At 64.6% G+C, this 55,017-nt stretch carries 56 protein-coding genes and 1 pseudogene (2 of these 57 running past the window's edge); 30 read left to right on the top strand and 27 right to left on the bottom strand.

Annotated features, from left to right (window positions below; translation table 11 throughout):
- A protein-coding gene (locus tag NKI96_RS04460) for a GlxA family transcriptional regulator (RefSeq protein ID WP_023691924.1) crosses the window boundary here: on the bottom strand, positions 1-301 show its beginning. It extends 689 nt beyond the left edge of the window; the window shows 301 of its 990 coding nt (coding positions 1-301); its start codon is at positions 299-301; its stop codon lies beyond the left edge, outside the window.
- A 278-nt stretch (positions 302-579) separates the two neighbouring features.
- On the opposite strand from NKI96_RS04460, the gene NKI96_RS04455 reads away from it, so the two are divergent.
- The 4 genes from NKI96_RS04455 to NKI96_RS04440 all read left to right on the top strand — a co-directional run bounded on the left by NKI96_RS04455 (position 580) and on the right by NKI96_RS04440 (position 4,068).
- Entirely contained in the window at positions 580-1,728 is a 1,149-nt protein-coding gene (locus tag NKI96_RS04455) for an amidohydrolase (protein WP_023804632.1), read from the top strand.
- An 88-nt stretch (positions 1,729-1,816) separates the two neighbouring features.
- Positions 1,817-2,176, top strand: coding sequence for a hypothetical protein (locus tag NKI96_RS04450; RefSeq protein ID WP_023691921.1), 360 nt, complete (start codon positions 1,817-1,819; stop codon positions 2,174-2,176).
- A gap of 105 nt (positions 2,177-2,281) precedes the next feature.
- Positions 2,282-3,157, top strand: a complete 876-nt coding sequence (locus NKI96_RS04445) for an alpha-1,2-fucosyltransferase (RefSeq protein WP_023691920.1) — start codon at positions 2,282-2,284, stop codon at positions 3,155-3,157.
- Positions 3,154-4,068, top strand: coding sequence for a glycosyltransferase family protein (locus NKI96_RS04440; RefSeq protein WP_023691919.1), 915 nt, complete (start codon positions 3,154-3,156; stop codon positions 4,066-4,068). Before NKI96_RS04445 ends, NKI96_RS04440 begins: the two co-directional genes overlap by 4 nt.
- Here NKI96_RS04440 and NKI96_RS04435 read toward each other — a convergent pair.
- Both NKI96_RS04435 and NKI96_RS04430 read right to left on the bottom strand, forming a co-directional pair.
- Positions 4,052-5,263, bottom strand: coding sequence for a cytochrome P450 (locus NKI96_RS04435; RefSeq protein ID WP_023686529.1), 1,212 nt, complete (start codon positions 5,261-5,263; stop codon positions 4,052-4,054). The two genes, NKI96_RS04440 and NKI96_RS04435, sit on opposite strands and share 17 nt — an antisense overlap.
- Positions 5,264-5,276: 13 nt before the next feature.
- The gene (locus NKI96_RS04430) at positions 5,277-5,945 is read right to left on the bottom strand and encodes a GNAT family N-acetyltransferase (RefSeq protein ID WP_031202403.1); all 669 of its coding nucleotides are present in this window, start codon (positions 5,943-5,945) and stop codon (positions 5,277-5,279) included.
- Between the two features lie 198 nt (positions 5,946-6,143).
- Between NKI96_RS04430 and NKI96_RS04425 the strand changes: the two genes are divergently transcribed.
- Together NKI96_RS04425 and NKI96_RS04420 are read left to right on the top strand one after the other, a co-directional pair.
- A complete protein-coding gene (locus NKI96_RS04425) occupies positions 6,144-7,136 on the top strand; it encodes a hypothetical protein (protein ID WP_023686527.1) in 993 nt (330 codons plus the stop codon).
- A gap of 160 nt (positions 7,137-7,296) precedes the next feature.
- Entirely contained in the window at positions 7,297-7,737 is a 441-nt protein-coding gene (locus NKI96_RS04420) for a lipid-binding SYLF domain-containing protein (protein WP_023686526.1), read from the top strand.
- A gap of 268 nt (positions 7,738-8,005) precedes the next feature.
- Here NKI96_RS04420 and NKI96_RS04415 read toward each other — a convergent pair whose 3' ends face one another.
- From NKI96_RS04415 to NKI96_RS04380, 8 genes are all read right to left on the bottom strand, one after another.
- Positions 8,006-8,986 (bottom strand): ABC transporter permease, encoded by a 981-nt coding sequence (locus NKI96_RS04415; protein WP_352803090.1) that lies wholly within the window; start codon positions 8,984-8,986, stop codon positions 8,006-8,008.
- Positions 8,987-9,221: 235 nt separating this feature from the next.
- Positions 9,222-10,193, bottom strand: a complete 972-nt coding sequence (locus NKI96_RS04410; RefSeq protein WP_352724816.1) for an ABC transporter permease — start codon at positions 10,191-10,193, stop codon at positions 9,222-9,224.
- A complete protein-coding gene (locus tag NKI96_RS04405) occupies positions 10,190-11,740 on the bottom strand; it encodes a sugar ABC transporter ATP-binding protein (protein WP_352803086.1) in 1,551 nt (516 codons plus the stop codon). Before NKI96_RS04405 ends, NKI96_RS04410 begins: the two co-directional genes overlap by 4 nt.
- A 277-nt stretch (positions 11,741-12,017) precedes the next feature.
- Positions 12,018-13,052 carry an ABC transporter substrate-binding protein gene (locus tag NKI96_RS04400; protein ID WP_023710851.1) on the bottom strand — a complete coding sequence of 345 codons (1,035 nt, stop codon included), beginning with the start codon at positions 13,050-13,052 and terminating at the stop codon, positions 12,018-12,020.
- 78 nt (positions 13,053-13,130) lie between these two features.
- Positions 13,131-14,045: a sugar phosphate isomerase/epimerase family protein gene (locus NKI96_RS04395; RefSeq protein WP_352803083.1), complete on the bottom strand. Its 915-nt coding sequence runs from the start codon at positions 14,043-14,045 to the stop codon at positions 13,131-13,133.
- A gap of 22 nt (positions 14,046-14,067) precedes the next feature.
- Positions 14,068-15,603 (bottom strand): mannitol dehydrogenase family protein, encoded by a 1,536-nt coding sequence (locus NKI96_RS04390; protein ID WP_352803080.1) that lies wholly within the window; start codon positions 15,601-15,603, stop codon positions 14,068-14,070.
- A complete protein-coding gene (locus NKI96_RS04385) occupies positions 15,600-16,382 on the bottom strand; it encodes an SDR family oxidoreductase (protein ID WP_023683118.1) in 783 nt (260 codons plus the stop codon). The genes NKI96_RS04390 and NKI96_RS04385 overlap by 4 nt, the downstream gene beginning before the upstream one ends.
- Positions 16,383-16,461: 79 nt before the next feature.
- The gene (locus tag NKI96_RS04380; protein WP_023744115.1) at positions 16,462-17,349 is read right to left on the bottom strand and encodes a MurR/RpiR family transcriptional regulator; all 888 of its coding nucleotides are present in this window, start codon (positions 17,347-17,349) and stop codon (positions 16,462-16,464) included.
- Between the two features lie 301 nt (positions 17,350-17,650).
- Here NKI96_RS04380 and NKI96_RS04375 point away from each other — a divergent pair, with 301 nt between their 5' ends.
- Positions 17,651-18,835, top strand: a complete 1,185-nt coding sequence (locus tag NKI96_RS04375) for a Gfo/Idh/MocA family protein (RefSeq protein WP_023737575.1) — start codon at positions 17,651-17,653, stop codon at positions 18,833-18,835.
- Between the two features lie 6 nt (positions 18,836-18,841).
- On the opposite strand, the gene NKI96_RS04370 is transcribed toward NKI96_RS04375, so the two are convergent.
- Genes NKI96_RS04370 through NKI96_RS04360 form a run of 3 tightly spaced genes read right to left on the bottom strand, consistent with a single transcriptional unit; the run spans position 18,842 to position 21,884 of the window.
- A complete protein-coding gene (locus NKI96_RS04370) occupies positions 18,842-19,705 on the bottom strand; it encodes a carbohydrate ABC transporter permease (protein ID WP_352803076.1) in 864 nt (287 codons plus the stop codon).
- Positions 19,702-20,592 carry a carbohydrate ABC transporter permease gene (locus NKI96_RS04365; RefSeq protein ID WP_023744116.1) on the bottom strand — a complete coding sequence of 297 codons (891 nt, stop codon included), beginning with the start codon at positions 20,590-20,592 and terminating at the stop codon, positions 19,702-19,704. The genes NKI96_RS04370 and NKI96_RS04365 overlap by 4 nt, the downstream gene beginning before the upstream one ends.
- Positions 20,592-21,884 (bottom strand): ABC transporter substrate-binding protein, encoded by a 1,293-nt coding sequence (locus NKI96_RS04360; protein ID WP_023744117.1) that lies wholly within the window; start codon positions 21,882-21,884, stop codon positions 20,592-20,594. Before NKI96_RS04360 ends, NKI96_RS04365 begins: the two co-directional genes overlap by 1 nt.
- A 316-nt stretch (positions 21,885-22,200) precedes the next feature.
- Between NKI96_RS04360 and NKI96_RS04355 the strand changes: the two genes are divergently transcribed.
- The 7 genes from NKI96_RS04355 to NKI96_RS04325 are packed head-to-tail and all read left to right on the top strand — an operon-like array spanning position 22,201 to position 28,515.
- Positions 22,201-23,475 (top strand): extracellular solute-binding protein, encoded by a 1,275-nt coding sequence (locus tag NKI96_RS04355; RefSeq protein ID WP_352803072.1) that lies wholly within the window; start codon positions 22,201-22,203, stop codon positions 23,473-23,475.
- 48 nt (positions 23,476-23,523) lie between these two features.
- Complete coding sequence (locus NKI96_RS04350) at positions 23,524-24,456, top strand: carbohydrate ABC transporter permease (RefSeq protein ID WP_031205128.1); 933 nt, start codon at positions 23,524-23,526, stop codon at positions 24,454-24,456.
- A complete protein-coding gene (locus NKI96_RS04345) occupies positions 24,453-25,310 on the top strand; it encodes a carbohydrate ABC transporter permease (protein ID WP_023733559.1) in 858 nt (285 codons plus the stop codon). Before NKI96_RS04350 ends, NKI96_RS04345 begins: the two co-directional genes overlap by 4 nt.
- Positions 25,307-26,047 (top strand): PIG-L deacetylase family protein, encoded by a 741-nt coding sequence (locus NKI96_RS04340; RefSeq protein ID WP_023698618.1) that lies wholly within the window; start codon positions 25,307-25,309, stop codon positions 26,045-26,047. The genes NKI96_RS04345 and NKI96_RS04340 overlap by 4 nt, the downstream gene beginning before the upstream one ends.
- Positions 26,044-26,919 (top strand): ROK family protein, encoded by an 876-nt coding sequence (locus NKI96_RS04335; protein WP_352803067.1) that lies wholly within the window; start codon positions 26,044-26,046, stop codon positions 26,917-26,919. The genes NKI96_RS04340 and NKI96_RS04335 overlap by 4 nt, the downstream gene beginning before the upstream one ends.
- Entirely contained in the window at positions 26,916-27,686 is a 771-nt protein-coding gene (locus tag NKI96_RS04330) for a GntR family transcriptional regulator (RefSeq protein ID WP_023683130.1), read from the top strand. Before NKI96_RS04335 ends, NKI96_RS04330 begins: the two co-directional genes overlap by 4 nt.
- Positions 27,687-27,723: 37 nt before the next feature.
- On the top strand, positions 27,724-28,515 hold the full coding sequence (locus tag NKI96_RS04325; protein ID WP_023686509.1) for a sugar isomerase domain-containing protein: 792 nt from the start codon (positions 27,724-27,726) through the stop codon (positions 28,513-28,515).
- 60 nt (positions 28,516-28,575) lie between these two features.
- Here the strand turns inward: NKI96_RS04325 and rsgA are convergent, their stop codons facing one another.
- Positions 28,576-29,589, bottom strand: a complete 1,014-nt coding sequence (rsgA, locus tag NKI96_RS04320; RefSeq protein ID WP_245260180.1) for a ribosome small subunit-dependent GTPase A — start codon at positions 29,587-29,589, stop codon at positions 28,576-28,578.
- A 268-nt stretch (positions 29,590-29,857) separates the two neighbouring features.
- On the opposite strand from rsgA, the gene NKI96_RS04315 reads away from it, so the two are divergent.
- The gene (locus tag NKI96_RS04315; protein WP_023691904.1) at positions 29,858-29,995 is read left to right on the top strand and encodes an endonuclease/exonuclease/phosphatase family protein; all 138 of its coding nucleotides are present in this window, start codon (positions 29,858-29,860) and stop codon (positions 29,993-29,995) included.
- Between the two features lie 459 nt (positions 29,996-30,454).
- Here the strand turns inward: NKI96_RS04315 and NKI96_RS04310 are convergent, their stop codons facing one another.
- Complete coding sequence (locus NKI96_RS04310) at positions 30,455-32,050, bottom strand: GMC family oxidoreductase (protein WP_023704161.1); 1,596 nt, start codon at positions 32,048-32,050, stop codon at positions 30,455-30,457.
- 305 nt (positions 32,051-32,355) lie between these two features.
- Here NKI96_RS04310 and NKI96_RS04305 point away from each other — a divergent pair, with 305 nt between their 5' ends.
- From NKI96_RS04305 to NKI96_RS04290, 4 genes are all read left to right on the top strand, one after another.
- Entirely contained in the window at positions 32,356-33,426 is a 1,071-nt protein-coding gene (locus NKI96_RS04305; RefSeq protein ID WP_023683136.1) for a sugar ABC transporter substrate-binding protein, read from the top strand.
- Positions 33,427-33,585: 159 nt separating this feature from the next.
- On the top strand, positions 33,586-34,569 hold the full coding sequence (locus tag NKI96_RS04300; RefSeq protein ID WP_023704160.1) for an ABC transporter permease: 984 nt from the start codon (positions 33,586-33,588) through the stop codon (positions 34,567-34,569).
- 5 nt (positions 34,570-34,574) lie between these two features.
- The gene (locus NKI96_RS04295) at positions 34,575-36,077 is read left to right on the top strand and encodes a sugar ABC transporter ATP-binding protein (protein ID WP_023714086.1); all 1,503 of its coding nucleotides are present in this window, start codon (positions 34,575-34,577) and stop codon (positions 36,075-36,077) included.
- 4 nt (positions 36,078-36,081) lie between these two features.
- The gene (locus NKI96_RS04290) at positions 36,082-37,050 is read left to right on the top strand and encodes an ABC transporter permease (RefSeq protein WP_352803064.1); all 969 of its coding nucleotides are present in this window, start codon (positions 36,082-36,084) and stop codon (positions 37,048-37,050) included.
- 74 nt (positions 37,051-37,124) lie between these two features.
- Here the strand turns inward: NKI96_RS04290 and gloA are convergent, their stop codons facing one another.
- Positions 37,125-37,535 (bottom strand): lactoylglutathione lyase, encoded by a 411-nt coding sequence (gloA, locus tag NKI96_RS04285; protein WP_019856614.1) that lies wholly within the window; start codon positions 37,533-37,535, stop codon positions 37,125-37,127.
- A 158-nt stretch (positions 37,536-37,693) separates the two neighbouring features.
- Here gloA and NKI96_RS04280 point away from each other — a divergent pair, with 158 nt between their 5' ends.
- Together NKI96_RS04280 and NKI96_RS04275 are read left to right on the top strand one after the other, a co-directional pair.
- Positions 37,694-39,136, top strand: coding sequence for an FAD-binding oxidoreductase (locus tag NKI96_RS04280; RefSeq protein ID WP_352803061.1), 1,443 nt, complete (start codon positions 37,694-37,696; stop codon positions 39,134-39,136).
- A 3-nt stretch (positions 39,137-39,139) separates the two neighbouring features.
- Entirely contained in the window at positions 39,140-39,934 is a 795-nt protein-coding gene (locus NKI96_RS04275) for a FadR/GntR family transcriptional regulator (protein ID WP_023671079.1), read from the top strand.
- Between the two features lie 322 nt (positions 39,935-40,256).
- Here the strand turns inward: NKI96_RS04275 and NKI96_RS04270 are convergent.
- Positions 40,257-41,142, bottom strand: a pseudogene (locus NKI96_RS04270) (AraC family transcriptional regulator).
- A gap of 124 nt (positions 41,143-41,266) precedes the next feature.
- On the opposite strand from NKI96_RS04270, the gene NKI96_RS04265 reads away from it, so the two are divergent.
- On the top strand, positions 41,267-41,869 hold the full coding sequence (locus NKI96_RS04265; protein ID WP_352803058.1) for a hypothetical protein: 603 nt from the start codon (positions 41,267-41,269) through the stop codon (positions 41,867-41,869).
- A 59-nt stretch (positions 41,870-41,928) separates the two neighbouring features.
- On the opposite strand, the gene NKI96_RS04260 is transcribed toward NKI96_RS04265, so the two are convergent.
- Positions 41,929-42,954, bottom strand: coding sequence for an NAD(P)-dependent oxidoreductase (locus tag NKI96_RS04260; protein WP_352803055.1), 1,026 nt, complete (start codon positions 42,952-42,954; stop codon positions 41,929-41,931).
- Between the two features lie 2 nt (positions 42,955-42,956).
- On the opposite strand from NKI96_RS04260, the gene NKI96_RS04255 reads away from it, so the two are divergent.
- The 3 genes from NKI96_RS04255 to NKI96_RS04245 all read left to right on the top strand — a co-directional run bounded on the left by NKI96_RS04255 (position 42,957) and on the right by NKI96_RS04245 (position 46,285).
- Entirely contained in the window at positions 42,957-43,697 is a 741-nt protein-coding gene (locus NKI96_RS04255; RefSeq protein WP_023825513.1) for a FadR/GntR family transcriptional regulator, read from the top strand.
- A gap of 245 nt (positions 43,698-43,942) precedes the next feature.
- On the top strand, positions 43,943-44,929 hold the full coding sequence (locus NKI96_RS04250) for an aldo/keto reductase (RefSeq protein ID WP_352803052.1): 987 nt from the start codon (positions 43,943-43,945) through the stop codon (positions 44,927-44,929).
- Positions 44,930-45,136: 207 nt separating this feature from the next.
- Complete coding sequence (locus NKI96_RS04245; RefSeq protein ID WP_023804649.1) at positions 45,137-46,285, top strand: extracellular catalytic domain type 1 short-chain-length polyhydroxyalkanoate depolymerase; 1,149 nt, start codon at positions 45,137-45,139, stop codon at positions 46,283-46,285.
- Positions 46,286-46,332: 47 nt separating this feature from the next.
- Here the strand turns inward: NKI96_RS04245 and NKI96_RS04240 are convergent, their stop codons facing one another.
- From NKI96_RS04240 to NKI96_RS04225, 4 genes are all read right to left on the bottom strand, one after another.
- The gene (locus NKI96_RS04240; RefSeq protein ID WP_031195548.1) at positions 46,333-46,953 is read right to left on the bottom strand and encodes a hypothetical protein; all 621 of its coding nucleotides are present in this window, start codon (positions 46,951-46,953) and stop codon (positions 46,333-46,335) included.
- Between the two features lie 182 nt (positions 46,954-47,135).
- Positions 47,136-47,741: a general stress protein gene (locus NKI96_RS04235; RefSeq protein WP_023704148.1), complete on the bottom strand. Its 606-nt coding sequence runs from the start codon at positions 47,739-47,741 to the stop codon at positions 47,136-47,138.
- A gap of 31 nt (positions 47,742-47,772) precedes the next feature.
- Complete coding sequence (locus NKI96_RS04230; RefSeq protein ID WP_023671088.1) at positions 47,773-48,525, bottom strand: DUF4142 domain-containing protein; 753 nt, start codon at positions 48,523-48,525, stop codon at positions 47,773-47,775.
- Positions 48,526-48,784: 259 nt separating this feature from the next.
- On the bottom strand, positions 48,785-48,973 hold the full coding sequence (locus NKI96_RS04225) for a hypothetical protein (protein ID WP_352803049.1): 189 nt from the start codon (positions 48,971-48,973) through the stop codon (positions 48,785-48,787).
- 130 nt (positions 48,974-49,103) lie between these two features.
- Between NKI96_RS04225 and NKI96_RS04220 the strand changes: the two genes are divergently transcribed.
- The 5 genes from NKI96_RS04220 (at position 49,104) to NKI96_RS04200 (ending at position 51,930) form a co-directional block, all read left to right on the top strand.
- On the top strand, positions 49,104-49,478 hold the full coding sequence (locus NKI96_RS04220) for a hypothetical protein (RefSeq protein WP_352803046.1): 375 nt from the start codon (positions 49,104-49,106) through the stop codon (positions 49,476-49,478).
- A 201-nt stretch (positions 49,479-49,679) separates the two neighbouring features.
- A complete protein-coding gene (locus NKI96_RS04215) occupies positions 49,680-49,889 on the top strand; it encodes a hypothetical protein (protein ID WP_023671091.1) in 210 nt (69 codons plus the stop codon).
- A 59-nt stretch (positions 49,890-49,948) separates the two neighbouring features.
- Positions 49,949-50,218, top strand: coding sequence for a PilZ domain-containing protein (locus NKI96_RS04210; RefSeq protein WP_023726509.1), 270 nt, complete (start codon positions 49,949-49,951; stop codon positions 50,216-50,218).
- A gap of 170 nt (positions 50,219-50,388) precedes the next feature.
- Positions 50,389-50,937: a dihydrofolate reductase family protein gene (locus NKI96_RS04205; protein WP_352803043.1), complete on the top strand. Its 549-nt coding sequence runs from the start codon at positions 50,389-50,391 to the stop codon at positions 50,935-50,937.
- Between the two features lie 558 nt (positions 50,938-51,495).
- A complete protein-coding gene (locus tag NKI96_RS04200) occupies positions 51,496-51,930 on the top strand; it encodes a hypothetical protein (RefSeq protein ID WP_023671095.1) in 435 nt (144 codons plus the stop codon).
- 408 nt (positions 51,931-52,338) lie between these two features.
- Here NKI96_RS04200 and NKI96_RS04195 read toward each other — a convergent pair whose 3' ends face one another.
- The 4 genes in view from NKI96_RS04195 to NKI96_RS04180 are tightly spaced (at most 39 nt apart) and all read right to left on the bottom strand, a layout consistent with a single transcriptional unit that may run on beyond the window.
- Positions 52,339-53,151, bottom strand: coding sequence for an SDR family NAD(P)-dependent oxidoreductase (locus NKI96_RS04195; protein WP_352803040.1), 813 nt, complete (start codon positions 53,149-53,151; stop codon positions 52,339-52,341).
- Complete coding sequence (locus NKI96_RS04190; RefSeq protein WP_352803038.1) at positions 53,148-54,167, bottom strand: sugar phosphate isomerase/epimerase family protein; 1,020 nt, start codon at positions 54,165-54,167, stop codon at positions 53,148-53,150. The genes NKI96_RS04195 and NKI96_RS04190 overlap by 4 nt, the downstream gene beginning before the upstream one ends.
- Positions 54,164-54,931: an SDR family NAD(P)-dependent oxidoreductase gene (locus NKI96_RS04185; RefSeq protein WP_352803035.1), complete on the bottom strand. Its 768-nt coding sequence runs from the start codon at positions 54,929-54,931 to the stop codon at positions 54,164-54,166. The genes NKI96_RS04190 and NKI96_RS04185 overlap by 4 nt, the downstream gene beginning before the upstream one ends.
- Before the next feature lie 39 nt (positions 54,932-54,970).
- Positions 54,971-55,017 carry the 3' end of an ABC transporter ATP-binding protein gene (locus tag NKI96_RS04180; RefSeq protein ID WP_352666732.1) on the bottom strand. Its footprint extends 1,060 nt past the window's final position, so only the last 47 of its 1,107 coding nucleotides appear in the window; the start codon falls outside the window, past its right edge — the gene reads right to left on this strand; the stop codon is at positions 54,971-54,973.

Below are 55,017 nucleotides of genomic sequence, written 5' to 3'. Positions count from 1 at the left end.
CGGCCGCCCGCAACAGGAAGGCCTCCTTTTCGGAGCTGAGGCTGCGGTTGGTGTCGAGCAGGCCGCCGACCACGACGACATTGTCGAACTCCTGCGGATTGCCGATCGCCTTGGTCGGCAGCAACTCGACACCGCAACTCGCCCGGATCGGCAGGCCACGCTCGCCAACGATCTCCCAGTCGAACTCGATCCGGCGGCTGCGGTCGCCCTCATCGCCGGCCAGCCGCAGCGTGTCGATGAACAGCGACAGCGGCGACAGCGTGAAGTCGCGAACCAAGAGAAACGCAAACCGCCTGGCCATTGTTGCTCCGAAACGTTCCTTCGGGTGGATGGAAGCAAAGATGTCGCACAGGCGAGCACGCGGCGCTTTTCAGGAGAAGCCACCGGATGTCGGAGATGAGATCGACGGCCTCAGTGCGGAGCTGGAAATTCTCTGGGTTGTGTGGTGGTCATGGGATGTCGTCATCTACGCTCACACAAGACAGGCAGATGGACCAGTGGAATTGATCAGCATGGCACGGCGTGAGAAAAACCCTATCGTGTTTGTGTAACCTGCAGCACCAAAGCGGAGCCCAAGCCATGACCCTCACCAATCGCGATATCATCGAGCTGACGGCATGGCGCCGCAAGCTGCACCAAAACCCGGAGATCTCCAACGAGGAAGAACAGACCGCCAAGGAAGTCGTCAGCTTCCTCGCCGATACAGGGCCGGACAAGGTACTGACCGGCCTCGGCGGTCATGGCGTGGCGGCGGTCTATGACAGCGGCCAGGCGGGACCGACGGTGCTGTTCCGCTCGGAGATCGATGCGCTGCCGATCGAGGAGCTTTCGGGCGTCGAGCATGCCTCGCAGGTGCCGGGAAAATCGCATATGTGCGGCCATGACGGCCACACCGCGATCCTGGCCGCACTTGGCCGTCAGCTCGGACGAGAACGGCCGGCGCGCGGCCGCGTCGTCTTGATGTTCCAGCCGGCGGAGGAGACCGGCAATGGTGCCGCCGGCGTCGTCGCCGATCCACGCTTTGGCGAGATCGCGCCGGACTTCGCCTTCTCGCTGCACAATCTGCCGGGCGTGCCGTTCGGCGAGGTGCGGCTCAAGCCCGGCGTGGTCAACTGCGCCTCGCGCGGCATCCGCATCGTGCTGGAGGGCAAGACCGCGCATTCCTCCATGCCCGAAACCGGCGTGTCGCCGATGCCGGCGATCAGCCAGCTGATGCCGACGCTTCCGGCACTGGGGCGCGGCACCTTTGCCGACGATGATTTCAGCATGGTCACCGTCACCCATGCGACGATGGGCGAGGCCGTGTTCGGCATCGCGCCCGGCTACGCCGAGGTGTGGGCGACGCTGCGTACAAGGCGCGACGAGCGCATGGCGGAACTGGTCGCGGCGGCGGAAGCGTTGGCCACCAGGATCGCGGCCGAGCACCACCTTTCCGTGCGCTGCGACTATCACGAGATCTTCGTCGCCAGCGTCAACGCTCCAGACGCGGTGGAACATCTCAACCGCGCGCTGGACGAAGAGGGCGTCGCGCGCAGCGAGGAAGCCTTGCCGATGCGCGCTTCGGAAGATTTTGGCATCTTCGGCCACAAGGCGAGGTCGGCGATGTTCTTCCTCGGCGCGGGCGAGCGCACCCCGTCATTGCACAATCCCGATTATGATTTTCCCGACGATCTGATCCCGATCGGTTCGAAGATCTTCATGCGCACGGCGCGCAACCTGCTGGGGTGAGCGGCCCTGCAAAATCCGCATCCTGGAGCTGCCTTTTTCCCGCTGGAATCGTCTTGTAGTCGCCTCCTACATTAGGAGGGGCTTGCGGATGAGAATTGCAATGGTCGTCGCGTTGACTGCGACAGTGGCAGGGTGCGTATCGTCTCCGGTCCAGTATGGAGCCTCGCTCTCGACCCAAGACCCGAAATGGGCGACGCCGGAATGCCAGCAGGCCCGCACCGATGCCATGAATTACGACGCGCGCGAGAAGGAGCATCCGGGATGGGCCGCCGGCGTCGTGCTGGGGCCCTACAGCATGGGCCTCGTGGCGGCCATCAAGGAGAACGAGCAGAAGCAGCGAAGGCTGCTCGCACGCGAGGTGCATTTGCAGTGCTCAAGCCTGCCCTTGCCGAGGGATCTGGACTTCGATCCAAAGATCTACGCGCCAAAGCCGACGCATTACCCCTGAGGGTGGCTTGCCGGCGGCGATCATGATGCGCCCTTGGCGTCAGAGGCCAGTCGACCGGCCCGCGCAGCTCGGGTAACAATGACCGTCTTTGGCGAAAGGGGTCCAATGCGGCAAGTGCCCATCGTGATGCAGCCGTTTGGCGGCATGGCGAACAAGATGTTCCAGTACATGTTTTGCCATGTGCTGGCGAAGCGTATCCCCGGTGGCTATGTCTGCGACGCCGACCTGCCGGAATGGTCCATTGCCAGGGTGCGGCCGCCTTTGTTCTGGAAATACCGGCTGCTTCGGGTCGACGGCTATCACCGCTACGACCTCGACGGGATCATAGCCGCGTTCCGCGACAGGCGGGCGCGGAGCATCCGCTTCAAGGGCTTCGCGCAGCGGCTGGGTTATTATGACCGGGACGAGGTCTCCGGGCTGTTCGACGGGCGTGCCGTCGCCGCGCCGACCCATGGCGACGATTTTCTCGTCATCCATGTGCGGGCCGGCGACATCCTCGACGGCTTCCACCGCAACTATTGCCCGATGCCATTCGGCTTCTTCGAGACGCTCATCAAGGATAGCGGCCGCAAGCCGGTCTTCGTCGGCCAGACCCATGACGACAACGATTATTGCCGGCGCCTGCGTCAGCGTTTTCCCGATGCTGTCTTCGCGCCGAAGGCGTCGCCATTGACCGATTTCGAGACGCTGCGCCGGGCGAGCCATCTCGTCACGGGGGTGAGCAGCTTCTCCTGGCTGGCCGGTTGGTTGTCTTCGGCGCGGACGATCCATCTGCCGGTGGCCGGCATATTCGACCGGTGCATCAGGCCGGATATCGACCTGCTGCCCCTTGACGACCCACGCTATCGGTTCCACCAGTTCGACATGGGCGACTGGACGGGCTCTTCGGAGCAGCTTGCGGCATTTTATGGCGATGCGATCCCGTTCCGGCAGGTCGAGCCTCAAGCAGCAGCGGGTGGCGCGGGGAAAGCGTTGCGATGAGAATTCCGTTTTCCGTCAACAGGCCGGTGATCTGCGCGATCATGAAGCTGGAGCAGCCCTATGTGATCGAGTGGGTCGCCTGGCACAAGCTGCATGGCTTCGACCTGATGATCGCCGACAACTGCAGCGCCGGACCGCAGACGGCGGTGCTCCAGGCGTTGCGCGATGCCGGCTGGATTCGGCTGGTCGACTGGCGACACGACACGGTGCTGCCGCAGCGGCGGGCCTATTCCTATCTTTACTGGCAGGCATTGCTCCACGGCTATCGCTATCTGGGCTTCATGGACGCCGACGAGTTCCTCGAGCCGCTCGACGCGCCGCCCTGGAGCGGAGCCGAACTGGTCCGCTCGCTTTTGAGCCGCCCGGGCGTGCGCAGCGTCGCCTTTCGCTGGGTGAATTTCGGCAGCGACGGCAAAGAGGCCTATGACGACGAACTGGTGACGGTGCGGTTTCAAAGGCGCGGCACGCATGACGCCCCGACCGCGCGCTGGAAGAAGTCGTTTGCCCGCGTGTCCTCGGTGCTGCGCAAGGCGCTGCGGGATCCCGGGCAGTTCATGCCGCACCCGCACGGTTTCCGCATCTCGCTGCGCAGGACGCTGGTCGACGGCATGACGCTCGACAAGCACCCGGCGGCCATGCCGATGGAATGGAAGATCGGCTGGATCCGCCACTATGCCGTGAAATCGAGGCAGGAACTGGCCGACAAGCATGCCCGCGGCGGCGGCTTCACGCCGTCGAGCGAGGCGCCGTCGCTGGACGAGTACCGGGTATCGAGAGATCAGAACGATATTCTCGATCCGCTCGACGATGCGACGGTGGGCGCCTTGCGGGCAAAGGTTTCGGAAATCGTCAGGTCGCTCGACCCGGCGGTCATCCCCCAGACGCGGCCGCTTTTCACGCAGCGGGGTTGAGGATCAGCGGCGCGGTAGCCATGCCATGAAACGACATCGAGGCGCGGCGCTCGGCATTTGCGGCATCGAGCCGCCATCCGGGCGCACGGGTGAACAGGGCTTCTATCATCGCCGCGATCTCGATACGGGCGACATGCTGCCCGAGGCAGACATGCAGGCCGGTGCCGAAGGTCATCGACATGGTTGGCGGGCGCGTGAGGTCCAGCCGGTCGCCATCGGCGAAGACGGCATCGTCGCGATTGCCGCTGCCGAGCACCGGCACGACCGCTTCGCCAGCCGCAATCCTGACGTCGCCGAGGTCGATGTCCTGCGCCGCGATGCGGGCGACGGCGTATTGCACCGAGGCGCCATAGCGCAGCAGTTCGGCCGCCGCGCTGCTCCAGTCGACAGCGCCGCGCTCGAGCAGCGCGCGCTGTTCGGGAAAGCGATCCAGCGCAACAATTGCGTTGCCGAGAGCGTCGACGACAGTCTCCTGTCCGGCAAACAGCATGAAGACGATGTTGGCCACCATGTCCCCGCGCGACCAGCGGCCTTGCGCAACCTCCCGCACCATGCCGGCAACCATTCCGTCCGGCCGGTAGGCCTGTCGAGCCAGCCGCTCCTCGACAAAAGCCTGGCATTCGCGATAAGCCTCGGCGCTTGCTGCCGGCGGCTGCGCTCTTCGCAGGTCGAATGCGCTGGCCATGCGGCGGGTCACCGATTTCAACGCCCAAGGGTCCTCGATCTCGATGCCGAGGATTTCCTGCAGCAGCCAGAAGGACACCGGCACGGCGAGCCCGGCGACGGCGTCGACGCGGCCATCCGCCAGCGCACGCTCGACCAGCTCGTGGCTCAGCGCGCGAAGACCTTGCGTCAGAGCTTCGATGGCCGGCCGTGAGAAAAAGCCAGCGACCGGCCGGCGCAAGGCGCCATGCTGAGGCGGATCGGCGAGCAGCACCGAGCGGCTGAGCAGAGCCATGGGCGCATGGTCGACGAGCTTGCGGCGGACCTCTTCATATGTACCCGGCGGCGCCTGAAGAAGAGCGGGATGCTTCAGCGCGCCCGACACCAGCTCATGGCTGAACACATAATGCGCGTCGGCCAGCTCGGGATAGGGCGCGACGCCGCGCGCAATGCCGCCGGCGGCGCGCATGCGGGCGAAATGCGGAAACGGGTCGTCGCCGAGCGCGAACGGATCGAAATGCGGAGCTGTCATGACGGCTCGAATCTCATGCCTTGAGATTCTTGGCTGAAATGACCCTGAAGCCGCCTGACGTGGCGTCCTGCGGGAAGAAGTCCGGCATGACGTAGAGGAACTCGCATCCGTAGACGCGGTAGTGCATGCGCAGCAGCGGATCGCGGATGATCTCTTCCAGCGGCGGTCTTGTGCCGGTCTGGTTCCAGCGGTCGATGGTGGCGCGGAACCGCGCATCGGCCTTGACATGATCATACTCTTCGCCCGAGGAGCCGGCATAGGACGAGCAGCGGCCATCGCCGATCAGCCAGCTGGCGCCCAGGCGGCGGCCGTGGCTCTCCATCTCCTTCAAGAGCCGCACCGCCGTGTTGGAGCCGCGATGGCTCGGCCGGACGCAGAGATTGTAGGCGTAAAGTGCGTAAACCGGCTCGCTGCGCGGCAGCGATGCATAGGCATCGAAATTCCTGGGGAAATCGGCGCGCACCAGCGGATCCTGGCTGGTCTCGGTAAAGCAGATGGTGCCAGCAAGCAGATCGCCATCGATCGCGCCGAACATGGTGTGTCCAAGTGCCAGCCGGTGGCGGATGGTCGTTTCGCTCGCCTGCAGCGGTGCGGCCCAGGCGGCAGCCTCAAGCTCCATCAGCAAAGGGATGTCTTCCAGGTCTAACCGGCGGATGGGTATCGCAACATCGTCTAAATTCATGTGTCGGCTGCCTCGACTTCTAACGCGTTGATGGCGCATGGCAGTTTCTTGCCAATGCGGTTTGCAGCTTCACGGAAACGTCAACCTGTTCTATCTCCTGTTTGACGCATGCCGGATCGAGAACCATTTCACGGCTTTCACAAGCCTGTCTAATTATCATGGTTCCCCTTTGCAATTACATACGGACAACGGAAACGCATGATATTTTACGTCGCGCACCGGGAGCACGCCTACACGCAGGCGGTGGTGCTTCTGTATCACCGGACTGACCTGGAGGCGTGGTTCCGGCTGGTGCGCTACGAGGATGCCGGGCTGCTGCGCGGCGTTCGCGCCGGGGTGGTCATCTGGTCCGACATGGACCGGCTGACATCGGACGAATTGAGCCGCGCGGCCGGCATCAGCGCCGAACTGGCTGACAACACCGGCCTGACGCAGCTCAATCACCCGACCGCCAGCCTGCAGCGCTTCGACCTGCTGCGCCTGCTTCATGCCGACGGCAGCAACGCTTTTCGTGTGTTCAGGCCGGACGAGCTGGAAGAGGCGATACGCTATCCCGTTTTCATCCGCGACGAGACGGGCGCACTCTACAGGGAGCCGCCGCTGCTGCACGACCGGCCGGCGCTGGACGCCGCGATCGCCCGGCTGGACGGTAGCGATCTGGTGCGGCCGATGGTGGTGGAGATGATCGGCACCCCCGGAATGGACGGTTATTTCAGGAAGTACGCGGCGTTTCGGGTCGGCGATACGATCTACGGCCAGCATTGCGCCATGTCGAAATCGTGGTTCGTCAAGAATTCGCCCGAGCAATTGCTGCCGGCGCATATCGAAGAAATCAGGACCTATGTCGATACGAATCCTGACGCCAATGCGGTCATGCAGGTCTTCGAAAAAGCCCGCATGCAGTATGGCCGCATCGACTACACTTTCGTGGACGGCAGGCTTGTAGTGTTCGAGATCAACAGCAACCCCACCGTGCTCAGCGACCCGCCGACGCCGTTCGCCATCTATGACCCCAAGCCCTTTGCCGATCTTCAGGCCGACGCGCTGCTCGCGCTGCCGCAGGCTACCGAGGCGGACTCGCTGGCTGCAATCGACACCGCCCACCAGTCGGCGCTGGCCAAGTTGCGGCGCCATTACCAGATGAGGCGGTTGAAGTTAACGCTGCGAAAAGTGCTCAGGAAGAGGAAATAGCCGCCGCCTCCTCCGCAACCCGAAAGTACACCACGTCACGTTTCGTCGGATCTTGTCACAGCCTGCCTGGAACCAAATCACGGGCTAGATTGTTCAAGTTGGTTACGACGCCGACGAGCCCTGCCGGTTGGGTGAGCGGCGCACTTGAGGAGCTCCCACCATGACCATCTCGTCCAGCTTTCGTTCGCTCGCGGTTGCGGCCATCACAACTGTGTCCGTCAGCGCTGCCAGCGCCGCGCATGCCGATAGCGGCACGATCCGCTTTGCCGTCTACAAGGCGGCCTTCTTCGTCGGCGGTTCCGGCGGCGAGGGGACGCTGACCTTCCACGGCCGCTCCTATCCCATCACGATCGGCGGCGTTTCGGGCGGCTTCGCCTTCGGGGTTTCCAAGACCTATTTCCGGGGCACCGTGCGCCATATCCGCAGGGTGCGGGATGCGACCGGGGTTTATGGCGCGGCCGGCGGTGGCGGCGCGCTCGGCAAGGGGGCGCAGGTGATCGTCATGACCAACGACAAGGGCGCCCAGCTCGAGCTTACGGGCCGGCAGGTGGGCCTGCAGGTGAATGCGGATTTGAGCGGGATGGCGATTTCGTTGAAGTAGGAGGGCGGGCGAGCTCTGGGTGGGCACAGGCGCCCAGGGTGATGGCAATCGCTTAGGGTGCCCCCCACTCCGTCTCGGCTTCGCCGAGCCACCTCTACCCCCACATTCGTGGGGGAGAGGAAACGCTAATTTTCGAGGTTGCGGCCTCGACAGTGTTGAGTTTTTTCTTCGCTCGAAAAGCTTGGCATTTCCTCTCCCCCACGGACGTGGGGGTAGAGGTGGCTCGGCGAAGCCGAGAGGGAGTGAGGGCTGGCGCTGGCCTCGGCCCCTACCGCTCCTCCACAATCCGCAAATATGCCGCCGTCACGAACAGCACGATCAGCCCGAACAAGATCCGCCGTGCCCCCTCCGGCATCTGCAGGATGGTCAGCAGCGTCGTCAGCACGGTCAGGATCAGGGCGCCGATGATGGTGCCGGTGTAGCCGCCGCGGCCGCCGAAGATGGAGGTGCCGCCGATGACGGCGGCGGCGACCGAGGGCAGCACCAGCGGTTCGGCGAGCGACAGCGACGGCGCCTTGATCAGGCCGATATAGAGCAGGCCGGTGATGCCGGCGAGCACGCTAGAGGTGACGTAGAGCGCGGTGATGACCTGCCAGTATTGCACGCCCGACAGGCGGGTCGCGCGCTCATTGTCGCCGACGGCGTAGAGCAGGCGGCCGAAGCCGGTGCGGGCGAGCGTGAAGACGATGAGGGCGGCGAGCGGCACGAACAAAAGCAGCGCGTTGGGGAAGCCCCATGTCACGCCGGTGCCGAGCCAAGCCAGGAAGTCGGGGATTTTTGCGCCCGACGCGATCACCGTGCGCTGGTAGACCTGCAGGCAGCCGGTGCCGATCAGGCTGGTGCCCAGCGTCATGATCAGCGGGTGGACGCGGAAGACACCGACGCCGATGCCGTTAACGAGGCCGATCAGCACCGCCGGCATCATCGCCAGGAGGAACGCCACCGCCGGGTCCTGGTTGACCACTTGCGTCGCCATGATGAAGGCGCTCATCGTTGCCACCGTGCCGACCGACAGGTCGATGCCGCCGGTCAGCATGGTCATGGTCTGGCATCCCGCCAGGATCGCCAGCGGTATGGCGAATTTAATAGTGTTGGCGATCCAGCGCTCGTTGACGATGCCGGGGCGCAGGATCTGCAGGATTATAACCAGGATGGCGAGCAGGACGATCAGCGGGATGAGCGGGCGATCGGCCATGAAGCGCTTTATGCGGCGGCCGATGGGGACCGGGGTGATGGCGGTGGTGCTCATGGGGTGCGCCCAATGTTCTGCGAGGACAGTGCTCTACGGCGCCCCCCTCTGGCCTGCCGGCCATCTCCCCCACTTGTGGGGAGATTGGCAGCTCCAGCGCCTCGCTCCTTTTTGCAACGTTGAAGGCTGGCGAAAGCGGCGATGACAGCTGATCTCCCCCCTCGTGGGGGAGATGTCCGGCAGGACAGAGGGGGGCGCGAAGGAACGCCGACGTCTCTCTGCGACAGCACACCCATCATTGCCGCCCCCGCATGGTGATAAACGCCCCGAACATCACCACCGCCACCATGATCAGCCCTTCAATAATCGCGGTGACATTCGGGTCGATGGCGAGCAGCGTCAGGTCGGTGCGCACCAGCCTCAACACGAAGACGGCGACGATGGGGCCGAGCAGGCCGCCCTTGCCGCCGCCGAGCGCGACGCCGCCCAGCACCACGGCGGCGACGCTGGCGAGCAGATAGGGGCCGGGGATGGGGGCGCCGATGCCGGTGCTCATGGTCAGCGCCAGGCCGCCAAAGGCGGCGAACAGGCCGGACAGCGCATAGGCGATGATGCGGGTGCGCTTGACCGGCACGCCGGAGCGGAACGCCGCCAGTTCGCTGGAGCCGATGGCGTAGATGGAGAGGCCCAGGCGCGAGCGCCGCAGCGGGATCCAGATGACGCAGAGGCAGACGATCAGCACCAGCAGCGCCTTGGGCAGCCAGGCGTCTATGGTGTCGGGCAGGCCGGGGATCGGAACGGTGCCGGAGATCAGCACCTTCAGCCATTCGGCGATGCCGCCGCCCGGCGCGTCGAGCACCAGCAGGGCGGCGCCCTGCAGCACGAACAGCATGGCGAGGGTGACGACAATGTCGGGCACGCGGGTGACGACGATGAGCAGGCCGTTGAGCGCGCCGAGCACGAAACCCATGGCGAGCACGAAGGGCACCACGAACAGCGCGTATTCCTCGCTCGCGCCATTCATCATCGACGCCGCGGTGACGCTGGTTAGCGCCATCATGGCGGCGACCGACAGATCGATGCCGCCGGCGATGACCACCACCGTCTGCGCGGCGACTGCGAAGGCATAGGGCAGAACGGCGCGGGCGAGCGAGCCGAAATCATTGCTGCCATAGGCCGGCTGGATGATCCTGGTGGCGATGAACAGGACGATGAGCAGGGCGAACAGGCCGACAACCCAGCCCTGGCGGCGCAGGAAATGGCTCATGGCGTCGCCTCCGGCGAAGCCGAAGTGTTCGCGGTCGGATCAGCCAATATGCCGATATCGGCCTTGGCGCCGCGCGGCAGGCCGTAGGCGGCGCGCATCAGCGCCGGCTCGTCGGCCTCCTCGACCGGAAAAATGTCGACGAGGCGGCCGCCAAAGATGACGATGACGCGGTCGCAGACGCGCTGCACCTCTTCGAGTTCCGAGGTGTAGAACAGCACCGACTTGCCGTTGCCGGCGAGTTCGCGCAGCAGCTTGTAGATCTCCTGCTTGGTGCCGACATCGATGCCGCGCGTCGGGTCGAAGCACAGGATGGTGCGGGCATCCGCCGCGATCCAGCGGGCGATGGTCACCTTCTGCTGGTTGCCGCCGGACAGGCGCTGCACCTCGCCCTGGGCGCGGGTGTCGATCTGCAGCCGCTCGATGGCGCTGAGCACGGTCGCGCGCTCGCGGCGCATGTTGATCGGCCCCCAGTTGCGCAGCGCGGCACTGAAGGGCAGGGCGATGTTTTCACGGACCGAGCGCTGCATGGCGAGCGCCTCGGAGCGGTCGCCCGGCACATAGGCAATGCCGGCGCGGATGGCGTCGATCGGGTGGGCGAATTTCACTGGCTGGCCATCGACTTCGATCGTGCCGCCGGAGGGCCGGATCGAGCCGGCAAGGGCGGCGAACAATTCGTCCTGGCCCTGGCCTTCGAGCGCCACGACGCCGGCGACTTCGCCGTCGGCGAGATCGAAGGAGACGTCGCTGAGCTTGGCGCCGACGCGGAGATTGCGCACGGAGATGCGCGGCCGGGCAGCTGCGGGCGCGGCCTTCTCGGCGGCGCTGCGGGCGGCGACATGAGTTTTCACGATACGGGTGCCGAGCATCAGCTCGACGATCTTTTCCTCGACTCCGGGTACGATGTCGACGACACCGACGGTCTCGCCGTCGCGCAGCACGGTGGCGCGGTCGCACAGTGCGGAGATTTCGACGAAGCGGTGCGAGATGAAGATCACGGCGCGACCGGCATCGCCCTGGCGGCGCACCACTTCCAGCACTTTTTCGGCGAGGTTGGCGGGCAGGGCCGCCGTCATCTCGTCGAGCAGCAGCACGTCCGGCTCGACGGCGAGCGCCCGCGCCAGGTCGAGCACGCGCAGCACGGCCAGCGGAATGTCGCGCGCGGGGTCGCGCAGATCGAGGTCGGTGATGCCGAGCTCGCGCACCCAGGCGCGGAACGGCTCGACCGGCGTGCCGGTGAGCCTGAGATTGGAGAGAACGTCGAGATCGGGGATTAGCGACGGCTCCTGGTAGACCGGCAGCAGCCCGGCGCGGCGCGCGGCGGCGGGCGAGCGAATGTCGCGCGCCTCGCCACGGATCAGGATGCGGCCGGAGTTCGCCGGAATGGCGCCGGTCAGGATCTTCACCAGCGTCGACTTGCCGGCGCCGTTGGCGCCCATCAGCGCGTGGACCTCGCCCGGCAGCACGGAGAGCGACGCGTTGCGAAGCGCTGCAACCGCGCCGTAGTTCTTGGCGACGCCGGTGGCGTCGAGGAGGGGGCTGGTGGTCAAATGGTTTGTTGTCAAAATTGATGGTTCCAGAAACTAATGTCGGCGCTCTACGGCGCCCCCTCTGTCCTGCCGGACATCTCCCCCACAAGGGGGGAGATTGGCAGTTCCGGCGCCGCCCCTCGTCTTGCGACGTAGAAAATTAGCGAAAGCCGAGATGACAGCCAATCTCCCCACCTGTGGGGGAGATGTCCGGCAGGACAGAGGGGGCGCGGTAGAGCGCTAGTCTGTGTGGCGAGGACGGCCGTTCGCCATCCTCGCCAGTTCATTCAAACCAGGCTTACTCCCCCGGCCCCTTGCAGGCCACGATCTGCTCCTTCGTGTAGGTCGTCCACTCCGGGATCGAGATCGAGACCGGCCATTCCGGGCTGAGCGACGGGTCGGCGGCTGCCTTCAGCTTGGCCTTGCCTTCGTCGGTGGCGTTGTCCCACAGCTGCGGGTCGACCAGCACGGTCTGCTGCGCCGGCTTCTTGCCGTCGAGGATCTGCAGCGCCAGCGTCACGCCCGCGCCGCCGATCGAGCCGGGGTTGGTGACGGCTGCACCGACGAGACCTTTCACCGAGCTCAGCTGGCCGACGAAGCCGGCATTGTCGGCGCCGACCACCGGCACCAGCGCCGCCTGCGATTCGACCAGCGCGTCGACGATGACGTTGTCGATGCCCGACGTCCACACGCCGTTGAACGGCGTGCCGGTGGCCAGGAACGACAGCATCTGCTGCTTGGCCTGATCCTGCTGCCAGCCGGTGAAGACTTCCTGCGCCACCTTCACGCCGGGGTTTTCGGCCAGCGCCTTCTTGAAGCCTTTGTCGCGATCGCTATCGGCCGAGGCGCCGGCGGCGCCGCGCATGTAGAACACTTCGCCCTTGCCGCCCATCTGCTGGAACAGCCATTTGGCGCCGAGATAGGCATACTGTTCCTGGTTGTTGGAGATGATGTAGGCCGACGGTTCGGTCACCGCCTGGTCGACGGCAACGACGACGATGCCGGCCTTGGTGGCTTCTTCCAGGCCCGCCTTGATGCCGGCGGGATCAGCGGGGTTGACGACGATGGCGTCGACCTTGGCGCTGATCAGATTGCGGATGTCTTCGAGCTGGCCGGCGGCATCGGTGTTGCGGTGGGCGATGTTGAGCTTCGTCACTTCGCCCGAAGCCAGCGCCTGCGCCTTCATGGCGCAGACCATTTCCTCGCGCCAGCCATTGCCCTGCACGGTGTTGGAAATGCCGATCGTATATTTGGCTTCGGCCGACGACACGCCCATCGATGCCAGCAAGGCAGCGCCCGCAAGCAACGGGACCATGGTCAGTATTTTCTTCATGTCAGTACTCCTCCACATTGTTGTTTTTCGTCTCAGGGCCAGACCCTTCGGCAGGATCGGACCAAGTCATTCACCTCGTCATTTGACGAAGGGGCGCAGCACGTCGCGGGCGAGCAGGAAGCCCCGCGTCACCGCATCGTCGTTGCCTTCAAACCGCCTGTCCTCATGTTCGATGATGACCGAGCCGTCATAGCCGGCGCGGTAGAGGCCGGAGAAGAAGCCGCTCCAGTCGACATCGCCCAATCCCGGCATGCGCGGCACCTGCCAGCCTATCCCGGCGGAAAGGATTCCGCGCTCATACAAACCATCATGATCGATCATCAAATCTTTGGCGTGGACATGCAGCATGTAGGGGCCGAACTCCTTGATGAAGCGGCCCTGGTCGATCATCTGCCAGACCAGGTGCGAGGGGTCGAAATTCATGCCGACCTCGCCGCCCCAGGCCTCGAGGATGCGCCGCCAGATGTAGGGCGAATAGGCGATGTTGTGCCCGCCCGGCCACTCGTCATAACTGAAGATCATCGGGCAGTTCTCGAAGGCGAGTTTTACCCCGTGATCGCGCGCATAGGCGACGGTCTCGGGCCAGACTTTCAGCGCGTCCTGCCAGTTGACGTCGACGGTCTTCGAGGCATCGCCACCGCAGAAGGTGTTGACCACCGGCACGCCCATATTGGCGGCCAGCACGATGACCTTCTTCAGATGGCCGATGACGGCCTCGCGATGGGCGGGGTCCGGATGCAACGGGTTGGGATAGTAGCCGAGGCCGGAGACCGTCAGCTTCTTCTCCGTCAGCGAAGCGACGATCTCCTTGGCCTGCGCGGGCGAGGTGGAAGCTGCATCGATATGGCTGGTGCCGGCATAGCGTCGCGTCGCGCCAGAGGTCTTCGGCCAGCAGGCGATTTCCAGCGCCTCGAAGCCGGCCGAGTGCGCCCAGTCGGCGACCTCGCCAAGCGGCGTCTCCGCAAACGGTGCTGTAAGAACTCCAAGTTTCATTCTGCCTCCCTAGACCCGACGACTATAATGCCGATTGTTTGGATCGCTTCAACGTCGCGACCTCATCTTGTTCAAGACTGTGCCGGACAGCCGCCATCGGATCGTCCGACAGCAGGTCGCCCAGGGCCGATGTGACGGCCGCGCGGAACGTATCGTCGGCGGCAAGGCCGGGGTCGAATATCCCGTGGATGGCAAGGATGGCGGACACCAGCGCGCTGGCATCGGGACCCGTCGCGTCGGCGATTGCGGCGACCTTGCCGGCATAGGGATCCGACACCGGCCAGCGTCTGCCGAAACGTTCCGAGGCCTGGATCAGATAGGCCATCCAGCCGGCGACCGGCACCGACAGCAGGCCGATGCTCTGGCCCATCGCGAGCCGGTCGCGGATCGGGTTGAGCAGGCGCTGGACGATCTTCTGCGAACCGTCGGTCGCGACCTGGTGGTTGCGGTGGCGGATCGCGGTGTTCTTCAGCCGGGCAAGGCTCTGCTCGACATAGGCGAGCGGCAGGACGCCGGATACCGGCATCAGCGTCGGCACAGTCTCCTCGACCAGCATGCGCCTGATGAAGTCCGACAGCAGCGGGTTGGCTATGGCATCCGATGTGTGCTCGAGCCCGGCCAGCACGCCGAGCGTAGCCAGTGTCGTCTGGGCGCCGTTCAGCACCCGCATCTTGAGATGCTCGAACGGCGTGACGTCGTCGACGAAGGTGGCGCCGACCAGATCCCAGCGCGGCATGCGGCCGGCGAATTTTTCCTCGATCACCCACTGCCGGAACGGCTCACCGACAGCGACGGCGGCATCGTGGTAGCCGAACCATTGTTCGACACTATCGAGGTCATCCTGCGTCACCGCCGGCGCAATGCGGTCGACCATGGCCGAGGGGAATGCGACGTTGGCCGCGATCCAATCGGCCAGCCCATTGCCGCGCGGTTCGGCAAAGCTGCGCACGACGTTGCCGAGGATGACGCCATTGGCCGGAATGTTGTCGCAGGACAGCAGCGTCAGCGGCCGCCCATGCGTGGCCCGGCGCTGCTCCAGCGCCCGCACCAACAGGCCGGGCACGCTGCGCGGCGTCTCGGGGTTGGCGAGGTCATGGACGATATCAGGGTGGCCGAGGTCGAGTTCGCCGCTGGACGGGATGTGGCAATAGCCTTTTTCGGTCACCGTCATCGTCACCAGCTCGATATCGGGTGAGATCAGCACGCCGAGCGCCGGTGCCGCACTCTCCTGGCTGTCGACCACCCGGACGATGCTGCCGATGACGCGCGCCTCGATGTGGCTGTTCTCGCGGATCAGCCTTGTGTAGAGCCCGCCCTGCCGTCCCAGCGTGTCGGCAAGGCTGGGCGGACGGATGTTGATGCCGACGATGCCCCAGCGGTCGAAGCGCAGCGAGATGAGATCGTCGGTGTATTCGGCCTGATGGCAGCGGTGGAAGGCGCCGACGCCGAGATGCGCCATGCCGGGCGAGAGGAGCGTACGGTCATAGGAAGGTGTCTGCACCGATGCCGGCAAGCGATCGAGCAGCGCCGGCCCAAGCGTTTCGATGGAAGCGCTCACCGGTTCGCCCCGATCACCGCCTGCTCTTGGTCGACAACCGCGCCGGTCATCGGGCCGGCGGCGTCGGACAGCAGGAAGACGGCGAGGCTGGCGATGTCGTTCGGGGTCAGCAGCCGCCCGAAAGGCTGCGCGGCATTGGCCTTGTCGAGCCAGCCGGGGCCGTTGCCCAATGTCTCCGCCTGCATGATGCGTTCGGCCGGCGTGTCGGTCCAGCCGACATTGATGCCGTTGACGCGGATGCGGTCGAAGCGGTGGGCGTTGGCGGCGTTCCTGGTCAGCGTCGCCAGCGCGCCCTTGGTGGCGGAATAGACGGCAAGCTCCGGCGAGCCGCAATGGGCATTGATCGACAGAATGTTGAGAATGGCGCCACCTTGGCCGCGCTGCTTCATGTCGGCAATCGCCGCCTGCATCAGGAAGAACGGCGCGCGCGCATTGACGGCAAACAGTGACGCCCAGTCGTCGAGGCTGGCGTCGAGGAAAGAGGCGCGATCGGTCAGGCCGGCGGCGTTGACCAGCGCATCGATGCGGCCGAAGCGCTCGATGCAGGCCTGCGCCAGAAGGGTGGGGGCGTCAGGATCGGCAAGGTCGGCGGCGACGAAGATGGTCGGCGTGCCCAATTGCGAAAGCTCGGCCGCCACGGCCTCGCCACGCGCCCTCTCGCGCCCGGTGACCAACAGCCCGGCGGCACCGGAACGCGCCAGCGTCTCGGCAATGGCGCGGCCAATGCCTTGCGTCGACCCGGTGACCAGAGCCACCTTGCCGTCAAGCCGGATCTCCATTCCTCCTCCCGGGAATAAAGTTTCTATTTTGAGAAATATGGAACGGCAATTCCCGATAGTCAATTGGACCAGTGACGCCTCATTCGCCGCGCAGCGTCGCCACGCCATGGACCAGCGCCATCCCAACGGCGAGCGAGGCCGCCAGTGAGCGGAAGCCGGCAAAGTCGGATTCCACCACTTCTAGCCAGCTGTCCGAGAGCGGGGTCAGCGGGCTGAAGGTGCTGTCGGTGACGGTGACGATACGCGCCTTGCGCTCATGCGCCACCGCGACGAGATCGGGCGTGATCGAATTGTAGGGGCTGAAGGAGACAGCGAGCACGGCATCCCGGCCGCCGATGCAGCCGATCTGGTCGAGTGCGGAGGAGCCGACATTGTCGACCAGCACGTTGCGCACGCCCTGCTGCGAGAGCGTCAGCGAGAGATAGGCGGTGACGGGAAAGGCGCGCTTGGAGCCGATGACATAGATCAACTCGGCCGCTGCCAGCAGCGCCACCATCTTGTCGAAACTCTCGACATCGAAGCCGGCCTCGATGCGGCCAAGCGAGGCCTGCGATGCGCCGACCATGCCGTGCAGGAAATGCAGATTCGGCTCGGTCTCAGTGCGCGGCTCGCCGCGCCCTTCCGGCCATGAGCCCTTGATGTGCTCCTTGAACAGGCCCTGGAAATCGGAAAAGCCGGAATAGCCGAAGATCTGGGCAAAGCGCACCAGAGTCGAGGGCTGCACGCCGGCCTGTGCCGCAACCTGCGCGATGGTGCCGAGCGCGACGTCGCTCGGATGCTGCCACAGGAAGATTGCCACCTGGCGCAGCCGCTTGGGGAAATGCACCGTGCCCGACGACAGCACGGCGCGCAGCTCCTCGTAGGTCTGCGGCTGGATATAGCCGAGTGCTGCCAGGGAGCGCCCGCGCTTGCGCGTCGCCGCCTCGTCGGTGCTGGACCGTCCGGATGCCTTGCTTGCCCCAGTCATGATTTCAGGCTAGCGCGATACGATCGTTTTACAATATGAAAATTGGAAATCATGTTCGAAAGTGTGACTGATGCGAGCGGTCAAAAGCAGCGCTCTACGGCGCCCCCCTCTGTCCTGCCGGACATCTCCCCCACGGGTGGGGAGATTGGCAGTTTCGCCTTCGGCGCCCTCTTGCGACGTCTGAGATTGGCGAAGGCCGCTGTGGTGCCTGATCTCCCCCCTCGTGGGGGAGATGTCCGGTAGGACAGAGGGGGGCGGGACAGAACTCGACGACGGCAAAACTGTCTTCCCAGGAGGAAACATGGTCTACGCAACATCGGACGGATCGGCGGGCAAGCGGCTGCGGGTCGGCATGGTCGGCGGCGGCCGCAACGCTTTCATCGGCGCGGTGCATCGGCTCGCCATGCGCCTCGACGACCAGATCGTGCTGGTCGCCGGCGCGCTGTCGTCGGACCCGGAAAACGCCGCCGCATCGGCCGCCGTGATCGGCATCGCGCCCGAGCGCAGCTATGCCGATTATCGCGCCATGGCACGAGCCGAAGCGGCGCGGCCGGACGGCATCGAGGCGGTGGTCATCGTCACGCCCAACCATCTGCACGCGCCGATCGCCACGGCCTTTCTCGAGGCCGGCATCGACGTGATCTGCGACAAGCCGCTGTCGACGACGCTGGCCGACGCAGAAGCATTGGTGGCGCTGGCGCGGGAGAAAAAGCGACGCTTCGTCGTCACGCTCAACAACACCGGCTACGCCATGGTCCGCCAGGCGCGCGAGATGGTGGCGGCGGGCGCGCTTGGCCGCATCGTGTCCGTGCATGGCGCCTACATCCAGGACTGGCTGACCAAGCCGATCGACGCCGAGGGCCAGAAGCAGGCGGAGTGGCGCACCGATCCGGCGCGCGCCGGGCAGTCGGCGGTGCTGGCCGATATCGGCGTGCATGCCTTCAACCTGGCAAGCTATATCTCCGGCTGTGAGGCCGAGGCGGTGTCGGCCGATCTGTTCACCGCCGTCCCCAGACGCCGGCTCGACGACAATGCGCATGTGCTGGTGCACTGGACGGGCGGGGCGCGCGGCACGATCCTCGCCAGCCAGACCTCGCCCGGCCACTACAATGATCTCTCGGTGCGCATCTATGGCGACAAAGCCGGGCTCGAATGGTCGGGCGGCCGGCCGGAAGAACTGCGCTTCTCCATCTACGGCGAGGAGACCCGCACGCTGGTGCGCGGCGGCCATGGCTCGACCACTGAGAGCCAGCGCGTGTCGCGCATGCCGGCGGCGCATCCGGAGGGATATATCGAGGCCTTCGCCAATTTCTACCGCGACGCCGCCGACATCATTCGCGCGCACCGTTCGGGCGGGTCGGTTGATCCGGCGCGCGCGGCACAGGTGCCCGATGTCGTCGATGGCGCGCGCGGGGTGAAGTTTGTGGCGGCGGCGGTGGAGTCGAATGCTGCGGGTGGGGCTTGGACGGCGGCACGGTTCGGGTGAGGCGAGCTATCCCTTGATCGCCGAGCCGACGATGGAATCGACGAAGAAGCGCTGCAGGAAGACGAACAGGATGAGCGGCGGCAGCACGGCCAGCGTGGCGCCGGCCATCACCAGGCCGGTGTTGACCGCGCCCCTGTTGTAGCTCAGCAACCGGCTCAGGCTGATGACGATCGGATAGGCGTCGGCATTGCCCTGCAGCACGGTCAGCGGCCACAGATAGCTGTTCCAGTGATAGACGAAGGCGAAGAGGGCCAGAGCCGCGATTGCGGGGGCGACGCTCGGCGCGACGATCTTGTAGAGGATCAAGAACTCCGAGGCGCCGTCCATGCGCGCGGCGTCGATGAGCTCGTCGGGCACGCCGGAGATGAACTGGCGCATCAGGAAGATGCCGAAAGCATTGACGAGATTGGGCACGATGATGCCGGCGAGGCTGGCGTTGAGGCCGATCGAGCCGACCAGGCGATAGAGCGGGATCAACGTCACGATCGGCGGCAGGAACATGGTGGCGATCAGCAGAGAAAACAGCAGCGACTTCCCGGGGAAGTGGTATTTGGCGAAGGCGTAGCCGGCCATCATGCTGGTCAGCAGGATGCCGGCGGTGGTGATCGAGGCGATGACCAGAGAATTCCACATCGAGCGGCCGACATTGATCACGCCCGACACCTTCTCATAGGCGTCGAGGCTCGGCGTAAGGGGGATCCACACCGGCGGCACCTGCATGCTCTCGGCCGGCGTCTTGAGGCTCGACAGCGCCATCCAGACCAGCGGGAAGGCCGAGGCGACGGCGACCAGCAGCATCAGCGTCGCCAGCAGCGCCTTGCGGCCGGACGGGCGCCGGCGCGACAGCCGGCTCGACGATCCCGCGCTCATTCGTCGTTCTTCCGGTTGGCGAAGGCAAACAGCGCGCAGACGACGACAATCAGCGAAAGCATCAGCATCACCGCCATGGCCGAACCCAGTCCACCCTGCGCACGCTCGATGCCGACGCGGCGGATGTGGTAGGTCAGCACATTGGTCGAGCCGACCGGCCCGCCCTGCGTGATCAGGGCAACCGGCTCGAACACCTGCACGGCGTTGATGATGGCGATGACGGCGCTGAACAACAGCGTGCGCCGCATCAGCGGCAGCGTGATGAAGCGGAACTGCTCGAAACGGTTGGCGCCGTCGAGCTTTGCTGCTTCATACAGGCTGCCGGGGATTTGCGTCAGTCCGGCGATCGCCAGCACGGTGAAATAGCCGACCTGCTGCCAGACATTGAGGAAGACGATCGAGATCAGCGCCGAGCGCGGCGACGACAGGAAAGGCTGCGGGCCGATGCCGATAAGGCCGAGCATCTGGTTGAGAGGGCCTTCGCTCGGCGAATAGAGTTTCGACCACACCAGCGCCACGGCGATCATCGGCACCATGTAGGTGGCAAACAGCACCGTGCGCAGCGCCGTGCCGCCGGCGACATCGCGCTGGTAGACCATCAGCCCAAAGGCCACCGACAGCGGCAGGATGAGGATGACGGAGAGCGCGGTGTAGACGGCTGTGTTGACGAGCGCGGCCTTGAAATCGCGGCCGACCGAGGTGGCCCCGAAAATCTCGCGGAAATTGTCGAGGCCGATGAAGCTGGCGCTGGAAAACGGTGTCTGCGTCGACCAGTCCTGGAACGACAGCCAGACGGTGAGCAGCATCGGCAACAGGACGAAGATGCCGATCAGCGTCACGGCGGGCGCCAGCATGATGCCCGCCGAGGCACGGTACCTCTGAATCATTATTTGGCGGCGCGCTCCAGGATCGAAATGGCGTCGGCCTGCGCCGTCGCCTGCGCATCCTTGGCCGAGACCTGGCCATACTGCAACGCCTCGAGCGTCTGCTGCAGCGATTCCGAGAATTCCTGGCCGCCGGGCACGACAGGGAACGGCTTGGCGTCGGTGAGCACGCTGACATAGCCGGAGAGGAATTCCGAGCCGAGCTTGTCCTTGTGCGCCTCGATGTCGGAGAGGCGTGAGGGCAGGATGCCCATCGACATCAGGATATCCGACATCGCGGAAGCGCCGTTCTTGCCGGACTTTGGATTGTTCAGCCAGGCGAGGAAGTCCCACGCCGCCTTCTGCTCGGCGGCACCTGCATTGGCGTTGACCACGGTCATCCAGGAGTAGGAGATCGAATGCGGCTTGTCGCCGCTCGGGCCGACGGGAATCGGCGCCGTTGCAATGTCGGCGAACTTGTCGCCCATGCCGGCCTTCAGTGCGCTCTCCCACCAATTGGCCATGATGATCATGCCGGTCTTGCCGGAGACGAAATTGTCGAGGAAGGGGCCGGTGGTGTTGGCGTCTGCGGTCGCCATCGCCGGCACGCTGGCGCCCGACTTGATCAGGTCCTCATAGAACTGGAAGGTCTCGGTCGCCTGCGGGCTGTCCAGCACCGGCTTGCCGTCCTTGACCAGGTCGCCGCCATTGGACACCAGCAGCGAGGCGAAGGGGTGGACGACGCCGGCGGCCCATGAATTGATCATGCCGAAGCCTTGCTGTCCCGCATCCTTATTGGTCAGCTTCTTGGCCGCATCCTTGAATTCGTCCCAGGTCTTGGGTGGCGCCGCGATGCCGGCCTGCTTGAACAGCGCCTTGTTATAGTTCAGCGCATAGACATCGATCTCGTTGGGGATGCCGTAGAGCGTGCCGCCGACCGAGGCGGCGCTGGTGACGCCCGCCGGCCAGGCGGCCATGACCTCGCTGGCCACCGCATCGGGAGCGGGCGCGACCAGCTTGTCGCGCGCCAGTTCCGGCAACCAGAGATCGTAGATGCCGCCGATCGTCGGGCCGTCCGCGCCGCCGCCTTGCGAGCGCAGCGTGGTCAGGAGGTCGCCAAAGGGGACGGCACGCACGGTGACGCTGACATCCGGATTGGTCTTGGCATAATCCTTGGCCGCCGCTTCCAGCAGCGCCACCGTCTCCGGCGACCAGTGGGTGAGATAGGAGATGTCGACCGATTGCGCCCAGGCCGTGGCGGGCAGGATGGCGAGGCCTGCGGCCAGTGCCAGTTTCGACGTCCAGGCAAACGACATTCCTCATCCTCCCTATCGGTTCACATGAGGTTATGACAAGTCAGCGCGGCGACGCAAGGGCTTGCTGGCGAAAAAGTCTCACATGGTACGGTCACAGATTTCTTTGCGGCGCTGGAATGTGGATATTTATCGTTAGGTAACAAACGGATGCAGGTACTGCAATGTCGTGAGGGGGCCAACGCCGCCATTCCTGAGGCGCAGCAGACCTCTTGCGAATACCGCTATGTCGTTATAATGACTTTTGCTGAACCAATGACTTCTCACGGCACGGGAACGCCGCGGGACGCCAAGGACAGAGAACAATGGGAGAATGGCAATGAGCATGCTTTCACTTCACCGGCGCGCAGCACTTGGGCTGATCGGCGGCCTTGCCGCCGCCTGCGTCGGCGTCTTCGCCTCATTGCCGGCGCGAGCCGCCGACAGCACGGTGACGCTGTGGAGCTGGCGCACCGAGGACGAGGCCGCGATGCGCCGCATCTTCGATGCCTTCGAGGCGAAGAGCCCCGGCATCAAGGTCGCCATCCAGTTCACGCCCGATGCCGACTACCAGAACCGGCTGAGTACGGCGCTGCGCGGCGGGCGCGGGCCCGACATCGCCCAGCTCAAGGCCTATGGCGAATTGCAGCCCTTCGTCGAGGCGGGCTATCTCGACGCGCTGGACGACAGCGTGCCGGAGCTGAAGAACATGGAGGACGCAGCGCTTGGCGGCGCGCGTGGCCGCGCTGACGGCAAGCTCTACGGCGTGCCCTACTCGGTGCCGATGATGGGCGTCTTCTACAACCAGGATATCTTCGCCGCCCAAGGCATCGAGATCCCCAAGACCTACAAGGATTTCACCGCCGTCTGCGAGAAGCTGAAGGCGGCCGGCATCACCCCGATCGCCACCGGTGGCGCCAACGGCTCGGCCTGGGAACTGGAGATCGCCGTCGGCGTCGTCGGCCCGACCGTCTATGGTCCCGGCTTCTACGACGAGATGATGAGCGGCAAGGCGACCTTCGAGGATCAGCGCTATGTGGCGGCGCTGAAGCGCTTCGCCGAGCTGAAGCCGTATTTCCCCGACGGCTTCGCCGGCATCGACTACACCACCGCCACGCAGCAGTTCATCGGCGGCAAGGCGGCGATGTTCCTCGGCGGTTCGTTCGAGAACGGCAGCTTCAAGGCGCAGAACCCGAAGCTGAAATTCTCGATCTTCCCGTTCCCCGCCGACGATGCCGGTGCAAAACTCTACACCTCGGCCTTCTCCGACGGCTCCTATGGCCTGGTCTCCGAGAGCCAAAACAAGGAGGCCGCGACCAAGGTGCTGGGCTTCATCGCTTCGGCAGAGTTCGCGCAGATGTTCGCCGACGAGCTCGGCTGGCCGCCGGCCCGCACGGATGTGACGGTGAAGGATCCAGTGCTGGCCTCGATGATGGAGATGGCGAAGAATTCGACGCCCTATCTGACGCTGGTCGGCTTCCGCTGGCAGTCGCCGACGGCGTCTTCGGTGCTGCAGTCGGAGATCATCGACATGGTCGAAGGCAACATCGCGCCGGAGAAGCTGGCGGCCGACATGCAGGCCGCAGTCGCCACCTGGTTCAAGCCGAAGCAGTAGGCGCGGCCGGTCGCAAAGCGGCCGGCCTCTCACGGACCAGAAAAGCGCATGAGCACCCTTCGCCGCACCAGCAGCCTTCGCCGCACGCAGCAGCGCATGGCCGTGCTGTTCACCCTGCCGGCGCTGGCGGTCTATGCGCTGTTCGTCCTCTATCCCCTGGGGATGTCGCTCTGGGGCAGCTTCTTCGTCTGGAAGGGGCTGCGCATGGTCGAGTTCGCCGGCCTGTCGAATTTCTCAAGGCTGTTCGTTTTCCCCAGCGGCGCGCGGCTCTACGGCGCGCTGTGGCACAACACCGCCTGGTTCTTCGGCATCATGCTGTTCCAGAACGGAATCGGGCTTTTGTTCGCCTGGCTGCTGTTCCTGCGCGACAGGGGTGCTGCGTTCTTCCAGTCGGTGTTCTTCTTTCCGGCGGTGCTGAGCCCGGTCATCGTCGGCGCGCTGTGGCGGTTGCTTTTGGCACCGGGCGGCGTCGTCGAATGGGCGCTGAACGGGCTCGGCCTGCACCAGGGCAGCCTGACCGTGCTCGGCAACAGCCACACCGCGCTCGCCATGCTGATCGCCGTCGATGCCTGGAACTGGATGGGCCTGCCGGTGCTGATCTACACGGCAGGTCTGCGGCAGATTTCCGGCCAGATTTTCGAGGCGGCAAAACTTGACGGCGCCGGCAATGCGCGCATGCTGTTCTCGATCGCGCTGCCGCTGCTGATGCCGGCGCTGGGCACGCTGACGACTTTGTCGTTCATCAACACCTTCAACCAGTTCGACCTCGTCTATGTCATGCAGGGCGTGCAGGGCAATCCGAGCTATTCGACCGACACGCTGGTGACGTACTTCTACCGGCTGGCCTTCGGCGCGGAAGGTGCTGTCGGCATCACCGATATCGGTCTGGCTTTGGCGCTCGGCACCGTGCTGTTTTTGATCCTCAGCATCGGCACGCTCATGATGCTGCGCTTCTTCGACCGCCGCACGGTGCAGCTATGAGCGCGCTGGCGATTTCACAAAGACCGGCCATCTCTCGGCAGCTGGCGCGGCTGCCCGGCTGGACGGTGCTGGTCGTTTGGACGGCGGCCGTGCTGTTGCCGCTCTACATCCTCATCGTTTCCTGTTTCAAGACCACGGCCGAGATCTACGACAACAGGCTCGGCCTGCCGCAAAGCTTTGCCTTCGACAATTTCATCAACGCCTGGACGCGCGCCGATCTCGGCCAGAATTTCATCAACAGCCTGATCGTCACGGGCGGCGCCGTCATCCTCACCATCGTCGTCTCGGCGATGGCCGCCTATCCGCTCAGCCGCTACAAGCTTGGCTGGAATGCCATCATGCTCGGCCTGTTCCTGTCCGGCATCATGCTGCCCATCCGGTTGGCCTCGGTCGAACTGTTCACGCTGATGCGCAATCTCGGCCTGCTGGATTCGCTGACCGGGCTGATCCTGGTCTATTCGGCGATCCGCATTCCCTTCGCCGTCTTCATCTTCGCCAATTTCATGCGCGTCTTGCCCTCCGAGTTGGACGAGGCGGCGCGCATGGACGGCGCCGGCGAGGTCCGCATCCTGTTCCAGATCATCCTGCCGATGGTCAAGCCGGCGGTGTCGATCGTGGCAATCTTCACCGCGATCGCGGTGTGGAACGATTTCTTCTTCCCGCTGATCTTCATCTTCGACGACCGCTACAAGACGGTGCCGCTGGCGATCAGCGTCTTCGTCGGCCAGTTCCGCACCGACTGGGGCCTGGTGTTCGCCTCGCTGGCGATATCCATGGCGCCCATCCTGATCATGTATTGTCTGCTGGCGCGGCAGATTCGCGAAGGCGTCGGCACCGGAGGGGGCACGAAATGATCGAAGACAGGATTTATGCGGCTAAATCCATCCTGGTGGTCGGCGCACACGCCTTCGATGCCGAGGTGATGGCCGGGCCGCTGGCGGCCGCTGCCGTCAAGCGCGGCGCCACGGTGACCTTCCTGCATCTGACCATGGGTGAGCAGGGCCATCCGTACCTGGTTCCCGCGCATTATTGCGTGCAGAAGGAAGAGGAAGCGGGCAGCGCGGCGGAGCGGCTCGGCGTCGCCATGCGTAGCTTTGGCCTGCGCGACGGCTTCCTGCCCACAGACGATCAGACGGCGCTCGAAGTGGGCGACATCATTCGCGAGCTGAAACCCGAGATCGTCATCACCCATTGGCATGGCAGCTGGCACAAGGACCATCGCGCCGCCGCGCATTTGACGAAGACCGGTATCTTCTTCGCCGGACTGCCGACCGTTGCCAGCGACCATCCGGCGCACACGCCGCAACTGCTGCTGTTCGGCGAGAACTGGGAGGACGATGACGGCTTCCGGCCCGAGCATCTCGTCGATGTCAGCGACGGGTTCGAGGCCTGGCGCGACGCGGTCATGGAGTATGAGCTGGCGCGCGGCCTGAGCAGCTTCCCCTATGTCGACTATTACAGTTCGCTCTACCGGCTGCGCGGCTGCCTGCGTGGCACGCGCCATGCGCAGGCCTTCGCGGCGGCGTCGCATTCGTGGAATGCCGGCAGCGGCCTGTTCTCGCTCCCCTTCGGCAAAGGGTCCGGTCGATGAGGCGGGTACTCGCCATCGATCTCGGCGGCACCAATCTGCGCGCCGCCGTATCTACGGGCGATGTCGGTGCGTTGGAGGCGCTGGGCAGCGAGCCGGCGCCGGCAACCCTTGGTGCCTTCATTGCGCGCATCGACGCGCTGTGCGCTGAGGCCGGGTCGGTCTCAGCGCTTGGCATCGCGGTGCCGGGTCTGGTCGAGGGCTCAATCTGCCGCTGGATCCCCAACTTGCCGTTCCTCGACGGCGTCGATATCCAGCCGCTGTTTCCCAAACTGCGCGTAGCGCTCGGCAATGACGCGCAGATTGCGCTGCTGGCGGAGGCTGTCGAAGGCAGTGCGAAAAACATGTCGGAAGCGATCCTGCTCGCCATCGGCACCGGCATCGGTTCGGCGGTGCTGGCCAATGGCCGCATCGTTGCCGGCGCGCATGGCGGCGCCTGCTCGTTCGGCTGGGCCTGCGCCGACGTGAGGGATCATGGTGAAGAGCGCAGCGGCTGGCTGGAGCGCGTCGCGTCGGGCCGGGCGCTTGATGCCCTTGCCGGACAGATCGGCCTTGCCGACGGCCGCCAGCTGATCGCCGCTGCCCAGGCCGGCGAACTGGCCGCACTCACCTTGCTTGAACTGCCGGCGCGACAGCTCGGCACCGCGCTTGCAGGCGCTGTCGCGCTGCTCGATCCGCAAGCGGTTCTGATTTCGGGTGGTTTGGCGGAGGCGCTGGATGTGATCCGGCCGCCGCTGCTTGCAGCGCTGCGACGCCAACTGCCGCCGCATCTGCGCGGCATCGACGTTAAGCCCGGAAAATTCGGTCCCCGCGCCGGCCTCGTCGGCGCGGCGCTGGCCGGCGCCGTTGGGCAAGGGTGGAGGCATGTGCGATGAGCGAAGCAAGCTTTCAGCAGCCGGACCGCAGACGGCCGGAGCCGCTCTGGTATCAGGTCGAAGAGGCGATCCGCGCCATCGTCAAGAGCGGCGAATGGGCAACGGGCGACCAGATCCCGGCGGAGGACAGGCTGTGCGCCCTGTTCGGCGTCAGCCGCATCACGCTGCGCCACGCCTTGCGCAACCTCGAGGAGGCAGGACTGCTCAGGCGCGAACATGGCCGCGGCACGTTCGTGCGCTCGACCACGCTGGTCGCCGGCACGCGCGAGCTGACCAGCTTCACCCAGGAGATGGGCAATATGGGCGTGGTCGCGGGCTCGCGCCTGCTCGACTGCAGCCTGACCACCGCCAACGCGGCGGCTGCCGGCGCGCTGGAGATCGAGGAAGGCGATCCGGTGGTGCGCATTCGCAGGCTGCGGCTCGGCAACAACGAGCCGATCGGCATTCAGACGGCGCAGCTGTCGGCCGTGCGCGTGCCGGGCTTCCTCGATGCCGGCCTGCTGCAGGGCTCGCTCTACGAGGCGCTGGAGCGCCATTACGGCATCGTGCCGGTGGCGGCGCGGGAAAACTACCGGGTCGGCGCGGTCGGCGCGGCGGACGCCGAACTGCTCGACCTCGCTGTCGGCAGCCCGGCCTTCGTCGTCGAACGCATCACCACCGACGAGCGCGGCCCGTTCGAATTCACCGTCTCGATCATGCGCGGCGACCGCTACGAAATCCGCTCGACGCTGCGCGCCGGACGCGTGCCGCTGAACCCGAGAAGCTGATCCATTCCAGACCGACACAGCAAACAGGAGTACCCACGTGTCCGATCTCTACATCCACCGTCTCGCCGCCCTCATCGACCAGGCTGCGAAAGCCAATGAAGAGGCCTTTGGCCAGGCCGCCAGCCGCTTTGCCGACTCGCTCGAGGGCGGCGGGCTGGTGCATCTCTATGGCTCCGGCCATTCGGTGCTGCCGGTGCAGGAAGTGTTTCCGCGCTATGGCAGCTATGTCGGCTTCAACCCCCTGACCGACCCGCGCGTGATGTGGCACAATGTGCTCGGCGCCGGCGGCGTGCGCGAGCTTTTGTGGCTGGAGCGTACGGAAAGATACGCCGAAAAATTCCTCGACCACCAGCCGCTCAACAAGGGCGATTCGATCATCATCTTCGGCCATAGCGGCCGCAACTCGTCGGGCATCGACACCGCGCTCTACGCCAGGAAGCGCGGCATCTTCGTCGTCGCGGTCACCAGCAAGAACAATCTGGACAAGCCGGCGACGCACTCCTCCGGCAAGCGGCTGGCCGATGCCGCCGACCTCGTCATCGACACCTGTTCGCCGATCGAGGACGCCATCGTGCCGGTCGAGGGCTGGAGCCGGCCGGTGTCGGGCTCATCGACGGTGCTTGCCATGATCCTGGCGCATGAGCTGATCGCGCGCACCGCCGAGCAGCTCGCCAAGCGGGGCATCGAACTGCCGGTCTTCGCCTCGCCGACCATTGCCGGCGTGACGTTGCACGACACCGACGTCATCTATGGCGTCTACCGCGAGCGTATGCTGGAGGCGCAGCAGAAGCACCTGCCGACCTTCCAGGCAACGATGCGCGGAGAGTGAAAAAAGGGAGGCCCGGCACATGCCGGGCCTCCGACGTCTCGTTCCGCAATTCCTATCCTCTCAACGCCGCTTCGGGCGCCCGGCAGGCGATTTGTTGCCGCGTGGCCCGCTCTGAACCGGCGTGTTGCCCTGGTTTTCCTCCGACAGCTTGCGCCAGCGGGCAAGGCGCTCGGGGTCGAGCGTACCCGCCTTCAACGCAGCCTGCACCGCGCAGCCCGGTTCGTGGACATGGGTGCAGTCGCGGAACTTGCACAGCGGTGCGAGCTCGGTGATTTCGGCAAACAGCGTGTCGATGCCGGAGGCGACGTCGCTGACATGCAGCGTGCGCATGCCCGGCGTGTCGATCACCCAGCCGCCGCCGGCAATGGCGTGCAGCGATCTGGCTGTGGTAGTGTGGCGACCCTTGGCATCGTGCTCGCGAATGCCCGCAGTCTGTTGCGGCGATTGCTGCGCCGATCCGGCCAGCGTGTTGACCAGCGTCGATTTGCCGACGCCGGAGGAGCCGACCAGCGCCACCGTCTGCCCTGCGCCACACCAGGGAGCAAGCGCCGCTGCGGCATCGGCGACGCGCGGGTTCAGCATCACCACGGCCAGTCCACGCTGCAGGGCGGCGGCCTGGCGTTGGTAAGCCTCGGCATCGTCAGCGGTGTCGGCCTTGGTCAGCAGGATCACCGGCGTCGTTCCGGCCTCGTTGGCCAGCGCGAGATAGCGCTCGAGCCGGGCGATGTTGAAATCGGCATTGCAGGACGTCACGATGAACAGCGTGTCGACATTGGCCGCGGCCAGCTGCGGCACCCTGCCTCCCTGTGTGCGGCGCTCCAGCACCGTCTTGCGGGTCAGGCGGCGCCGCAGCAGATGCGTATGCGGCTCGACCAGCACCCAGTCGCCGACGGCATAGTCGCCGGTGTTGGTATTGGCCGGCAGCGTCAGATCCACTGGCCCTGACAGAGACAGACCGGCCAGGCGGTCGCGGTGCACCGAGGCGATGCGCGTCGGCACTAGGTTTGCCTCATCGGCTTCAAGCTGGTCGCCGAAGAAATCCGTCCAGCCCAGGCTTGCGAGGGAAGCCGTCACGGTTTTGACCACGGGGACGGCGTCACAGACATCGGAGAGTATCCTTTGGCAAAATGGGCGCGGACCCTCGGGGCGGTTGTTCAAGCCGTGTATGGGCGGCATGGCGGCATTTGGCAAGCCGAACCGCGCCGATGGCCAAGCCGTTTCGCGCACCGCGTGGAACGCATCGAGGCGGTGGTTCGCTGAACGTCACCAGACACGGAATCCTATCGTGGCACCTATCCGCGTCGCGTGCGTCGAGGGTCGTTCAACATTGAGGAAAAGTCCTATGCGCTTACGCGTCGTTACTCTCAATGTCTGCAACACGGAAGGCGAACCGGAGCGCCTGGCGGCCATCAACCGGGAGCTGAGGCGGCTCGACCCCGATCTGTCGCTCTCCAGGACGTCGTCCAGACAGCCGATGTGAAATCCCTCGATACGCTGCCGATGGTCTTGATTTGCATGCCACGCATCAGGCCTCGTCGTCGACCTCGAAGTTGGCAGGGACGGCTGAGGATGGCAGGTCGAGAAGCCTGCCAAAAGGGGGAGGGGGATGGCCGGTACCGCAGGGGGCGGGGGGTTGGGATGGGGTTGCCTGAAGCACCGGCCAAAGCGGGACAAGTCCCACGCCCACAAGCTAGCAGAGCTTGGATCGGTTCATATGGTGTGATCGCGGAACTGGCGCAAAAGCGCTTTCACATCCCCGCGCAGGCGTCGGCAACGAGCCCGCAACCGGGGGTTTCCTGTCGGTTGGTGGGTTGCGCAAGCGTCGGTTGAAGGCGCTGCGGGAGGCTGTCGTTTTTAGTGCGGTTCGAGTGCTATGCGCTCAGCGACAGGTGCTCAAGGCAGGGCAATCGCGTGGCGCCACCACATGCGATTGTCCTGCTTACGCCACCGGCAGCGTTCGCCCCGCAATCAGATCCGCAGCCTTCTCCGCAATCATGACCACGGCGGCGTTGGTGTTCGACGACACGATGCTTGGCATGACCGAGCTGTCGCAGACACGCAGGCCTTGCAGCCCGCGCACGCGAAGCTCGGGGTCGACGACGCTGTCGGCATCGCCGCCCATCCGGCAGGTGCCGACTGGGTGATAGGCGCTGCGGCCATGTTCTCGGGCGAAGGCTTCGAGTGCTGAGCGCCCCTGCATCGCCTTGCCGGGCAGATGCTCGCGGCTGATGTATCTGGCGAAGGCTGGCTGCGACAGGATTTCGCGGCTGATCTCGATGCCGTCGATGGCGCGTTCGAGATCATAGCGCTCGGCGAACGGGTTGGGGTCGATGATGGGCGCATCGCGCAGGTCCGCGGACTTGAGCGTGACGCTGCCGCGCGAACGCGGGCGCACATGGTAGGAGTTCAGCGTGCAGCCATTGCCGCCGGGAACCGAGCCGATGCCTTCCTCGACGCCGGCGCCGGGCAGGAAATGGAACTGGATGTCCGGCGTCTTCTCCGCGCGGTCGCCCCACCAGAAGCCGCCGGCCTCGACGATGTTGGAGGCCACCGGCCCCTTGCCGAACAGCGCATATTCAAGACCGGCAACCGCCTGCCAGCGCTTCTTCTTGTAACGGTCGATGCCATGCGGTCCGTTGAGCTCGGCGACGACATCGACGTCCATGTGATCGTGCAGATTCTGGCCGACGTTTTTGGAATCGTGGACCACCTCGATGCCGTGATGGCCGAGATGCACGGCCGGGCCGATGCCGGACAGCATCAGCAATTTCGGCGAGCCGATGGCGCCGGCGGCGACGATGACTTCGCGCTCGGCGCGGAGCAGTTCGGTGCGGCCATTGACGATGATCTCGACACCGATGGCGCGGCCGTTCTCGACCACGATGCGGCTGACGGAGGCGTCGGTGCGTAGCGTCAGATTCTTGCGGCCGAGCGCCGGCTTCAGATAGGCGACCGCCGTGCTCGAGCGTTTCCCCCGACGCGTCGTCGTCTGGTAGAAGCCGGCGCCCGCCTGCTCACCGGCGTTGAAGTCGGCGCGGAAAGGAAGGCCCGCCTGCTGCGCCGCCTTGACGAAGATGCGGGTCAGCGGATGCGGCGCGCCGCTGGAGACGCCGAGCGGGCCGTCAGTGCCGTGCTGCGCATCGGCAAAAGTGTCGTTGCCCTCGGAGCGGACGAAGTAGGGCAGCACGTCGGCATAGCTCCAGCCGGCACAGCCATTCTCAGTCGCCCAGCCGTCATAATCCTCAGGGCAGCCGCGGGTGAACACCTGGGCGTTGATCGAGGAGCCGCCGCCCAGCACGCGGGCCTGCGGATAGACCATGGTGCGGCCATCGATCTCCTTGCCGGGCGCGGTGTCATAACCCCAGATCAGCGGCCCCGACGTCATCTTGAAGAAGCCGACCGGCAAATGGATGTAGCGGTCGGTGTCGGGCGGACCGGCCTCGAGCAGCACGACGGACACGTCCGGGTCCTCGCTCAGCCGGGCGGCCAGAATGCAGCCAGCCGAACCGCCGCCGACAATGATGTAATCCGTCATTTCCACTCCCGGGTTCTCTTTGTTGGAGCATGATCTCCGGACAAAACGGTTTCCCGATTTGTCCGAGAAAACCGGTTCCCACTTCTAGGGATCATGCTCCGGCGGGCGATGAAAATCACCGCCCCTTCCTCTTGCGCGCGACGATCTCAAGTCGCTTGTGCCACGTCAAGAGAAAGGGTATGGTTATCGTGTTGAAGGGTTGTCGTACAAGTGGAGGAGCTTGACGACCCTCACCAGGAGGTCCCGGCCGCGCTCCCCGCGCAAGATGCCGGGCGGAACAGAATTCAATCGGGAGGATTCGAGGTATGAACGACACGAAGAATTTTGCGGTCAACCGGCGCACGCTGATGATGGGCGCCACCGCCGGCGTGGCGGCACTCGCCATGCCGAGCGTGCTGCGCGCGCAGGACAAGCCGACGCTGGTGACGTCGATCCGCTCGCTGTCCAACCCCTATCACGCGGTGTGGAAGACCGGCGCGGAAGCGTATGCCAAATGGGCCGGGCTGGAACACGTCACGCTGGTTTCGGAAGGCAACAGCGAGAAGGGCATTGCCGACATCAAGGCGATGCTGGCCAAGACCGGCGGCAACATGGTGCTGAATTCCGATCCCAACGACACGCCCGATGCGCGCCCGATCGTCGAGGCCTGCGCCAAGGCCGGCGCCTATGTGGTGACGCAGTGGAACAAGCCTGGGGATCTGCACCCGAAGGATTTCAACCCGAACTATGTCTCGCATATCGAGTTCGACGGCATCGACAGCGGCAAGACCATCGCCGAGATCCTGTTCAAGACCATTGGCGGCAAGGGCGGCATCGTCGCACTCGGCGGCCTGATCTCGACCACGGCGGCGATCGAACGCAAGAAGGGCCTCGATGCGGCGCTCGCCGCCAACCCGGACATCAAGCTGCTCGACTTCCAGGTCGCCAACTGGAAGTCGACCGAAGCCTTCGACCTGATGGGCAATCTGCTCACCCGCTTCGGCGACGACATCAAGGGCATCTGGGCCGCCAATGACGATATGGGCTCCGGTGCACTGGAAGCGCTGCGTGCCGAAAATCTCGCCGGCAAGGTGCCGATCGTCGGCGTCGACGGCATCAAGACGGCGGTCGATGCGGTGCGCACCGGCGAGTTCGCCTGCACCGTCACTTCGGATCCGTTCTGGCAGGGCGGCATGGGTCTGGCCATCGGCTACAACGCCAAGATCGGCAAGTTCGACCCGACCAAGGAGCCCCCGGAGCACCGCGAGTTCTACGGCAAGGCGGTGCTGATCTCGCACGACAATGTCGAGGAATATTACAAGACCAATGTCGATGCGAAGCCCGAGATCGACTGGAACGATCTGTGGGGCCGGGTCACCGGAGCAATCCGCACCTGATCCATCGGAGTGGGCTGCAACTCCCTGGCGGCCCGCTTCCTCCCGCAGCCGTCGCGATCCCCTTGTCGCGACGGCTGTCACCAGCAGACGGGAAGCGGTTTCTTGACAATCCATACAGAACCCCTGAAGTCCGTTTCGGACATCGAGCGGACGACGCCCATGACACCGTTCCCCGGCCGCATCGCGACATTCCTGGGCGGCAGGCGCTGGCGCAGCCTGGCGCCGCTGGCGGTGCTGATTGTACTCTGCGTACTCATCGCCATTGCCAACCCCAATTTCATCGAGCTGCGCAATCTGGTGCGGCTTGCGAATTCCGCCGCCGTGCCGCTGACGCTGGCGATGGGGCTGACCTTCATCATCCTGATGGGCAGCATCGACCTCGCAGTCGAAGGCACGCTTTCGGTGGCGGCGATGGTGCTTGTGCTGCTCGCCGCCAATGACGGCAACGGCAACGACTATGGCTGGTGGGCGGTGCTCGCTGCCATCGCCGCCGGCACCGCCATGGGCTTCGTCAGCGGTCTCATCCAGACCATGCTGCGCATCCCGTCCTTCATGGGCACGCTCGGCATGTGGTTCATCGGCCTCGGCCTGTCGGTCTATATGCTGGGCGGCACGGCCATCAAGCTGAACGACGCCTCGATCCGCGACCTGGCCTTGCACCGTTTCCTCGGCCTGCCGGTGGCGGTCTGGGTCGCGTTCGGCGCCTTCCTGCTCGCCACTGTCATCCAGTATCACACCAAGCTCGGCCGCCACATATTGGCGATCGGCGGTGATGAGGATGTCGCCAAGCTCTCCGGCGTCAATGTCGTGCGCGTGCGCATCACCGCTTTTGCGCTGGCCGGGTTCTTCTTCGGCATTGCCGGCGTGCTGGCCGCGGCACAGCTCGGCCAGTCGCACGCCGTCATCGGCGACGGCAGGCTGTTTGCAGCGGTCACCGCAGTGGTCGTCGGCGGCACCGCTTTGACCGGCGGCGAGGGCGGCGTCGTCAACACGCTGATCGGTGTGCTGATCGTCACCGTGCTTGCCAATGGCATGATCCTGCTCGGCATCTCGCCCTACATCCAGCAGACGGTGCAGGGTCTGATGATCATCGCCGCGGTGGCGCTGTCGCTCGACCGTGTCCGCCTGAAAATCGTCAAGTGAACGCCATGCTGCAGGCGTCCAACATCATCAAGAATTTCCCCGGCGTCCAGGCGCTGCGCGATGTCTCCATCGAAGTGCGGCCCAATGAAGTTGTCGGGCTGATCGGCGAGAACGGCGCCGGCAAGTCGACGCTGATGCGGGTGCTGGCCGGCGGCTACCGCCCGGATGGCGGCTCGCTCACGCTGGATGGCGAACAGCTGCGCATGCGCAACGCCCGTGATGCGGCCAGGCATGGCATCGGCATGGTGTTCCAGGAGCAGTCGCTGGTGCTGAACCTGACGGTTGCCGAAAACATCTATCTCGGCGAGGAGGACCGCTTCACCCGCTTCGGCCTCGTCAATTGGCGCGCCATGAACGCGGCGGCGCGGCGGCAACTGGCCAAGATCGGCATCGACATCGACGTCACCGCGCGCACCTCCGAACTCACCTTCGCCGCACGCCAGATGGTCGAGCTCGCCAAGGCGCTGACCTTGGAGGAAGTGGTCGAGCGGCAGTTGCTCATCCTGCTCGACGAGCCGACCTCGGTGCTCAACGCCGCTGATATCGAGGTGCTGTTCGCGCGGGTGCGCTCGCTTAAATCCCGCGCCAGTTTTGTGTTCGTCTCGCACCGCCTCGACGAGGTGCTCAACATCTCCGACCGTGTCTACACGATGAAGGACGGCGCGGTCGTCGCCGAGCACCGCGCAGCTGAAGTCACCGCGCCGGAGCTGCACGAGATCATGGTCGGGCGCGGCCTGCAGGCCGAATATTACCGCGAGGCCCGCCAGCTCGCGCCGCGCGATATCGTGATGGTCGAGGCCAAGGGGCTTGGCGCCAACGGTTACTATCACGGCGTCGATCTCTCGATCCGGGCCGGCGAGATTGTCGGCATTGCCGGCGTCGTCGGCTCCGGCCGCGAGGAGGTGACGCGCACCGTTGGCGGCTTCGTCCAGCATGATGCCGGCGAGATGAAAATCGCCGGCGATGCCGTGCGCTTCTCCTCGCCGGAGCCGGCTGTGCGCAAGGGCATCGGCTATGTCCCGCGCGAGCGCCGGCTCGAAGGGCTGGTGATGTTCCTGTCGATCGCGGAGAACATTTCGCTGGCCGATCTCTCCAGCGTCATGCGCCATGGCGCCATCGACTATGGCAAGGAGCGCCGGCTTGCCGCCGACTGGATCAAGCGGCTGCGCATCAAGGCGCCCGGTCCCGATGCCGCCTGCCGCAAGCTCAGCGGCGGCAACCAGCAGAAGGTGGTGCTGGCGCGCTGGATGACGGCGGGCTCGCGCATCCTGGTGCTCGACCATCCCACACGCGGCCTCGATGTCGGCGCCAAGGAGGAGGTCTACGAATTGGTGCGCGATCTCTCGGCGCAAGGCGTGGCGATCCTTTTGATTTCCGACACGCTGGAGGAAACGATCGGCCTGTCGCACCAGGTGCTGGTGATGCGCGACGGCGAGATCACCGCGCGCTTCGATGCCAGTCCGGGCAACAAGCCGAACCAGGTCGATCTTCTCAGGGCGATGGTGTGAGCCGATGAATGAAGCGTTCTCCATCAGGCGGGTTTTCGAAGGCAAGTGGACGCAAGGCGCCATTCCGCTGGTGCTGCTTGTCGGCCTGCTTTTGATCATCGAGATCGCCGCGCCCGGCTTCCTGACCGGCGAGACCGTGGCGCTTTTGTTTGCCAACACCGCCGTGCTGTTCATCCTGGCGACCGGCGTCACCTTCGCCATCCTGCTTGGCGGCATCGATTTGTCGATCCAGGCGGTGGCATCGCTGGCCAGCGTCATCCTGGCGCAATTGCTGCCTTCGCTCGGCCTTGCCGCCTTTCCGGTGGCGATCCTGTCGGGGCTCGCCTTCGGCGTGTTGAGCGGCGTCGTTCACGTCAAGCTACGCGTGCCGTCCTTCGTCGCGACACTCGCCACCGGCGGCGTGGTCACCGGTCTCGCGCTGTGGGTCTCCAATGGCCGCGCCATCACCATCGAGGAAGGCGGGCGCGAAAACACGGCCTGGATCAACGCGACCGTCATCGGCATTCCGGTGGTGGTGGTGATTTCGGCGGTCATCGGCATCGCCGCCTTTCTGGCGCTGCGCTACACGCGCTTCGGCCGCCAGGCGATCGCTGTCGGCGCCGGCGAGCCGGCGGCCTGGGCGGCGGGCATCAATGTCGACCGCACCAAGATCATCGCCTTTGCCGCATCGGGAATGCTTGCGGCCATTGCCGGCGTCGTGCTGGCAGCCAGGCTTTCGAGCGGTTCGCCGGTGCTGGCCAACCAGCTGCTTTTGCCGGCCATCGCCGCCGTCATCGTCGGCGGCACCGCGATCACCGGCGGGCTCGGCGGCGTGGCCCGCACGGCGGTCGGCGCGCTGATCATCTCGATCGTGCGCATCGGCATGACCTTTGTCGGCGTCAATATTTTCCTGGAAAACATGGTGTTCGGCGCGGTGCTGATCGCCGCCGTCGCCATTACCATCGACCGCAGCAAGATCGCGGTCATCAAGTGATCCCGCCTCCCAGGCAAGCGCGGACAGGACGGGACCGCGTCGGCGCGAAGCCGATGCGGTCCGCCCTGATCGGATCACATCGTGTCGAGGCCGATCAGTTCGATCTTGTAGCCATCGGGGTCTTCGACGAAAGCGATGTGGGTGGTGCCGTGCTGCATCGGGCCGGGCTTGCGCGGGATCTTGGCGCCGCGCTTTTCCAGTTCGGCGCAGACCGCGTAGATGTCATTGACGCCGAGCGCCAGGTGGCCGAAGCCGGTGCCGATCTCATAGGGTTCCTCGCGGCCCCAGTTCAGCGTCAGCTCGACGACGGCTTCCTTGTCCTCGGGGCCGTAGCCGACAAAGGCGTTGGTGAACTTGCCGCCGGGATAGTCGTCGCGGCGCAGCAAGGTCATGCCGAGCACTTCGGTGTAGAAGGCGATCGACTTGTCGAGGTCGAGCACCCTGATCATGGTGTGCATATAGCGAAAGCCCGGGGCGTCGCTCATTGGGGGAAGTCCTCCGAATTCTGTGATTTGCGGGTCTGATCATCCACATCGCACGCTTGGCGGCAAGCCTCGCTTGATGTTCTCAATCAGGGTTGTATGATAACACGACACCGCCGGTATTTGTCCAGCCGTTTTGCCGAGGGGCCCAGAGCCAATCCATGAATGCCGTGCCGCCACCCTCCGCATCGCAGATCGCAGCCCTGGCCGGCTTGCTGCCGAATGGCGGGCTGCTGACCGAGGAAGTGGATCTGGCGCGCTACAGCCGAGATTGGTCGGGCGATCATTTCGGCCGGCCGCTGGCGGTGGCGCGGCCCTCTTCGGTGGAGGAAATGTCGGCGCTGATGCGGTTCTGCCATGCCGAGCGCATTCCGGTCGTGCCGCAAGGCGGCCTGACCGGGCTCGTCGGCGCCGCAGTGGCGGCGGATGGCGGCGAGATCGTCATCTCGCTGGAGCGCATGAACCGTATCCGTTCGATCAGCCCGATCGACTTTGCCATGGTGGTCGAGGCCGGCTGCATTCTCGAGGACGCCAAGCGCGCCGCCGAAGCGAGCGACTGCCTGCTGCCGATCACCTTCGGCGCGCAGGGCAGCTGCCGTATCGGCGGCAATGTCGCCACCAATGCCGGCGGCTTCAACGTGCTGCGCTACGGGATGACGCGGGACCTGGTGCTTGGCCTCGAAGTGGTGCTGGCCGACGGCCGCATCTGGAACGGGCTGAAAGTGCTGCGCAAGGACAATCGCGGCTATGATCTGAAGCAGATCTTCATCGGCTCGGAGGGCACGCTGGGCATCGTCACCGCGGCGGCGCTGAAGCTGTTTCCCAAGCCGACGCAGATCGAAACAGCACTTGTCGGCTTGCGCTCGGTCGAGGATGCGATGGCACTCTATGCCCGCGCCCGGCGCGATTGCAGCGATTTGCTCACCGCCTTCGAACTGATCCTGCGCGGCGGCATCGAGATCACCATGCGCGAAGGCCAGGATTTTCCCGATCCGCTCAGCCAGCCCTATCCCGTCTATGTGCTGATCGAGGTGTCGTCGGGCGGGCTGATCGACCTCTCCAATATGCTGCTGGGGTTTCTCGGCAGCGTCGAGGACATCGTCGAGGACGGCGTCATCGCTTCGACCAGGGCTCAAGGTGAGCGGTTGTGGCTCTACCGCGAGATCATGGTCGAGCGGCAGGGCAGGGGCGGGCGCTACCTGCGCACCGATGTGTCGGTGCCGATCTCCAGGCTTGCCGATTTCGTCACCGATGCGCTGGCCGGCTTGGAGAAAGCCCGGCCCGACGCGCTGGCCGTCACCTACGGCCATGTCGGCGACGGCAACATCCACCTCAACGTCGTGCCGCCGGAAGGCATGGGCACCGAGGCGATGGAACATCTGTTCGAGCAGGCGGAAGCCGAGATCTTCACCGTCGTCGATCGCTATGGCGGCTCTATCAGCGCCGAGCACGGCATCGGCCGGGTCAAGCAGAAGGCGTTCCTCGAACGCATCGATCCGGTGACGCTCGACCTCGCCGCCGGCATCAAGGACGCATTCGACCCGCGCCACATTCTCAGCAACGGCCGCATTCTGGCGTCCGCACCCGCCGTCGACTATAGGTGAGCGATGACGCTGAAACTCGACAAGGTCAATCGCGGCCCACACCTCTCCACTCTGGTGGCCAGTTCCATCTCGCGCGAGATCGCGCAAGGCCGGCTGAAGCCGGGTGACCAGCTGCCGACCGAGGCGGCGCTGGCAACCACTTTCGGGGTCAGCCGCAACGTGGTGCGCGAGGCGATCGCGCGGCTGCGCTCGGAAGGCCGAATCTGGTCGCAGCAGGGGCGCGGCGCCTTCGTGGTCGAGAGCAACAACCCGACGGTGCTGACCATCGACCATGAGACGCTGCAGCGCGCCGACTCGTTTCGCAATCTGTTCGAACTGCGTGGCATCCTCGAAGTGCAGGCGGCGGCCCTTGCCGCAAAACGGCGCAGCGACGCCGATCTCAAAGCCATGGGCGATGCGCTGTCCGGCATGCGCGCCGCCCCCTATGGCAGCGTCGCCTGGCTGCGCAGCGACCTCGAATTCCACCGCACCGTCGCCGAGGCGACGCGCAATTCCTACATGGGCCAATTCCTGGTCTTCGTGTCCGAGCGGGTGCGCGAAAGCATTCTCGCCGCCGGCAACCAGCAAAAGTCGGACGACATGGCCCGCATCACGCTCGGCGAACATGAGCGCATCCTGAGAGCGATCCGTGCCGGCGACGCCGAAGGAGCGCAAGCGGCGATGCGCGACCATCTGGCGGGCGCGGCGCTGCGGGTGGGGTTGCATGAGGGGGAAGCTGCGGAGATAGCGCCGGGGCCCGAGGCGGCGTCTCCGGTACGGCATTCGCGGTTGCGGAAGGCTGTGCGCGGGCAGGCTTAGGGATAGCCTTGCCTTATCCGCGCGCTGGGCCAATCGCCTATGGCGGCGCTGACCCCCACTCCGTCTCGGCTTCGCCGAGCCACCTTGCCGGGGCGAGCCACGGGTCTCGCCCGTCCTTCGGACCCCCCATTTCATGGGGGATGAGGAAATGCCAATCTCCGACATCGCAGCCCTTCAAAAGCTTGGGTTTCCTCTCCCCCACGAATGTGGGGGTAGAGGTGGCTCGGCGAAGCCGAGACGGAGTGGGGGAGCGCCATATCAGATTTCACTCGGTCGTCGGCTCAACCAGCTCAGGGCCGGAGATAGGCCGCCACCCACCGCGCTATTTCAGCGGCAAAAACAGCTCAAGCACCACCTCGCGCACCGGTCCGTTCGACGAAAAGTGTCGCTGGCAATAGATCGGAAAGTCGCGCGCCTCCTCGCCGCTGGCCGGAAGCCATTCGCGGTAGAGGTAGAGCGCTGCCGGCTCGAGATTGTTGGTGTTGCCGGGATAGCGCAGCACCGCGCAGCGTCCGGCGGGGATCACGCCGGCCTTCATCTGCGCGTCCTCGATCCGCCCGCCTTCTACCGGCAGGTCGGTTCCGGCACAGATATCCATGCTGTAATCGGCCGGGTTCGCCGGCTCCCTTTCGGAACGGAAGATGTTGAAGGTCGGGCTTGTCTCGGGCGAGAGGCCGGCCGCCTTGCGCCAGGCGATGAAGCGCTGGATGGTGTCCCTGGAGCGTCGCCCGGTCGCCGCGATGCTCCATGATCGCCACAGGCGTCGGCGGCACATCGCGGATCATCACGTCGTCGGGTTCGAAGATTATCTGCATGAGCGTGGTCCTTGCTTTGTCGAGCGGCCCGAAGGCCATGAGCCACGACCCCCAGTCGGGAGATTTCCGAAACGACGAAGGCGATTGTCCGAACCGTTGCCTGAAGGCGCGGGCGAAGGCATCCGGCGCGTCGTAACCGGCATCCATCGCTATGTCGGTGACGCTTTGGGCGTCGCTCTCGGCAAGCCGGTACGAAGCGCGCTTCAGGCGGGCGAGCTGGACATAGCGATGCACGGACAAGCCGAAGGTTGACGTGAACTGCCGGTGGAAATGGTATTTCGAGAACGCCGCGACGCCGCTCAACGCTTCCAGGCCCAGATCGCCGTCCAGATGCTGGTCGATGTGGTCCAGCACCCGCTGCATCCGGGCATGGTAGTTTTCAAGTGGCGTCATCAAACGTCTCGTCCTGCGTGGCGACACCAGATAGGCGCTCCCGGATATGTCGCGCTCGACCGATCTTGCGGTTTGACACGGATGGACGCGTGCCGCATCTCCGGCGCGCATTAACGACTCTAGAATGGCCTACGACGAATTTGAGATTGACAGAATTAAGCACGCTCTTGGCGACATGTGCATTGCATGGGCACATCTTGAGGAAGGGTGCTTCATGGTCCTCTTTTACACCATGCGGGATATCGAATACACGGCCTATGAACTTATCCGAAACGAGCTCGACCTTCGCGGTGCTTTGCAGGTCTGCAAGGGACATGCGGTCGCTAACCGCTGGGAGCGCCACAGCGACCATATCCCTATCCTGGTTGACTTGATCGATGGTGAAATTCGAGCAGCCCGCAACCGATTTATCCACGACCCAATCACTAGTGGGGTAACATCGTACATTCGCCAATCATACGTGACGCGCTACCCAAAGAGCCCACACAAACTCGACGTGCATATCGGCACCCATACCGAGGTGAGCTCCGAAGAGATTTATACATTCACGCGCGCCGTGCGGGCACTAGAGCGCTACGCTGGGTCAATCGTCCAATATCTCGATTGGTTGGATGGTGAGCGTCAATTCGATTGGGAGTTTCCGTCGATGGAACTCGCTCAGCTAGGCGCGCACTTTGCCATCACCGAGTACACCCAGATCGCCAAATCGCGGGGTTCAGTTCGATAATCCTCTGGCACCCATGGCGCTCAAATATATGATCGCGCTGCCCTATCGCTCCAGTCCCATCACTCCCCCGCCGTCTCCACCAGCGACACCCCATTCAACCCCGCGACAATATCCGACAATGCCGGCACGAACTTCTCGCCGTGGCCGGTGGCAACCGCCGTGGCAAACCCATTCCGCACGGCAGCGCCGATCGGGTTGGCCACACCTGCGGCCTGGGCGAACGACGCGAGGTAGGTCATGTCTTTCAGCGCGTTGGCGATGGCGAAGCGCTGGGCGTTTTCGTTGCGGTTGAGGACGAAGTCGAAGAAGGCCTGGTAGAAGCCGCAATCCATGCGGCTGCCGGAGATGACGCTGTTGAAGACCTGCGGCGTCAGGCCGCCCTTGGCGCCCAGCGTCAGCGCTTCGGAATAGATCGCGGAATAGCCCATCGAGACGAAATTGTTGAGCAGCTTCATGGTGTGGCCGCTGCCGGTCGGGCCGGTGTGGACGACACGGGCGGCAAAGGCTTCGAGCACCGGCCGGGCGCGGGCAACGACTTCCGCCGGACCGCCGACCATGACGTCGAGCTTGCCTTCAGTGGCTTCCTTGGGCGTGCGCGCCAGCGGCGCGTCGATCAGCGTTATGCCTTGCTGGGCGAGATCGGTGGCAAGCGCTGTCGTCGATGACGGGTTGGAGGTCGAGCAGTCGATGATCAGCAGCGGCTTCGCGGCCGCTGCCAGCCCGTCCGGTCCCTTGACCAGCGCTTCGACCTCGCGCGAACCGGTGACGCACAGGATCACGATGTCGCAGGCGGCGGCGAGTTCGCGCGGGCTTGGCGCTTCGGTGGCGCCGGCGGCGATCAGCCGGTCTGCGGCGGTGCGGCTGCGGTGGACATGGACCGTCAGCGGCCAGCCCTTGCGCAACAGATTGTCGGCCATGCCGGCGCCCATGCTGCCCAGGCCGATGAAGCCGATGCGTTCTTTCATGCAATCCTCCCATGGCTCGTGCCAGCGGGCCGAACTTTCGTCACCTTGCGGCGGGCACCCGTCGATGCAATTCTTTGAATAAGATTCGGCCTTCGAACAAGAATCGAACCGGAGTGCCACCGATGGCGGAGCCCATGACTTTCGACGCCATACCGCAGGCGCCCAACCTGCGGACGGGTCTGGTCAACACGCTGATCGCGCAGATCGAATCCGGTGACCTTGCGCCGGGGCAGCGGCTGCCGACCGAGCAGGAGATTGTTGCTGCCACAGGCGTCAGCCGCACCGTGGTGCGCGAGGCGCTGGCGGCGCTGCGTGCGCGCGGGCTGATTACCACGCGCCAGGGCCTCGGCGCCTTCGTCGCCAAGGATCCGATGCCGAAGATTTTTTCCGTCCTGCCAGACGATCTCGAATCGATCGACGAGGTGCTGCGCGTGCTCGAACTGCGCATGGGCATCGAGGTGGAAGCGACCGGCCTTGCCGCCGAACGGCGCAGCGAGGCAGCGCTGGCGCAGATGGGCGCGAAGCTGGACGCGCTGGAGACGGCGGTGCGTGCCGGCGGTTCCGGTTCGGAAGAGGATTTTGGCTTTCACCGCGCCATTCTCGCCGCGACGCAGAACCCGAATTTCACCCGGCTGTTCGACACGTTCGGCAGCGCCATGATCCCGCGCCAGTGGACGCGGCTCGACCGGATGACGGAGGCTGAGCGGGAAAAATATCTCGACCGCATGCAGCGCGAGCACCGCGCCATTCTCGGGGCCATCGAAGCCAGGGACGTCAACGCCGCGCGCCGCGCCATGCGCAGCCATCTGACCAAAAGCTATGCCCGCTTCGAGGATCTGCGCGACAAAGCTGTTCACGATTAGGGGGCCAACCACGGTTGACGGACTGCTCATCCGGCGACCCCGCCGGAGATCGAGTTCGCGAATCAGCGACATGTTCCTCCCGGCTCCAACCGTTGCAGTCTTACCCGGTTGTCATACAACCCTGTAATCTGGTAAATCCCAGGAAGAGGGATGTCAATCGCGTTGCCATGCGGTATGAGGCTCCCTGAAAAATCGCAATCATGGAGCCGGCATTGCCGGCGAAGCCGCAAGTCAGGAACAGCGAGATGCATTCAGGGAAATTTGGCCGTACCGGCAGATCAGTCAGCGAGATCGGCTTCGGCGCCTGGGCGATCGGCGCCGCCTGGGGCGAGGTCAATGACGACGATGCGGTCGCCGCCCTGCATGCCGCGCTCGATGCCGGCGTCAGCTTCCTCGACACCGCCGACGTCTATGGCGACGGCCGTTCGGAAAAGCTGATCGCACGGGTGATGAAGGAACGCGGTGGCGCGCGCCCGTTCATCGCCACCAAGGCCGGACGGCGGCTGCCGAAGCAGACGGTCGAGGGCTACAGCGTCGAGAACCTCACCGGCTGGATCGACCGCAGCCTGACATACCTCGAGACCGACACGCTCGACCTGGTGCAGCTGCATTGCCCGCCGACCGATCTCTACTATCATCCGGAGGTGTTCGAGCGTCTCGACAAGCTCACCGAGCAGGGCAAGATCCGCAACTACGGCGTCAGCGTCGAGCGCGTCGAAGAGGCGCTGAAGGCGATGCAATATCCCGGCGTCGTCAGCGTGCAGATCATCTTCAACGCCTTCCGCCAGCGCCCGGCCGAGCTGTTCTTCGACCAGGCGAAAAAGAACGATGTCGCCGTCATCGCCCGCGTGCCGCTGGCCAGCGGCCTGCTGTCCGGCAAGTTCAGGGCGGACACCAAGTTCGAGACCACCGACCATCGCCTGTTCAACAGGAATGGCGAAGCCCTCGATGTCGGCGAGACGTTTTCGGGCGTGCCCTATGAGGTCGGGCTGGCGGCGGTCGAGAAGGTGCGGCCGCTGGTGTCAGGCGACACCACCATGGCGAAATTCGCGCTGCGCTGGATCCTGATGTTCGATGCGGTGACGGTTGTCATTCCCGGCGCCCGCAATCCAGCGCAGGTGGTTTCCAATGCGGAAGCGGCTGAGCTTGCGCCGTTATCCTCCGAGTTGATGGCCAAGGTGAAGGCGGTCTACGATGAGAACATCAAGCCCTACGTGCATCAGCGCTGGTGAGCCAGCGCCTGCCGCCCTCGACCGGCTGACTGACCAGAGGTCAGCCGGGGCAAATTGCGCTCGTCGTTACAAGCTGTGCAGCGGATCCTGTGATCCACCGGTCATTTAATCGGCCGTGCCGCTTGTTATTGTGCAGTGCAGCAACGATATTGCTGCGTGTGCGTTGTGTGCACGAGTCTGCCCATTCCGGCGCGCAAGGATACCAATTTGCGAGACATATCCGATACGATCGCCCGGCTGAGCGCGATGCGCCGCCGGCCAGCCGGTGCAGGACAGAGCAAGGAAGATCACCTGTCCGAGATGACAGGGTTCGGGTCCAATCCGGGCGCCTTGCGTGCGCGGCTTTATCTTCCTGAAAACCTGCCGAAGCAGGCGGCGCTGGTCGTGGTGCTGCATGGCTGTACCCAGACTGCCGCCGGCTACGACCATGGTTCCGGCTGGACCGAACTTGCTGCCGATCAGGGTTTTGCCGTGCTTTTCCCCGAGCAGCAGCGCGCCAACAACGCCAATCTTTGCTTCAACTGGTTCGTGCCGGGCGATATAAGCCGCGACAGCGGCGAGGCGCTGTCCATCCGCCAGATGATCGAGGCGGCGGTGGTCACTCACGGTCTCGACCGCAAGCGGATATTCGTCACCGGCCTTTCCGCTGGCGGCGCCATGGCGGCGGTGATGTTGGCGACCTACCCGGACGTGTTTGCCGGTGGCGCGATCATTGCCGGGCTTGCCTATGGCAGCGCCTCGACCATCCCCGAAGCCTTCGACCGCATGCGTGGCCATGGCGGCCCGTCCAGAACCGACCTGCAGCGTCTTTTGCGGGCTGCTTCGCTGCACAAGGGGCCGTGGCCGAGGATTTCGGTCTGGCAGGGCTCGGCCGATACGACAGTGGTGCCTTCCAATGCCGACGCGGTGCTGGCGCAATGGCAGGGCGTGCACGGCCTCGCTCAAGCGCCGACACGCACGGAAAAGGTCGACGGTCAGAGCCGAAAAGTCTGGTCCGATGGCAAAGGCCGCGACGTGGTCGAGGCATACAGCATTGCCGGCATGGGCCATGGCACACCATTGCAGGCGAGCGGCGACAATGCTCTCGGCAAAGCAGGGCCGTTCATGTTGGATGTCGGGATTTCCTCGACGCGCCACATCGCCCGTTTCTGGGGGCTGACGAAGCCAGAGGTACGACGCACGGCGAAAGCCAAGGCCGCTTCAGGCACTGCATTGCAGCCTTTCTCGCCGAAGGAAAAACCGCGAGCTGTCCGTGTCGATCCGGCCCCGGAGCCTGTCAATCCGCCAGGCGGTCCGGCGGGCGGGATTACCAAGGTCATTGAGGACGCGCTGCGGGCAGCGGGATTGATGCGCTGAGGCTGAGGCTCCCCCCGCACAAAGGACAAGGGCAAGCGCCAGCATCATTATCGCAGCAGGCCTTCGTCCTCGAACGCATCCCAGCCCTTCAGTCCGGGCGGCGGGCCATCCGTGTCCCGGGCGTTCCTCGCAGTGCGAGCCTGCCCGGTGCCCTTTCCCGCGCGCGTCAGCGCGGCCTTGCCCGCGCCGCGCCGCCTGTTCTCGGCGACCTCCTGGACATCCTGCTCTCTCCACACGGTTGCCAGATCGCGGTCCAGGACGTCCTCGATGTGGCGCGGGTCGAAAACGTGGAAGGTGACAGACTTTGATCGCCCACGCATCTTGACGGTGCGTGTGCCGGTGCTTTGCAGCCGACCGTCCTTGAGCCATTTGTGGCGCTCGCGCGAAGAGATCGTAAGGATATCCTCGACCTCGCGTGGAAGCACAGGCAGCGCTTCCACTCCCTCCAGTGTTTTGGAGATACTGGCAGAGGCGGCCTTGAACGCTTCCGCTTCGGATCTCGACATTCGCAATGCGATGCGGCCCGTCTCGGCCTTGACGTGCTTCCTGACTGCCCATGGCAGCCGGGCTCTGACTTCACGTTCGATCCCCTTGGAGCGCACGGCGGACCCGAGTGTCGCTGACGGCGACAACGGCCATTCGGCAATCAGTTGCGGGGACGGGCTCATGCTTTCCTGGGGCTGGGTTCGTTGGTTCGACGTTAACACGGCGAGAGCCGGTCAAGCCAAGGCAACAGCGAAAAGGGGCAGGTCCGATGAGAACCCGCCCCTTATGGCCGAATCTGAACGTCGCTTTCAGTGCGCCGACAGCACCTTCGGCCCCGCCGCCGTACGGCGACGGGGCTCGATGATCAGAGTGGGCTGGCGTTGCGCGTTCTGTCGCGCTCGGCCTCGATGTCGGTGTAGGGGTCGGCATTGGCATCGAAGCCGGTCCAGCCCCCGGCTTCATAGGCGCGTCGGCGGTCTTGCAGATCGACCGAGTTGGATTCGCCAAGAATACGCTCTGCCTCGTCGGCGAGTTCGTCGCTGACCCTGGCGGTCACCATCGTGCCACCGCGGCGAACGCCCTCCGCATAGACATGCGCATCCCTTTCGGGGACGCCTGACTCGGTCAGCGCCCCGACGATGCCACCGGCAGCGCCACCGACGACCGCGCCGCCAACGGCGCCGACCGCGGTGGCAGCCAGCCATCCTGCGGCCACGACAGGACCGACGCCAGGAATGGCCATGATGCCGAGCCCTGTCAGAAGCCCTCCGGCGCCGCCAATGACGGCTCCGAGACCGGCGCCCCCGGCTGCATCCTCGGCGGCGTTGGAAGTGTCGCCGTCGTCGTACCAGTCGTCCGAATTGTTGGCGACGATGCTGATGTCGGCCTGCGGCACGCCGATTGCCTCCAGTTCGCCGACGGCATCGGAGGCATCATCGTAGTTGTCGAAAAGTCCGGTTACGGTTTTCATGGTCTTGATCTCCTCGATCTGGTTCAGAGGTTCAGTTGGCGCCGGCAACGACGTTGCCCTGATAATCGAGCGCCACGGTCGTGGTCTTGCCATCCTTGGTGGCCTGACCGCGCCAGATGCCCTGGTCGTCTTTGGTTAGCTTGGACACGCCGGAGAAGCCGGCATCCTGAATGCGGCTCTTGGCCTGATCCTCGGTGAAGCTGTTGGCACCCGGGACCGGGGCGGCCGGATTGGTGGTGTCGGTCGTGCTCACGGCAGGGGTGGTGGAGCTGGTGGTCGACGATGCATTGTCAGCGGAAGCGATCTTCTCGACCATTTCCTGATGCATTTTGAGCGTCGGCAAGGTCTCGGAGGCGAAGGTCTTCAGCTGCGCGTTGTCGCCGTCCTTGGCATAGCTCTCGAACAGCGTGACCGCCTCCGAATGCGCATCGCGCTGCATCTGGACATAGGGCTTGTCGACGGCATCGTTGGCATTCTGCAGAGCCTCCAGATCGGCCTTGTGCTTGGCGTCCAGCTCCGTCGGCACTTTCAGCTTCTGTTCGCCAGCGATGGTCGCAAGCTTGGCGTTGGCGGCGCCGTGATCGTCGATCATCTTCTTGGCGAAATCCTTGACGCCTTGATCCTGGGCCTTGCCTTCTGCGATCTTGCTGGAGTCCACTTCGAACAGGCCGCCGATGGCAGCCTTGTCGACAAAGTCCTGAGCGCTGTCGGCGGCGAAGGCGGGCAGGGCGAAGACCATGGCAGTGGCGGTGGCCAGCGAAGCTAGAAGAACACGTGTTTTCATGGACAGAGATCCTCGTTGGGGCACACATCGTGCTGTGAGCCTAACCAGTGCGGCCAAGCTTTGTTCCGCCGCCCAAGCGTTATAACCGGGAGGGTCGATGCCGCGATGATGGCCCCTCATCCTCGGCTTTTTGCGCCTTTGCCATGTCGACGCTGAGGACAGCGGCCGGCTGGACGGGCGCCTTGCAAGTCGATCAAAAAGGGAAACGAGGCCCTTGGCCGCCGGCAAATGAACACCGCCCGCGGTGGCCTATCGAGGTTCAGCGATCGTTGCGTTCGAGGCGGCGCGCAACCTCTGTTTGTGCGACCTGCAGCAGCGTGTCTATTTCGAACATCGCCGCCGCATGGCCGCCGTCGCGAATGACACGGCGGGCGCGGTGGAGCGGGTCGGAGACCGTCCGCAGCGTTTCAGCATGGCTCGATCGATTCGACAAATGCGTGCCCTCCATCAGCCACAACCGTTGGATCGGGAGAGTGTTCCCAAAGTTGGCGGCCGGCCGGGTGAATGACTGTGAGCGCAGGCGGCGGAACCATCCTTGTCCGTTGGCCGTTCCCCCTGCCTCAACGAGAGGAACAGCCATGGCCGACAACGACACCCCGAAGGATACCGCGAAGGAAACCCCGAAGGACACCCCGAAGATGTCCGCCCGAGAGGCCCAGGAGGCCCTGGAGAAGCAGGTCGCATCGCTGAAGCGCGAGATCAGCAAGATCAACCGGTCGCTTGCCGACCGTGCAGTAGATGCCGTCGGCGAAGCCGGCGGCTGGTATGGCAGCGCGACCGAGCGCGCGGCACGGGCAACGCAGCAGCTGAGATCGCAGGCGCAGACGGTGTCCGAAGCCGTCCAGCAAAATCCCGGCACCATCAGCAGCGCTTTCGTGCTTGGTGGCATTGCCGGGTTGTTGATCGGCATGCTGCTCGGGCAAAGCCAGGAACGCGACCGAAGCTGGTTCTAGCGGCGTATCTTACGAATATTGCGCCCGCCGGCTTTGCTGGCGGGCTTTGTATGGACGCCAGATCACTGTGGCTTTGAGTGAAAAACTCCCCGCTCGGGTAAACGGGATTTGTGGTCGCCGCCGCCTGCGTGGCGCCCTCGACAGGTGAGTTGAGTTTCCCTGCCGCGGTCGTATGTTGTTGACCGTAGTGGAGGATCACAAATGCCCATTCGACGCAAAGCCACCGAGGCCGGCGTTTTGCAGCCATCCGAACTCGAGCTGTTGGGCCGTGTATTCGAGCAGCTTAAGCGCGACGGTCAGTCGCCCGAAGCACGCGACGCCATCGCATCCCGGATTATCGCGAACTATATGGCCGGCGTGGTCGACGAAGCCGAGCTCGTCAGTCTTTCGAGGCAACCGCTGGGCCGGTAGTGCGCTTTCCATTGCGGGTTCAGAAGAGTTTCAGGTCGTCAAATCAGAGGGATAAGGCAATGCCGGCTGACCCACCGATAGAGCGACGGTCGCATATCCGTGATCTTGTTCTGAAGGAAGCGACAATCCGCGTTGGCGACGCCAGTATCAATTGTCTGGTTTGCAACCAGCACGCTCACGGTGCGGAGCTGCGGGTGAAGGCCGATATCGCAATCCCCGACCGTTTCGTCCTTCACGTGCCTGTCGATCATACCAGCTATCGCGCCGTGGTGCGGTGGAGACGGAACGAGCGACTTGGGGTGCAGCTTGATTCGGGAAGGCAGGCGTAGAGGGCGATAGCCGGGACGGATGCAGGGTTGATGGGACAAGGCAGGGCTCGTTTGCGGCACGAACGCTTCTTTCTATGCTACTTGCGATTTGCAATCAGTTGCTATAGCGTCTGACTGCTTGCAAATTACAAGCGGTTAGTCCGTGAACCGACTATGTGAAGGCGCTGCTTATGGCCAAACTTATCTTGGGAATGAACGTTTCCATCGATGGCTATGTCGATGACCTTGCCGGAAATCTGGTCATGGGCGCACCAAGCCAGAAGCACTTCGAGTACTGGATCGAGACGATTCGCAACCATACCGGCGCTGTGTATGGCCGCCGGATGTACGAGGTCATGCGCTATTGGGACGGTGATCACGCGGAATGGGACGCTCCGCTTCGCCAGTTCGCGACACTCTGGCGCAAGCTGCCCAAATGGGTCGTTTCGCGCACACTTTCACGGGTAGGCCCAAACGCCACCCTCATCTCCGGCGATATTGAAGCGCAGATTCGCGAGATCGCGGCCCGCACGGAGGGTACCCTGAGCGTTTCCGGTCCGGAACTGGCCGGCCTTATGACCAGGCTGGGGCTGATCGAGGAATATCACCTGCACGTGAGGCCGTTCGTGCTCGGCAAGGGCAAGCCTTTCTTCCACGAGGCAAGGCCTGCGCTGCAACTGGTGTCGAGCACATTGATCGATGACGATACGGTTCATATGATCTATGCGCCGCGAGGCTGAACGATAAGGCGCTTCAGCGCCAACATGCGAACCAAGCGCGAGAGGGCCTGGTCCCGGCCTTCGCACCGAGGTCTCACATGTCAGCTTGCGTGCTGGGTACCCAAGCAGCAGAGGGTCTGCTGTCGGCCGAAAATCTCCCGGTCAGCAATGCGCCCCATGCCGGTCAAAGAGGCCTTGCCGCCGTTCCTCCATAAGCAGACATTGCAGACCTACAAGGACATCGCTTTTACGCCCGAAGCGCCGCTTCGGTTGGTCCTTCAGTGACCTGGCGGCCCCAACCTAGCCGCCTTTCCAGGCCTGCGTCATTATCGTCCAGCAGTTCAGGATCCTGCGTGCGCCAGCCGGGTCCGTCGGGTCGGCCGGCCGCACAGTTTTTTCATCCCGCTGGAACATTGGCGAAGGAATGCAGTTGGTGTCGCTGCAGATGCCGCCGCGTGGTGCCTGTGGGCGATTGGTGGCAACACCTGATCGGCCGCCGCTCCTTTACGAGGCGGCTTAGCGTGTGAGCCAATCCTGCAGCAAAGGCCTAGGGATTGGAACGACCAACAGGAGGCAGTCATGAAGCACCAGACACTCGATCAACTCCAGTCAGTCGCGGACATCAGTCCACTATCGCCGGCTCTGCTGGCTACAAGGACGCAACGGATAGAGCGGTGGGCGGAACTGCTCTATCGAAATCCGACGCGCTCCCTTGTGGCTCTCACCGGGACTGAGCATCTGCATCCCTCTGTCCGCGGAGAAGCGCGCGCGGTCGGATCGGCGATCAGTGTCGCCTTTGACGATCCACTGCTGCGTGCATCGGGCATGCAATCGGATACCTACGGGGAAGCCAGACGCTTCTTCGAACTCTCCGATTGGCAGTTGCATGAGATCGTCTGCAGTTGCCACACCGGCGCCACCATGCAGGCTGGCTGGGCCGCCGGGCGTGTCCGCAGGGTTCTCAATGGGAGCAAGATATTGGCTTGGCTGAGAAAAGGATTCATGCCGCACTGAGACACAGCGCTTGCGCCTGAAAAAGCATGCAGGCTCCAGCAGAGATTGCGTCGGCTCCGCGAAGGCATGGCTGACCTCAATGGAGTAGGGCGGCCGAGTTGCTTGCGACTTCAGAAATGACGTTCACCATTGCTTAGTGGACCTCGTCAGGGTGATCGGCAATTTCGTGAATAGCGAGTGCCAGCGCCAGTTTCGACCAACCGGTCGGCAGCGCCCTCGTGACCAAGCGGGGTTACTTATCCTCGGTGCGTCACATGTGCGCTTCGTCAGCGGTATAGCCTGCCAATCCCTCCACAGCCGTTTTGACGCTGCGAAAAGCTCGAGGCGTGAGGGGGCAATTTAACCCAGGAATCCCGAAAACGGACCTTCCGGTTTCGGCCCCGAAATTGAAATTCGAGGCCCGCCCCATCACCCCGGAAAAATCGTAAACCCGCCATCCACCCGCAGCACCTGCCCGTTGATAAACCGCGCCCGCGGGCCAGCCAGAAACGCCACCGCCTCGGCGATCTCCTCCGGCTCGGCATAGCGGTTCAGCGACTTCTTGCTGGAATCCATGCGCTCCGGATCGACCACGCGGGTCGCCTGGAAGCGTGCCGTCTTGGTGGCGCCGGGGCTGACCGCGTTGATGCGCACGCCGTCGTCGATCAGTTCCTTGGCGAGACAGCGCGTGTAATGCACGACCGCGGCCTTCAAGGTGGAGTAAACGACCTCGGGCGAGCAGCCGAGATGTGCCGCCGCCGACGCGATGTTGATGACGGAGCCGCCGCCGCGCTGCTTCATCGGCGGCACGAAGGCCTGGCAGACCAGCATCGTGCCGATCAGATTGTTCTCGGTGAGCACGCGGATGTCGTCGAGTTCGATGTCGAGGGCGTTGTTCGGGTTCGGCTTGCCGCCCCTGGCGCCGATGTCGCCGCCGGCGCAATTGACCAGCACATGCACGTCGCCGAGATCGGCCTCGATCCTGCGCTTCATCTCGGCCACCGCCTTCTGGTCACCAATGTTGCCGGTTACCGACGTGACCTTCGTGCCGTGCCGCTTCAGGCGTTCGACCACTTCGCTCAGATTGGCGAACTCGCCATATTTGGCCGGCGCTTCCTCGTCCATGTCGTGGATTGCGACATTGGCGCCGAGTTCGGCCAGGCGCTCGGCCATCACGCGGCCGAGGCCACGGCCGGAGCCGGTTACGAAGGCGGTCAATCCATCGAGTTCACGTGCCGTCATCGGATATTCTCCATCAGTTTGCGCATGTTGGCGGCGCTGCGCCGGATCATGTCGAGCTCATAGGAAACCAGTGAGACGTCGTCTTCGCGCTCCCAAGGCGTGCGGGTGTCGGCATCGTCGGGCAGCCGGTTGCGCTGCGCGGCCGCCAGGCAGGCGGCAAAGTCGCGCGCCGTCTTCGGGGGATAGCCGCGCCACCAGTCGTCGCTGAGATAGCGGACATGCCGGGCCTCCAAGGCGCCCGGTTCGAGAACGGCGGTCATGCGATCGTGGTGTTGGCCAAGAATGGCGAACAGCTCGGCAAACGGCACCGCACCGTCGCCGATGGCACAACGGATCAGCCGATAGCCTTCGGTCGTGAACTGCACGCGGTAATCCTTGAGGTGGACATGGCGGACATAGGGGGCGATCACCTTCGTAAAATCGAGCGGCGCTTCGCCGACCGGGAACGTGTTGCCGGTGTCGAAGGTGACGCCGACGTCTTCGCCGCCGAGGGCGCAGAAATCGACAAGTTCCCGGCTGGTAAAGTCCTGGTGGTTTTCGATCGCAAGGACATACCCTTCGGCATTCGCGCGGGGACCCCATTCCACCAATCGCTCTCGAATGATGCCGACGTACTCGCTCCATTTTTCGCCGGCGGCGTTGCGGTCGCCGCAGAGAACCGGCGTCAGCGCCGTCCGGATGATTTTGGCCTTGAGCAGGCGCGCGGCCCGAAACGCATCGTCGAGCGGTTCCCCCACCAGCAGGCCGCCGCTGACGACCGGCGCGATGCGAAGGCCGGCGAGCCGTTCGCGCAGCGCGATCACCGCGTCGTCGGAAAGCTCGCTCAGCCATGGCACCCAGATCTCCAGCACGCGCGCGCCGAGATCGGTCGCGAGCGCGATGAAACCTTCGAGCCCCGCAGGTCTAGGATTGGCGCGTGGCGTGCCGCGGCCCTGGAGGCCGAGATGATAGGTCAGGCCGTAGGGGTTCAGGCCGACCTCGAGTATGAAGCGATCCTTTGAGTCAGGTGTGGTCATCTCAGGCCGGCATCCACGGTGATCGACTGCTTGGTGATCATGCGGCTGTCGTCGGCGGCGAGGAACAGCACCGTGCGCGCGATCTCCTCGCCGAGCAGAACCTTGCGGATCACTTGGCGCTGCACGACCTGGTCGACCGAACCTTGGGTCTTGTACCAAAGCTCCCGCTGCCGGTCGGTGATGACGGCGCCCGGCTCGATGGCGTTGACGCGGATGTTGTCGGGGCCAAACGCCCGCGCCAGCGCGAAGGTCAGCCCGACCACCGCAGCCTTGGCCGCCGCATAGGGCGCCATCTCTGACGCGCCGAAACGCCAGGCGATCGAGGAAAAATTGACGATCGAACCAAAGCCCACTTCCTTCATGTGCGGATGCACGGCCTGAGCGGAAAAGAAGTGGTGCCTGAGGTTCACATCCTGGGCGTGGTCCCAATATTCCTGCGTCACGTCGGCGACCGAGAGGCGATTGTCATCGGCGGCGTTGTTGACCAGCACCGCGACAGGCCCTAGGCGGTCGCGCACCGTGCCGATCGCGGCCTGCAGGGCAGGGATATCGGTCACGTCGCAGCGCAGGAACAGGGGCGCGTGCGCTGCCGCGGCGGCGAGGTCGCGGGCAAGCTGCTCGCCGGCCTCCTGCTGCAGATCGAGAAACGCGACGCGCGCGCCATTGGCGCAGAAGGCGCGGACCGTGTCGGCGCCGATGCCCGACGCACCGCCGGTGATCAGCACGACACGCTCGGACAGGCTCGGATAGGTGGCGAAGGACAAGGCGGAACTCTTTTCAGATCAAGCTTCGGTCAGATCGGGTCAGATCAGGCGTTGGGTCGTCGGGTCGAACAGGCACGCCCGCGCCA

Source organism: Mesorhizobium sp. M0292, assembly GCF_040321695.1.
Taxonomy (GTDB): Bacteria; Pseudomonadota; Alphaproteobacteria; order Rhizobiales; family Rhizobiaceae; genus Mesorhizobium.
This window is presented reverse-complemented; position numbering and strand designations above follow the sequence as displayed.

Excerpts from the sequence above, each read along its gene's own strand:
- NKI96_RS04295 (WP_023714086.1), top strand. The coding sequence starts at position 34,575 with ATGCTGCAGGCGTCCAACATCATCAAGAATTTCCCCGGCGTCCAGGCG.
- NKI96_RS04455 (WP_023804632.1), top strand. The coding sequence starts at position 580 with ATGACCCTCACCAATCGCGATATCATCGAGCTGACGGCATGGCGCCGC.
- NKI96_RS04250 (WP_352803052.1), top strand. The coding sequence starts at position 43,943 with ATGCATTCAGGGAAATTTGGCCGTACCGGCAGATCAGTCAGCGAGATC.
- NKI96_RS04430 (WP_031202403.1), bottom strand. The coding sequence starts at position 5,945 with ATGAATTTAGACGATGTTGCGATACCCATCCGCCGGTTAGACCTGGAA.
- NKI96_RS04210 (WP_023726509.1), top strand. The coding sequence starts at position 49,949 with ATGCCGGCTGACCCACCGATAGAGCGACGGTCGCATATCCGTGATCTT.
- NKI96_RS04435 (WP_023686529.1), bottom strand. The coding sequence starts at position 5,263 with ATGACAGCTCCGCATTTCGATCCGTTCGCGCTCGGCGACGACCCGTTT.
- NKI96_RS04375 (WP_023737575.1), top strand. The coding sequence starts at position 17,651 with ATGGTCTACGCAACATCGGACGGATCGGCGGGCAAGCGGCTGCGGGTC.
- NKI96_RS04400 (WP_023710851.1), bottom strand. The coding sequence starts at position 13,052 with ATGAAGAAAATACTGACCATGGTCCCGTTGCTTGCGGGCGCTGCCTTG.
- NKI96_RS04355 (WP_352803072.1), top strand. The coding sequence starts at position 22,201 with ATGAGCATGCTTTCACTTCACCGGCGCGCAGCACTTGGGCTGATCGGC.
- NKI96_RS04195 (WP_352803040.1), bottom strand. The coding sequence starts at position 53,151 with ATGACGGCACGTGAACTCGATGGATTGACCGCCTTCGTAACCGGCTCC.
- NKI96_RS04445 (WP_023691920.1), top strand. The coding sequence starts at position 2,282 with ATGCGGCAAGTGCCCATCGTGATGCAGCCGTTTGGCGGCATGGCGAAC.
- NKI96_RS04330 (WP_023683130.1), top strand. The coding sequence starts at position 26,916 with ATGAGCGAAGCAAGCTTTCAGCAGCCGGACCGCAGACGGCCGGAGCCG.
- NKI96_RS04235 (WP_023704148.1), bottom strand. The coding sequence starts at position 47,741 with ATGAAAACCGTAACCGGACTTTTCGACAACTACGATGATGCCTCCGAT.
- NKI96_RS04225 (WP_352803049.1), bottom strand. The coding sequence starts at position 48,973 with ATGGAGGGCACGCATTTGTCGAATCGATCGAGCCATGCTGAAACGCTG.
- NKI96_RS04340 (WP_023698618.1), top strand. The coding sequence starts at position 25,307 with ATGATCGAAGACAGGATTTATGCGGCTAAATCCATCCTGGTGGTCGGC.
- NKI96_RS04440 (WP_023691919.1), top strand. The coding sequence starts at position 3,154 with ATGAGAATTCCGTTTTCCGTCAACAGGCCGGTGATCTGCGCGATCATG.
- NKI96_RS04350 (WP_031205128.1), top strand. The coding sequence starts at position 23,524 with ATGAGCACCCTTCGCCGCACCAGCAGCCTTCGCCGCACGCAGCAGCGC.
- NKI96_RS04300 (WP_023704160.1), top strand. The coding sequence starts at position 33,586 with ATGACACCGTTCCCCGGCCGCATCGCGACATTCCTGGGCGGCAGGCGC.
- NKI96_RS04240 (WP_031195548.1), bottom strand. The coding sequence starts at position 46,953 with ATGAGCCCGTCCCCGCAACTGATTGCCGAATGGCCGTTGTCGCCGTCA.
- NKI96_RS04420 (WP_023686526.1), top strand. The coding sequence starts at position 7,297 with ATGACCATCTCGTCCAGCTTTCGTTCGCTCGCGGTTGCGGCCATCACA.
- NKI96_RS04305 (WP_023683136.1), top strand. The coding sequence starts at position 32,356 with ATGAACGACACGAAGAATTTTGCGGTCAACCGGCGCACGCTGATGATG.
- NKI96_RS04205 (WP_352803043.1), top strand. The coding sequence starts at position 50,389 with ATGGCCAAACTTATCTTGGGAATGAACGTTTCCATCGATGGCTATGTC.
- NKI96_RS04370 (WP_352803076.1), bottom strand. The coding sequence starts at position 19,705 with ATGAGCGCGGGATCGTCGAGCCGGCTGTCGCGCCGGCGCCCGTCCGGC.
- NKI96_RS04345 (WP_023733559.1), top strand. The coding sequence starts at position 24,453 with ATGAGCGCGCTGGCGATTTCACAAAGACCGGCCATCTCTCGGCAGCTG.
- NKI96_RS04360 (WP_023744117.1), bottom strand. The coding sequence starts at position 21,884 with ATGTCGTTTGCCTGGACGTCGAAACTGGCACTGGCCGCAGGCCTCGCC.
- NKI96_RS04190 (WP_352803038.1), bottom strand. The coding sequence starts at position 54,167 with ATGACCACACCTGACTCAAAGGATCGCTTCATACTCGAGGTCGGCCTG.
- NKI96_RS04385 (WP_023683118.1), bottom strand. The coding sequence starts at position 16,382 with ATGGAGATCCGGCTTGACGGCAAGGTGGCTCTGGTCACCGGGTCGACG.
- NKI96_RS04410 (WP_352724816.1), bottom strand. The coding sequence starts at position 10,193 with ATGAGCCATTTCCTGCGCCGCCAGGGCTGGGTTGTCGGCCTGTTCGCC.
- NKI96_RS04310 (WP_023704161.1), bottom strand. The coding sequence starts at position 32,050 with ATGACGGATTACATCATTGTCGGCGGCGGTTCGGCTGGCTGCATTCTG.
- NKI96_RS04230 (WP_023671088.1), bottom strand. The coding sequence starts at position 48,525 with ATGAAAACACGTGTTCTTCTAGCTTCGCTGGCCACCGCCACTGCCATG.
- NKI96_RS04255 (WP_023825513.1), top strand. The coding sequence starts at position 42,957 with ATGGCGGAGCCCATGACTTTCGACGCCATACCGCAGGCGCCCAACCTG.
- NKI96_RS04200 (WP_023671095.1), top strand. The coding sequence starts at position 51,496 with ATGAAGCACCAGACACTCGATCAACTCCAGTCAGTCGCGGACATCAGT.
- NKI96_RS04275 (WP_023671079.1), top strand. The coding sequence starts at position 39,140 with ATGACGCTGAAACTCGACAAGGTCAATCGCGGCCCACACCTCTCCACT.
- NKI96_RS04450 (WP_023691921.1), top strand. The coding sequence starts at position 1,817 with ATGAGAATTGCAATGGTCGTCGCGTTGACTGCGACAGTGGCAGGGTGC.
- NKI96_RS04365 (WP_023744116.1), bottom strand. The coding sequence starts at position 20,592 with ATGATTCAGAGGTACCGTGCCTCGGCGGGCATCATGCTGGCGCCCGCC.
- NKI96_RS04335 (WP_352803067.1), top strand. The coding sequence starts at position 26,044 with ATGAGGCGGGTACTCGCCATCGATCTCGGCGGCACCAATCTGCGCGCC.
- NKI96_RS04280 (WP_352803061.1), top strand. The coding sequence starts at position 37,694 with ATGAATGCCGTGCCGCCACCCTCCGCATCGCAGATCGCAGCCCTGGCC.
- NKI96_RS04220 (WP_352803046.1), top strand. The coding sequence starts at position 49,104 with ATGGCCGACAACGACACCCCGAAGGATACCGCGAAGGAAACCCCGAAG.
- NKI96_RS04380 (WP_023744115.1), bottom strand. The coding sequence starts at position 17,349 with ATGACTGGGGCAAGCAAGGCATCCGGACGGTCCAGCACCGACGAGGCG.
- NKI96_RS04425 (WP_023686527.1), top strand. The coding sequence starts at position 6,144 with ATGATATTTTACGTCGCGCACCGGGAGCACGCCTACACGCAGGCGGTG.
- NKI96_RS04315 (WP_023691904.1), top strand. The coding sequence starts at position 29,858 with ATGCGCTTACGCGTCGTTACTCTCAATGTCTGCAACACGGAAGGCGAA.
- NKI96_RS04415 (WP_352803090.1), bottom strand. The coding sequence starts at position 8,986 with ATGAGCACCACCGCCATCACCCCGGTCCCCATCGGCCGCCGCATAAAG.
- NKI96_RS04290 (WP_352803064.1), top strand. The coding sequence starts at position 36,082 with ATGAATGAAGCGTTCTCCATCAGGCGGGTTTTCGAAGGCAAGTGGACG.
- NKI96_RS04265 (WP_352803058.1), top strand. The coding sequence starts at position 41,267 with ATGGCCTACGACGAATTTGAGATTGACAGAATTAAGCACGCTCTTGGC.
- NKI96_RS04395 (WP_352803083.1), bottom strand. The coding sequence starts at position 14,045 with ATGAAACTTGGAGTTCTTACAGCACCGTTTGCGGAGACGCCGCTTGGC.
- NKI96_RS04215 (WP_023671091.1), top strand. The coding sequence starts at position 49,680 with ATGCCCATTCGACGCAAAGCCACCGAGGCCGGCGTTTTGCAGCCATCC.
- gloA (WP_019856614.1), bottom strand. The coding sequence starts at position 37,535 with ATGAGCGACGCCCCGGGCTTTCGCTATATGCACACCATGATCAGGGTG.